The following is a 57,671-nucleotide window of genomic DNA, read 5'->3' as shown; positions in this document are numbered from 1 at the left end:
GCTTTTTCATAGACTTCTATTGCCTCTTTTTCTCGTTTCATTAGCTGCAATAGTTTCCCTAGTTGCAGCCGCACACCCATTAATTGCGCTTGTCGCTCAATCACTTGATGATATTCGGCAACCGCTTGTTGCCAGTCTCCCATCTGGTAAAGCAAATTAGCTAGTTCTAACCTTTTTTTCCATCCTTGGGGATATTTCTGAACATACTTACTTAAAGAGTTCAATTTCTGCTCTTGTCTAATTGGCTTTTCTTCTAAGAAAAAGTGAACATTCATCTCTAGCCCAGAAGATTGGCAGAACTGCACCAATGATGTGGCAAAGTGTCCAGACATAATTTAGACTGGCTATAGATAAGGGGAAATAGAATAATTTACCTTGATCAGATTATGTCTTAGTTACTCAAACTGAACAAGCCCAAAAAGATTAATTATTATTAAGAAAAATTAATGTAATCGCGTCAATCAATGGCTCTCTCGTAAACAAAAAGCGATATCTAAGACGGGCGTTGCCTACGCACTCCGAAAAAAAGCGATCGCGCCCTTCGTCGAGTGGGCAAGATCGCTTTTTCTTCAAGTTTTTGAACACGGAAATGGAGCAGCACTAAGTTGGTAATGTCCCCAAAGTAAAAGAGATTTTACTCTCACGTATTATCATTTATTCCGTCTCATTTTATTTAGCTCGTCCATTATATTGTCCATATCCGTAAAATCATTTTCGTCCCTGAAAGTCTCTATTGAATCCCCTAACCAAAGTTGCAAAAAAGAAAAACACAGTTTAACTGGGAATTCTTTTACAGCGTTGCAGTGAGCAAATAATCTTTTCTGCCTGTCTACTGGATTCTTCCAGATTTCGTCAAATCTTGAGAACGTATAAGAAGCATACATCATTCTGCTGACTTGATTCCTAATATCACCAGCAATTAAATTAGTATCTGGTGTTAAATTTAACTGCCTAGATGGAATACTTTCCACAGGAAGTTTTACCGTGTCTGACTGAAACTTTTCAGAGGTAATCGAGTTGGTAGCAGCAAAGCTGCTTATGGATGTAGATGACCACAGGAGACTTGCCACGAGTGCGATCTGGATTTTGCGGGATGTACTCATTTTTTGTTAAGAAAGATGTAACTAATGCCTGGACTCTAAGCGGTTTTATCTGACCGCTTATTTATTAGTTAGACGTTTTCCCACCCCAATTTGGGAATTTTTCGAGTTACGAGCAAATTTTCTCCCCAAAAATCCCCCCTCAACCCCTAGAACCCTTGCTCATCTTACCGTTGAGCCGCTGCAATATCCTCTCAACTTCCCCAAAGGCGGGATAAACAACGGCTGACTCAACGCACTTTCATCTCCAGACTAGAAGAGTAGTACAGATGTAGGAATGATGGGGTAAAGTTTCCAGACATAGTACGGTGACTTGATAGCTAATTTCTTCATCCTGGCTTTTTGGGGGAATTAGTGATTCCCAATTGCATTGGGGTTGAGACTTTTCTGGCAAAGGAATTACCAACTTTAAGGCGGGCGAGGAAGAATTTAGAGGAGTATCATCTTCACCGGCCAGATATTTGGTTAAATGCCTTCGCAGAATTAGGCAGGCTTTGCTCACGCATTTGCGGACGTTTTCTTCAGAGCATAGAAATAGCTTGGCAATATCTTGATAAGATTTATTTTGGTAGTGGTATAAGACAAAAGTATCGCGGATTCTGGGAGGCAAGGAGTCAATTTTGTGGTGGATATATGCCTCCCATTCTAGGTTCATAATATTAGGTTCAGTAAATCCTAAGTTAGAATAAAATGCTGGATAATCTTCAAGTTTAATCTCGTCTATGTTTTCAATTATTAATGTTTCTCGTTTTCGTTTTCGATGGAAATCTATGCAGAAGTTATAGAGAAGTTGAGTTAACCAAGCTTTAGGACATTTAATTTGAATTCCATAGTTTTGCCATTCATTCCAGGCTTTAAGCATTGCCTGACTCAATACTTCTTCGGCATCGAGTGGGTTTGAGTTCATCCACTTGAAACAGCAATGGGAAAGATAATCTTGATGCGCCTGCCATTCTTGCCAAAAAATTGTATTTTTATCTTCAGTTTCATCCCACAGGATTGATGCCGCCACTGATTGAGAAGATGACCTGATTTTTTGAGTTCTATGGCTATTGCTTTCCATTTACAGGAGATTCCACATTTATGAAGTACACCAGCCTATCGTGAGCTTCCCCGTAGGGATACTCCAAGATCCCGTTGGTGTCAACAATCGCCTGAAAGCCTGTGATCAATCTCGTTTTTACCTGAGTCCAGATCCCCCTAAATCCCCCTTAAGAAGCAGGACAGTTTCATTCTCGGTAGGGGCCGTGCTACCCCTACTCCCCGTGCCGGCCCTCTTGGTCTGATCTGCCGATCAAATCCTCTAGGTCGGGGGTAGGCATTCTTGGCACTACAAGAGTCAAAATTCATGTTTTTGGTGAGAATGAAACAGCCCTGCCTTAAGAAGGAGAGTAGGGGTTGACTTTGAGTAAGTTATTGTCCCCCCCTCTTCTTATCCCGAACTCAGGTTAATTAAGATTTAGCCATTTTTGAGCGTTAAGCCGCTGGACGACGCCAAACACCATGAGGTCTAGTGTTACCTTGCGCTCATCTATCAAAAAAGGCTCTAAAGTGCTGGTTTTGGTCTTATTTTCCGCGCAGGAAAAGGCTCTTTGACTTTGAATATTTTCTTGAGGAAAATACAGGTTAAATTGGCGCTCTCCTTCTTGGAATTTACCAATTACCTGCCAGCAATCCCCGGCGGAACTCATCCCAAAAACGGGAAATTTTTGCTTGGTAAAACTCACCTCTAAATCCTTAACGCCCTGCTTAGTCAAAGCAGTTTGCAAAGCGGGCAAATAATCTTGTTGAATAAATTCCGCAAAGGGCTTGTCTTCAACAGCAGGTGCTTTTTCCTTTTTAGCTTTAGCTGGGGGCTTGTCGCCTTCGGCCTTGGCTGCGGGCTTTTTAGCAGCCGGCTGAGGCTTGTCAGTGCTGGGAAAGTCGCTTGTCTCGGCTGTGTCGGAACTCGGGGCGTGATCGATCGACGCACTGGGAGTTTCCGATTCGCCAGCGGTAGGATTTTTCGGTTCTTCTGACATTAACGCTTCCTGGTAAAAGTGATTCGGTAAGGAGTTGGGAGTTGAGCAAGCGGGCGATCGACTTTCTCGATCGCACACATTTTATCGAAAACCAACCTGAGAGAATGGCTAGTCAAAAAAATTTGAACTGAAAACACTCTCACAGGGCGATCGCCCGCAAACATCACAACTCCTTTGGTTATTCTAAATCTCAGCGACAGCTCGTTCAATCAAACGGCGGGCGAGAGTTTGAACACCGGTGTGTTCGTAGTAGTTGGTAGTCATGTCGAGGAATGCGCCCACGTAGTCCACCTTGTCTGCTGAAATATCTACAAAATTCTGCAAGTGGCCGAGTACGTTTTGGGGAGTCAAACCTCGATCGCTCACAAAAGAGCTCATCCAGCCAGAAACCGAGTTAAAGCTTTCGCCGATAAAGCCCAACTGGCCTGCGGGAGAGCCCCCTGGAATCATGCCGCCGATCGACTTAAAGGCCGAATTATCTTGCAAATCGTTCGGGGAGAGCCTCTGAATCCAAGACTGAGTTGCCATGATAAAGTCTGGGCCCAGAGGAATCAAACCATCGAAACAAACCAAAGCAGCCATCCGCATCAGGGATTCGCCGCCGTAGTCACCCAAGGATGCGGCAAAATCGCCGATGCTGTCGCCGGGAATGCCGTTGATTTGGCAAAAAGCGAGCAACTCAGTGACTAACTTCAGAGAAAGGTCGATCGTTTGAGCTTTTTCCGGCTTGGGAGTGAGATTGCCGAGCATGGACAAAAACGGCACATTTTGGGAGACTTTGTTAGCGAGGGCGGCAGTGCCCAAAGCCTTGTCGGCACTGTCGATCGTTTGGTAGAGCCAGAGAGCGCGCTGGTAGCCCTCAGATTTATCGTTGTACAGGTAGATGGCGCGCTCGCCAATTTGCTGGATCAGTTCTTCGTCTGTTTCGCCAGTAACGGTGCGAATGGTATTTTCAAAGCCAACTAAATTGTTCCACTCACCGGGAACCACAAAGTCAAGCGCTCGCAGGGCTTTGACAGTCATGTTGTCTTGAGGCAGTTGATCGACTAATTCAAAGACTGTTTTGCTCACAAAAAACTCCTTATGCTGGAACGAAAATCAAAGGTATTACTTTTGGCAGATGGCAAAAACTTCAAACTCTCTTTGTGGCAAATTTAGTTTTGATAGCGCCCGACTCAAGTCTGGCGCGGAGTTTGACAAGAGACATTGCTACTTGACGCGGGCGAGGCCGCCGAGGTTAAATTTTGACAGCCAAGCTTCGCGATCGCTGGCGGTAAAAGAGGGATTGCGGGATTGAACTTTCACCTGATAGCGATTTGCTACTAAAACAGCGGTGATATTAGCACCCTGATTAATGGCGGGATAGCCGGCAATTTGCTTGGTACTTTGTTGGAATTTTGCACCGGCGTTGGGGTTGCCGGCGATGTCGTTAATCGAGAGCACCGCGACATTTTTACCGTCTTTGTTCAACTTAGCTTCAGCAAAACCGGATTTTTCTTGAGCAAAAACGCGATCGAATCCACCGCCAGAAGCCGGGAAGTATTTATTTAACTTACCGCCTGCCACTGCCTTCTTGGGCAGGTTTTGATTACTAGCACTTGATTTATCAGCAGTTGTCTGCTGTGCTTTACCAGGCTTTTGGGTGCTTTCCTGCTGGGCTTTGTCCCAGCGTGATTGGGTTGGGGTTTGACCGCAGGCGGTCACTAACAGCAGTACCGAGATCAGGAATGGAGCTAAAATTCGGCGAGCGGGGGAAAATTGCATCGCTGTCTCCTCATTAGTAGGTTTCCATAACAATTGTGGCTCAGAATTTGGCAATTTGTGTTCCCCGATCGGATGATTTGTCTTCTTTGCAAAAAAATCCTCTACCTGCAGGCAGAGGATTTTTTTGCAATTACGAGTTTTGAAGGAAGAAAACTGAAAGATTGCTCCACAGATAAAGTCTGGGGATGGGGGTAAAGAAACTAAGTTTTCTGATCGCCAGCAATCTCAAAACAATTTTTGCTGATTTTCCCTAGATTTATCTAGAAATTTCAGAGCAATTGTTCGTCAATCATCTTACTTGGGCTTTCCCACTTAGGTCTTACTTTAGGGGTAAGGATCAGGCGTCGCTTTCAATGTAGATAAACAACAAACCCATTACCACAACCGGCATCACCCAGGTAATTAGGGGAATCAAAATCCAAGGCAAGAAAGAGGCAGCGTAGGAACCTGTCATATCAAATTCTCCAAACTAAAGTTAGTGTGTTCCAACAGGGATATGTGGGAGTCGAGTCTAATTGTTGACTAAACCCCGGAAAATGGCATCAACGCCGTTAAAGTTTTCGAGTAAGAAGTAGGCAACAAAGACACCACCCATTCCACCAATGAAGAAACCACCGGTAAACTGGCTCCACCCTTCAGCATTTCTGAGGGCATCAGGGGTCATGGGATTAGCGCTAGGGTAGCTGGTGTTGTCTTGTTTGAAAGAGACTAAACCGTAAGCAGACATACCTAGTGTGCCAAGCAGAACTAAGACGAGGGCTGTATATAATCCTCCGAGATTAGCTGCTTCTGGATAATCCCGCAGGGGTCCGAAGACGATTTCGGGGCCGACGAGGAAATAACCGTGTGCCAAACCAATTTCTAGGCCTCGAATTAGGGGCGAGAGTCCTTTGCGGTAGACGGGCAAGTTCCCAATGAATGCTTTTGTGAAATCAGAAGCACTGATGGGAGTTGCGAGATGACCCGTGAAGGGGTCGCCGTTAAAGGGTTTAATCAGCTCTGCATCTCTGGGATCGGCCATATTCTCTTTTTCCTCGCTGTGCGTAAAAGTTGAGGCGTTCAAGTCATATTTTACGCAGGGACGTGTTTCCTATTTGCATAATTGGCAGCGAGCTTTAGAAAAGTTCACTATTCTTTAGTTTTTGGAAGAATTTTTCTTTTGCCTCTTATACCAGAAAGCGAGTCGATCGGGCGACACTCCCAGGAAATAAGCGATAATTACTATTTGATTAATCGCGGTAGTTTTGATCACCCCAAGCTGCTGCCAGCGACGGGCGGATGTCAGCACTGGCTGGGGTACTATTTCAATGCGGCCTTGTTTTTTCAACCGCCGCACGAATTCAAAGTCTTCCATCAGGGGCAAGTCTGGAAAACCGCCGATTTTGTCAAAGGTAACTGCGTTGAGGAAAATGGCTTGATCGCCGTAGGGCATTTGCAGAAAGTTCGATCGCCAGTTAACCCCTGTTTCTACCAGCCGGAGGCCCAGGCTGCGGGCGTCAATCTTGAGTTCAAAGGCCCCTGCTACTGCAGACGGGTTAGCTAGTACCCGACGCGCGCTATCGTCGTACCCGCGAGGCAAAAGAGTGTCTGCGTGGAGAAACAGCAGGATATCTCCAGTAGCAGCGGCGGCACCTGCATTCATTTGGGTGGCGCGGCCTGGGGCGGTGCAGATAACTCGGACGCCCAAAGATTTTGCTATATCTGTAGTACCGTCGCTGCTGCCCCCGTCGGCGACAATTATTTCGACATTTTTGGCCTCAAGGGCGGTGGAGATGACTGAGGCAATTGTACGTGCTTCGTTTAAGACTGGAATGATCAGGGAAATTTTGAGATTGGGATTTTCTGGCGACAACATACAGAATTAAGCAGCCCGTGAGAGAGAGCGGGTTTTGTACAAAGCTGATTTTGCCCATTTCTGACCCCGGGCTCGCCCCTACATTTTGCCTTAACGTGAGAGTTTGGTAAAAAACAAAGCTATTAGTTGCTCATTTTTTACACCTGGCCCGCGCCTACATTGGGCTTTCATCTGGCGGGGCGGGTTTTGTACAAAGCGGATCTGTTAGTTGCTAATTTAGTTGGTAATTTTTGGCTTTTTCTCGCGCCTGGGACTATTGTCCCAAGCGCTGTCTAACTGCTACTGAGATTCAGCATTTGGTTAGACAAATACAATTACTATATTATGACGTTCTGGTTTCACAATCAAGTATTTTTCTCAAATTATATATGACAATTTCTAATAACTTAGAACTGTTAAATAGAGTTTAGTTATTTCAACATATTAATATCTAAACCCAGGAGATCTTCGGGTCGATCGATATCTGCAAGAGTGGGAAGATAAGCAATATTGAGGTCGAGTTTTTTGGCGATCGCCCGCGTACAAGCCAATACTTGACTGGTTCCCCAGTGAATGCCACCGAACAATTCCGGTATCGATCGCCGCAGCCCGATCAGATAATAACCTCCGTCTTTTGCCGGGCCCAAAACTAAATCGTGCTGACTCAATTCCTCAAAAGCTTGTGCCATGATTTCTGCTTTCAAACCCGGACAATCAGTGCCGATAATTGCAGTTTTATCCACCCCTGAATTAAAAGAGTTTTGAAAAGCTGCTGTCATTCTTGCGCCCAAATCGCCGTCTATTTGATTTTGACAAATAATATCAGTTCCCAACCACTCTTGCATCAGTTGTTGGCTGCCGCCGGTTCGGTGAATTTCTACCGATAATTGGCGGAATTTTTGGAGAGAGAGCGCGCAGGCGATCGTCCGTTGGGCCATCAAGCGGTGAAGGTTGGCAGCGCCTGTTTTTCCCAGCACCGGAATTAGTCGAGTTTTGGTTGTTCCCGGTTCGGGATAGCGGGTGAAAACAATCAGTTTTTCTAAAATCATCGATTGTCCATAATTTTTAAAGAAATGACCTAATGCAGTGCTGGACGCACGCGGGGCTAAAAACCCGGTTTCTGTGGCGAGCATCCGCAATTTTTCGGAGAAACCGGTTTTTTCGCGTCCATGATTACTAATTTAATCCGTGGATTCAACCCATCCTAAAATACTGTCAACTGTCAACTGACAACTGTCAACTGTCAACCGTTAGCTCATTTCTAGCATTCGTTGGATCGGCTGCAAAGCTGCTAGTTGAATATCTAGGGGCATGGTAATTTCAGGGGTTTGATTTTTCATAGCTAGATACAATTTTTCCAAGGTATTTAATCTCATGTGCGGGCATTCGTTGCAAGCACAACTATTATTGTTGGGAGGAGCGGGGATGAAGCGTTTGTGCGGAGCTTGCTTTTGCATTTGGTGAATGATTCCCGGTTCAGTCGCGACAATAAAAGCTTGGCTGGAACTGGCTTGAGAATATTTGAGCAAAGCGGTGGTGGAGCCGATGTAATTGGCGTGGCGCAGCACGGGAGGTTCGCATTCTGGGTGGGCAATTATTTCGGCTTCGGGATTTTCGATTTTGAGTTGAACTATCTTTTTTTCTGAGAAGTTTTCGTGGACGATGCAGGCTCCTTGCCAGATTTCCATGTTTCTGCCGGTTTGTTCCATGACGTAGCGGCCGAGATTGCGATCGGGCCCAAAAATTATCGGCTGATTTTCGGGAATTTGGTTGACAATTTTAACCGCGTTAGAACTGGTGCAAATTATATCGCTCATTGCCTTAATTGCGGCGGTACAATTAATGTAGGAAATTACTAAATGTCCTGGTCGATCGGCTTTGAAAGCTGCAAAGGCTTCGGGAGGGCAACTGTCGGCGAGGGAACACCCAGCATTTAAGTCGGGCAACAATACTAATTTGTCGGGATTGAGAATTTTTGCGGTTTCAGCCATGAAATGAACTCCGGCAAAAACTATGACATCGGCGCTGGTGTTGGCGGCTTTGCGGGCAAGTTCTAGGGAGTCGCCAATGAAGTCTGCGATGTCTTGAATCTCGGAGTCTTGGTAATAGTGGGCGAGAATGACGGCGTTTAACTCTTGTTTGAGGGCGTTAATGGCTGCAAACAAGTCGTGGGGCAGTCGGGTTTGAGTAAAGTTCGGAGCAGGTGCGGTGGTAAACACAGTTAGAATATTCCGGGGAAGGTGCGGGCTGGACTCAAGTGTATTTTGAATTATAGTTGAATTCACCAAAAACGGTGGGCAGTTGGGCCAGAGGTAGAAAATTTGCCATAGGTTAACCGACTGACTGGCAATGGGAGCAAGATTTTGCGATCCAAGGGTGGACTCAGCTAAGTTTTTACCTGACTCTAATTAGACTGAAAGCTTTATCCCGCAAGATATTCACAGGTAAATGACTACCTTGAGCCACGAGTATTTTGAGTAGCCTCTATTGACATCCTTTATTTACATCGTTTACTGTAATCAGTATACGATGTAAAGTGGTTGGTTTTATACATCTATGTACTTTGAAGACGATCGCCAGTGGGAGGGAACTGCTGAGTTTCTGACAAAAGAACTAAAACGACGGATTGAGCAGCTTGGGCTATCTGTGGAACCACCAGCCTTACGAACTGTGCGATCGTGGAGATCCAAGCAACTCCTGTCACAGCCGAAAGGTCAAGAATTTCGGTTTCGGCAGATTTTAGAAGGACTGGCAACAGCACTTTTGCTCAAGAAAGGCTGGACACTGGCCGCGATCGCGCAAGTTTTACCCTCATTCCCCGACGCAACATTGGAGCAACAAATTCTTGCCGAGGCTGATCGTCAAGACCCAACCTGGTTGCCACAAATGCAAACAACGACATTGCCATTACCCACAGGACACGCCAGCACGATCGATCTGGCTGAAGATACTGTTATATTGCTGGCCCAGGGAATTCTGCGACAATACACAAGAATTCTCAATCGAGACATCGTTCGCCAAGACGATGATAGTATGCCATCGGAACTTTATCGGGCTATGTGCAAGTTGGGCAGGCTGTATATCGAATCCGGACAAAGCGATCGCGCCGCTTGCGTGCATACGGTTTTGGAACGTGCTAGATATCCCCTCAATAAGTGGGAATTAGATATTTTTTGTCACGCCGATTTTGACTCTGGTCAAGTAATTCTCATCGATCCAGACTTGCGAGTGCCAACCCCAGATTGTGCAGTAATTGCCAACAGTAAAGGCACTTTTGGCGAAGATAATATCATCGAACACCGCCTGTACCAACGGTTGCGCGACGCAACTGAACGATTGGGAATTCGCCGCCAGCACAAAGCTTATACGGCTTTGCGATCGCTATTTGGCCGCCGATCGCTCATCGGAGAACACCAACTCTTAGAGTATTTACGTGATAACGATTTAACCCCTTTACAGGGAATGATTGTTGACACCTTTTTTGATAGCGTGCCGGATGTCTGGTTAATTGACGGACACGCTCATCGCTGCGCGTATTGCGGTACGCTGATGCGCCCCTATCCCAATAAAGAACTTTTTCCCGATGGGCGATGTCCGATTCGCCAATGCCTCGGTCACAACTCCTCAACAGCAAAAGTTTCGGAGAAATTAGACCCAAACCAAGACCGATTGCTGATTGCCCAACCGCAAATTTTAACCTATTGGACTGGGCCGGCGATCGACGAATTAGCAATTTTTAAGGCTGCCATAAAAAACGGACTAGATGCCGAACTTTACCCAGAATCAGACCTATGCGATGTAGCAATTAACGGTCGCAATATTGGTATTGATGCTAAGTCATACACCAGTCCTGTCTCCCTTGCTTTGCGCCTCAACCGCACTGGCATCGGAGGGCTGATTCACTACCGCCGCCGCATCATTGCCGTCAGCGACCAATTAATTGAGGAGCGGCCCGATTACCTCTCTACTTTCCAGTCAGCGATCGATAAAAAAGGCGATCCTGCTACTCTCGAAATTCTGTCTGTTTCACAAGTCATACAGTTGTTAAAGAAAATCAAATATGAGAATTAAACCAGATTTCTGGACGGGAATAGATCGCATTTGCTGGCTGTGTGTCTTGATGGCAGAATTTATTGAGACTAATTCCCTAGAATATGCCCCTTTAACGATATCGGGAATGGCGAGTATCATCAATGCACCCGCGTTGACAAAAGCCCGCCAAGCCATTTTCAATATGCGCCTGATGTCGCTGGCTTACGTGACAGAACAGTCAGTGAAACACGCCGTTGCTATTTATAACGATCGCCACTACCGCAACAAAACTCAAGGAACCTATAAAATTAACTTAGAAACACTTCACTTTCAACGCACAGACCCCCTAGAAGACCCTTTAATTGCCCAAGCACGTCAAATTCTGGGCCAGCCTTTGGCACACCAATTTTACAGCGCCACCTTTGCCGATCCCCGCCAGCAAATGGCCGTTGCTTTAGGTGAAGAAACAACAGCCGCGAGAGTGCCAATTGGGCCGATCGCAGCCCCACTTGCGCCGCGCCGCACCCATTCCCTCGATCGCCTGCCGAAAGCAAAAATCCGCATTCCCCTTGCGGAACTGTACGAGTTAGCAGTTGAGATGGATGAACGCGAAGCAAATCACCCTGAAAAAAGACGGGGTAGCTGGGTACAACGGTTTGAACATTTTGCAATTAAAGTGCCAGAAATTGGTCAGGGTTTGCGGGAAGAAACAGTCATCGAATTAGAAGGCATCAAGCACTTAATTGGACTGCCTGGATCGGGCAAAACAACTTTGCTCGTATTGATAGCTGTATGGTTGGGAAAACGCGGTTATAAAGCGATGTTTGTGTTTCCCTCTATTGAAGTTGCCAGACAGTACATGGCAGAACTAGCATTTCACGAAATTAAAGTGGGAATGCTAGTCGGTCAAAGCGATGGAACTCGTCGCCGACACGCTAACAATATTGCCGAGGCGATCGCAGCATCAGGGGGAAATGGCGGCTTTGCCTATAGTTTGGAACAGGCAGAAGTTTTTGGCTTAAATTGCGTCTTACCTGCGTTTTCTACTGCTGATACTTCGATGTGGGGATTTGGTTATGCACCCTGCAAGGAAATTTTACAAAGCGGTGGCAAAAAAGGGCAAATGAAAAAGTATCTTTGTCCGGTTTGGACGATGTGCGGCCGCCACAAAGCACCCCGCGATTTGCTAGATGCCGATATTTGGGTCGGCCACGTTCTCTCAATGGATACTGAAGTACCACCCCATGCCATTCGCGATCGCATTCGTTATTTTGAATTAATTGCCCGGACATTTGATGTCGTAGTTTTTGACGAAGCAGATATGGTGCAATCAACTCTGGATGCTTACGGTGCGGCAACTTTAAAACTTTCAGGTGCGGCAGATTCTATCCATTTAGTCATTCAAGAACAAATTCACAATCGTTTTGCTCGCGGCGAAAATTATCGATTGTTCGATCGAGATGTAGAACTTTATAGCCGCGATCTAGCAGAATTTGGCAATCACAACACATCGTTAATTACTGCCGTTCAAAATATGCCCTCATCGCCAGTCGGCAAACGCTATGAGAATCAGTTATTAACCGTTCTGAGAATAGTCAGCGATTTGTTGGATGGCTTTGAGAAAACTTCTAAACGCGATCGCCTTGACGAAGATGAAGTCAAACAGGGATTTAGCAAAAGTCGAGCCTTGAAAGAATTCTGGGAAACGGCTGCTTACCATGCTTTTTACGATCGCACGGGCATTGAACCGCACGATCGGCTAAACATGGATCTGTGCGCTCAAAGGCTGGGAATAAACGCCGACACGCTCAAACAGCAATGGGAAACTCAAATTCTTTATTTTCGTCGTTATTTAGCGGAGAATCTGATCGAACGGCGCGATAAAATAGTCAAAAAAATTGCCGAATTGTTTTTGCCTTTGTGTTTTAAGGATGGCACTGCATCAGGCGAAGCTCAGGATACGATTACCTTACTTGTTTGCGTTACTTTCGTGATTTTAGGCTATCAGCGGATCGTACCGCAAACTAGAACAATGGTAGCAGAAGGACTGATTCGGGAACCGATTGTCGAATCAACGGCAACACCGGAACTGCGACAACTGATTCCTGAGAATATTTTGGGGTCTTTTTCGGGCGTGAAATACAGTTGTGAATCGGCACAAACTACTCGCTCTCAAGCCCGAAATGTGGAACTGTCTTATATTATTTTTGTGGGCGCGCCTCGGATGTTAATGCACCGTTTTCATCAGTTATTTGAGGCAGATGGCGAACTGACAGGGCCGGCAGTTTTAATGACTTCAGCTACCTCATTTCTCGAAGCAAGTCCTGCTTATCACATTAACTCTGGGCCGGATTATCTGCTGAAACCGCGGCAAACAGAACACGCTCCCAAAAAGAGCATTTACCGCTTCAAATGGCTGCCAGATCGCGAATCGCGCGATGAACCTCTCCGATATAGCGGTGCAGGCGAACTGCGAGATCGTAATTTAAAAAAAATGGTAGACGCGCTGGTGCAAGGAGGAACCAAGAAATCTGAAATTTACAAATCCATCCTCAACTTTGACGTGCAACATGGTATTTACCGCAAAGCTGCCTTAATTGTTAACAGCTATGAACAAGCTCGGAACGTTAAGAATTTTATCAACGATTACCATCCAGAAATCGGCAAAAGAACCAAAGCAGTTGTTAATTTTCTCAAAAACGGAGAGCAACCCACTGATTTCGTTACCACGGCTCAGTGCGAGGCTTTAGGAGATGATGAAACTTGCGATATTATCATTTTTCCGATGTTGGCAATTGGTAGAGGCGTAAATATTGTTTTCACCAAAGGAGATAGGCAACTCGATGCAGCCATTGGTACAATTTATTTCCTCACCCGTCCCCACCCCACGACTGACGATACGCAACTTTTGTACAGTCTAGCCGGAAAAGCTACCCAAGAATTTGACAGTCGAGTTTTTACTGAATCCGAAGACTTGCCAGCAATTTATAATACTTGGAAACAGTCCCGAAAACTACTCTGGAAAACGGCTAATCGGCTGTTACGCGAACCTCTCATGGCTAGCCGTTTGGGTGAAGATTTATTTAAACCGTTTACGGCAAATCAGATGGTTGGGATTTTGCAAACAATTGGGCGCGGGATGCGAAATGGATGTCCCGTACAAGTTTACTTTGTCGATGCAGCTTGGGCAATTAAATCTACTAAAAATGAACCTGACTCCGGGCGGGACAGTATGCTAGTTCAGATGCGAATTATTTTAGAAGAATGCGTCAAGCATCCCGATCCAGTGATTCGAGAAATTTATCAAGAACTTTACGGTGCATTTCTGGAGCCCCTGCGGCGCATTAATGGCATAGTTTACCCGGAAAGTTTACGCGATTCAGAAGGTTTGACAGAGGAAGAAGACGATTTTAATGATTTTTCGCCTTTATTGGAGATGTAAGCATGAACGACGAAATTTTGGACGAAATTGAATTCGATCGCGACGGCGAAGTAAAGCAGTCCTGGACGCACTCAGACCAAAGAAACCGGGTTTTTTACCGAATCTACGGGCTGTAACGAAATATTTTCGTAAAAAAACCCGGTTTCTGGCCCCCATGCGTCCAGGACTATAAAGGAAACCACTATTATTGGAGATGCAACCATGAACGACGACATTTTTGACGAAATCGAATCCGATGATGACGAAGAAACTGAAGCTACTGTGGTTTCAGACACTCTTTACATTCCTCTTGCGAATAAGAGTCTGAAAGAAATTACCCTAGCTTTTACCGTGCCAGATAATATCGAGCCAGTAACAGTCAAAGGCTTGACACTAGGTTGGACAAAATCTGCTTTACATGAGCTTTCAACTATCCAAAAAGCTGCTTGCAAGGGCGATTCAGCCATCAAAAATCTCCCTTATGCCTCGCTGCGAGGTTTGTTAGAAGTAGGACTTGACAGTGCCGCACGGATTCAGTCAAATGTAGGTTTGAGTAACTATTCGTTGAATTCTAAAAGTGTAAATGAGCCGGAACCATTTGCTTACTTAAATTCCGAAAGTACACAAGATATCCAGAAAGCGTTACGCCCAATTATCAACGAGTGGATAACAAATTTCCTAAAACCTTTTGCTGAAAAAGAAGATGGGCTAGTGGAAGTTATCGACCGTTTGGAAGATTTGCACGATCGAAAGGAGTTGTTAACAATTACTCCGTCTGAGTCTCAAGTTTTACCTTGGAAATGGAATCCAAATACAGGAACTACAAAACACAGCAACAATTATGATTATCGCGTGTTAGTCGATTATGCAGCTCGTGCGATCGCCGGAAAAGAGATTTTTCAGGGGCTAGGAACAATGAAGCGGGTTATTTCCAGCAGTGGTAGCCTCACAACTGGGATGGCAGAATTGATTACCGATCCCATTACTCTACCCGACACTACAGGAACATTCAGTCTGGTGGTACGCTTAGAAGTTGTAACCTATCCTTCTTTGCACCAGCCTTTATTGAAGATAGATGTTTCCAAACGCCGCTGGTTAAGTGGGTTACAACCTGCACGCTATAACTCAGCAAATATTAGCGGCTTTGTCTTTTCTGATGATTATAGCGATCGCACCTTTCGCTACACGGTGCTTTCCGATTCCGAAAAACCTGAGAAAAATCAACCCGACAAAAAGAAAAATTGGTTTTGGGCGATCGATAAAGATTTTGAAGCCTTGCGCGGCAAGCTAAAACTCCCGCTGAAAACCCCTAACGGTCAAAATATTGATGGTTCCCAAATTGCTTTGGGGAAAGCTTCAACGGATAGCTGTAAAGTAGTATTAACTTACCGCAACCGACTGCAAGAAGGAAAACACGGAATTGATGCTGGTGTACCGGAAATTGATAAATTAGAAGCTTTTGAGGCGATAGCCACAATTCTTGAACCTATCGGTTTTAAAGCTTTTGATAATTACTATCCTGTAAAATTTAAGAGAGGTGAAAGCCACAAATTAGATGATACAGCTTCACGCATGATTAATTTGCCTACTCTGTTAGGTGCTGCTTTAGAAGTTCTCGAAAAAGACGACTGCTATGATTTGACTCCCAAATATCTAGAAAGCTTTGAGGACAATGAGTTAAACAGCTTGCTCACTAAACACCTTGATACCAATTTAGATAATATTGCAAAAGGCAGAAAAGCCCTTAAATTGGTTTGTCAATTAAAAGAACTCAAGGCGATGATTCAGGCAAACCAGGAAGCTATGCGTCGGCTATATCCTAACGAAAGACTGTTGCTTGTTGTCTTTTACGAAGAACAATGCCAAACCGAAGTGAAACTGCTGCAAGCAATGATTCCAGTTCTCTGGGGTGATGCGATCGAACTCATGGCTAATCGTTTGCCAGCAAACACTCACGGGCCGAGAGAGTCATTGCCAGGTGCAAATTTGAAAGCGAAAGAGCGATCGCAAAACCGCATAAAAGCCTGGGAGTCGATCGTCCAACAACTTGCTTTACGCAAACAGCGAACTTTTTGCCTGGTAATGGCACGGGAATGGTATCCAGACAACAAACATGACGATTCGGTGAATAAACCCTCATCCCGTCAAGCACTGGCTAAAATCGCTGGTTCTTGCGTGCAGTTTCTGCTACCGATTGAAAAAAGTAAGGACAAAAATATTCTCAACCTCGATAATTTTTCCCATCGAGTGCAAGCGGCTCTAAAAGACTTACTTTGGGCTCATTCTGGCCGCATTGATGATGTCAAAGAAAAGGTTGACAAATGGCTAAAAGATACTCCTCAAGAAGCCAGACCAAAAGAAATTATTGGGATTACGATCGTCCGCAAACAGAAAGGTCGCACTCGCGGCTCTATTGAGAAGACATTTTTACCAGTTGCTATGCGTCTCAACGTGGAGACAGGCGAGTGCGAACTGTGCTGTGCTTATGATAGGAATAGTTTACAAATCAGTCCTTGGAGCAAGTTTTCTGATGCGATCGCCTTCATTTCCCAAATCTCCCCCGTGAAACTGGCTGACAAAGAAGATGTGCGTCGGAATCGTTTCATGGAATTTGTCAAGCAGATTATTTCCAATTCTGTAGAGGAGGGAAATCAACCATTAGTTACGATCGATTCTTCCAACTGCGTGAAACTTTGGTCTTGGCTTGCCGATTCTAAAATGAATGCAAATCAGATTAATTTTGAAACCCAGTCGGGAAGCCCCTTGCACGAACATATGGAGCAAGAATGGAAAGGCGCGCGGATAATTCGGATTCGCCAAGACCTCGCCCCTGGAATTATCGATAAAAAAGTCCGATATTTAACAGAAACTTCTCTGGAAGATACGCGGACAAAAAAAGAACTGACTTCAACCCTTGAAATTCCTTCAGCCTCTAGTGTAAAGGGATTATTTCGACTAAGCGCAACTAATCAAACGGGTTGTGTTGCTTATCTATCTGTACGAAATGAAAAACCAGGTAAATTACGCGGTCAAAGTTGCTATCGCTCAACAAAAATTAACGTAGGTGCCAAGAAAGCTGATGATTCTCAAGACAAACTTTTAAATAATGCTGATTTAAAAGTTGACGAAGCTGCCAAGAAATCTGATGAGTCCAAAGGCAAATTTTTAAATAAAGCTAAATTAAAAGTTGACCAAATCGCAAGCAAACCGCCGTTTTTGGGTCAGTGGACAACTCCCAATCCCCTTGAGATTGTTGTTACCTTGCGACAAGAAAATGACAATCCCGATCGCCTTGCTGCACTGGTTGAATCTCTGCGCTATGGTTTCGGTCACTACAGCGACTGGTCGAGCTTACCGGCCACCCTGTTCTTCGAGCGTGTCGTGCGAGATTACATCAGCGAATTTGCAATTGAAGATGAAGAAAGGTCGGGGGAACCTGATAGGGAGGAATAATTCAGTCTAGGGGTTCTGTCCCGACTCGCTTGAGTTTTATGGCGTTGGAGTCGGTGATTAACGGGCTTAACTTCAGGCCAATCGCTTCTCATGTCAAAGGGGGAGAGAATTTTTGCGCCCTGGAGTGAAAGATGAAGAAAGCTGAGCAAATCTCAAATCTCCAATCTCAAATCTCCAATTCCCTGGGAGAGGCTGCACTGTATAATTAGTGAAGGCTGGATTTGCCGAAAATTGGTAAGTTTAGTAGGAATTTTTAAGCGGTAAGGGATCGAACGAACGAACGCAAATCACATGAATGAGGCTAAATCTATCAAAATTGCGGTGGTTGGGGATGTTCACGATCGCTGGGAACCTGAAGACGGCGAGGCCCTGAAGCATCTGGGCGTTGATTTGGTGCTGTTTGTGGGGGATTTTGGCAATGAGTCGGTGGAGGTGGTGCGGGCGATCGCCCAATTGGACATTCCGAAAGCAGCGGTGTTTGGGAACCACGACGCTTGGTACACGGCGACAGAGTGGGGCCGCAGTCAGTGTCCTTACGATCGCACTCAAGAAAATTGGGTAAAACAGCAGTTAGATTTAATGGGAGAAGCTCACGTCGGTTACTCTAAGCGTGATTTTCCAGAATTGGGCGTAACTGTGGTGGGAAGCCGCCCGTTTACTTGGGGGGGCTCGGAGTGGAAGTACGGGGATTTTTACTCGGAGTGGTTTGGGGTAGAAAGTTTTGAGGAGTCGGCGCGGCGCATAGCAGGGGCGGCAGCGGATGCCGATTGCGAAAATGTGATTTTTTTGGGTCACACGGGTCCGACGGGCTTAGGAGAGGCTCCTGAAGACCCCTGCGGGCGAGATTGGAAGCCGCTGGGAGGGGATTGGGGCGACCCGGATTTTGCGGAGGCGATCGATCGAACTCGGAGTTCTGGGAAGCACATACCTCTGGTAACTTTTGGTCATATGCACCACAAACTGCGGCACACGAAGCACGAGTTGCGGAAGTCGCTGGAGGTGAGTGCGGAGGGTACAGTTTATTTGAATGCGGCCAGCGTACCGCGAATTGTGGAGAGAGAGTGCTCGAAATTGCGGAATTTCTCGATCGTCCTGCTGGAAAATGGAGCCGTGTCGGAAGTGTCTCTGGTATGGGTAGGCGAAGATTTCGGGGTAGAAAGAGAACAAATTCTTTATCGGCGCACTGAATCTGCAGCTATTTGTAGTTAGAGACATTTGCTGGTATGATAAAATTTATGCGCCGGGAGAGGTGGCAGAGTGGTCGAATGCGCTCGGCTTGAAACCGAGTGTGGCAGTGATGTCACCGTGGGTTCAAATCCCACCCTCTCCGTTTAACAATTCTCTTGTCCGTTAAGGGTTTCAGATTCTCTCTCCCCTCAAGAGTTCGCTTTTGTGCTCATCTTTCGCTCACTCTTGGTATTTCGCAACAAAAAAACACCCCCGCAGGGGTGCTGTTGCTTACCAGGTAAATTTTCTAGCCAACTGACTTAACTAAACCCTTCCTCATCCGCCGGGTCGCCGTAGGGGTCTTCGCTGGCCGGACTCACATTGCCGAACATTCCAGCATCCGCTACGTAGTCTGCGGGGTCGCCGTAGGGGTCTTCGCTGGCCGGAGTCAGGTTGCCGAACTGTCCGTAGTCTGTACCGGCGTAGTCTGCGGGGTCGCCGTAGGGGTCTTGGCTGGCTGGAGTCAGGTTGCCGTACTCTCCAGAACCGGCGTAGTCTGCGGGGTCGCCGTAGGGGTCTTGGCTGGCTGGAGTCAGGTTGCCGTACTCTCCGTACTCAGCCGGGTCGCCGTAGGGGTCTTGGCTGGCTGGAGTCAGGTTGCCGTACTGTCCGGCATTGGAGGCATCTTGGTAATTGCCATCAGGATCGAGTTGCTCGCTGTCTGGCCCGACGATCGCATCTTTTAACTTCCGCAAAAATCCATCTACCATGATAAAGTTCCTCTTTTTTATGTGTTGAAACACGACTGTTTTAGATTGGGCATCCCAGATTTAATTGAAAGTCAGGGAACCTGCAATCTAAAATCTCAAATGCTTAGACTACTGTGCCGGAACAGGACTTGTAGCTTCCGGCAAGGTAGTAAGGTCTCGACCGGTATTTTGGTTGTTGTACCCCTGGAATTCGCGGTAACGCACTGCCTCGGACTCCGGAACTTTAATTCCTTCAGGCGGGGGCGTTACCCAGACCGCGCGATTCTGGGCATCACGGTAGTAAACGCGACCGTTTTTGGAAAGGTAATGTTTTCCCTGCGGCCCCTTTTCTTGTTTATTTTTGTGCTGATTGTAGATGTAGTAAAGGGCTGCTGCTCCTGCTAAAGTAATCCCTACTTTTTGAGCATTGCTCAGTCCTTTTTTGGCTTGTGGGGAAGGAGTGGAGGCACGATTAGTTTGCACTCCTCCAGCGCGAGTGTTGTCAACAGGAGGCGGAGGAGCGGAATTTTGCTGGCTAGAACCGCAAGCACTCACAAAGGGAAATGTCAGCAGCGTTGTCAGCAGCAGAGCCATGAAGCGCGATCTTTGGGGTTCGGGTTTGATTGTGTTCATTGCCGCTCCGAATTGTCGGGATTATAGGTAGAGTGTGTTCTGGCGAGGTTGAGGAACCTGAGCTGCTGCCAACAGTTTTTAGAGTAAACTAATTTCTCAAAGCAATTTTGACCAAAGTAGTTGCTGAGAACTTAACAGCGCAGCTACAGTATTGCGTTTCTATATTAATTATCCTCAAGTCTCTCGAAAATTTCCTCTTTCCAGGGATATAAATAAAGTTTCTTTTATTTCAGTCCGCAGGTATATGCCACTGCGCGCCTTCGGGTAATAATAAATTCCGCTTGTGGACTGCTCAAAGCAAAGTGAAGCAGACCGAGGGGGCGAGTCCGAAACTCAAAGCAGCACTGGCGAGGGAAAGGAGGCGGGATTTATAAGTCCGGCGGTGTTTAATTTCGCCCGACTGCTTGTGGGAGATGCCTGCAATTTTAGTGTGGGAATTCTGGAGAGGTCGATCGCACTCTTGGAGAAATCTCTTAACAGCGAGAGAAAGCCGCCCAAGCTGGTCGGATATTAATGAAATCAAAGAATTTAGTTACTGCTGGATTGTCGATCGCAGTTGTATTTACTGCGGTATAATATATAACATTTTCCCAGCAACAAAACCAAGTCAAGGAATTGCTGCAAACAAAACAGTGTCCGGAATGCAATTTCAGCAATGCCAACTTACAAGGATTAGACTTGCAAGGAGTCAACTTGCAGGGAGCTAACCTAGAAGGTGCTAACTTATCAGGAGCCAAGTTGACCAATGCCAACCTCAAAAATGCCAACTTAAATAGAGCCAACCTGACGGGAGCTGATTTGGGCTGTGCTGGCATCACTTTCAACCTTGAGGCTAATGAAAAAGAAGCAAATATGGATTTTAGTGTCACCGCTGTTCCAGAACAGAATAACCCAGAAAATGCAGTAGTTGGTTTCAATATGAAAGCAACGGATCGAGGAGCCACAATGCGTTTCAACCTCATGGGATGCGCTGACTTCTCAAATGCTAGCTTGCAAGAAACTAAAATGCCCGATGGCAAAATTCATCCTTAATTGCAGCAAATACAGCAATCTGCTGTGTCATCATTTGTCAACTTCTTTTCATTCTTTCCGCTCTCTCTTTCTCTTTCTCTGCGTCCTCTGTGGCCTCTGTGGTTCATAAAAAAAAACCGTCGCCTGACTGACAGGCGGCGGTTTTTTTAAGCAACTAACAATCGCCTAAAATTAGTGAGCAGAACCGTTACCATGATACTTGTCAGTATCGTAGAATCCGTTTTTTGTGCCGAAGAACAGACAGCAAACGGTGAAAACTGCTGTCAAGACTGCTAAAACTAACTTAACGTCCATAATTTACCTGCTGTTGTTGAGTGAGTGCAAATACTCAGATTGTAGAATCTTTTTGGCTGGCGCGGCCATCTACCAGCGTAGCGCCAGATTTGCTCGGCTGTACTCTGGTGCGGCAGTTTCCTGACGGCGAGACAATTCGGGGAATTATTGTCGAAACCGAAGCTTACGGCCCGGGAGATCCCGCTTGTCACGCTTACCGAAAGCGCACTTCTCGCAATGAGGTGATGTTCGGGCCTCCGGGTATGAGCTACGTTTACTTAATCTACGGGATGTACCATTGCTTTAATGTCGTGACGGATGCAGAGGGAGTTGCTAGTGCTGTGCTGATTCGAGCTTTGCAGGTAGATGTGGTTCCCAAAGAATTCGCTGCAATTCCTGAGAAGAAGCGATCGCGCCTCGCCGCCGGGCCTGGGAAACTGTGTAAGGTACTGGGGATCGATCGAACTTTAAGCGGTTTTCCCTTGGGTGCAGGCCAACCGCTGCGGTTGGAACACCGGAGCGAGCGCTTTCAGCAAGCTGTGGAGGAGGGTACAATAAATTTTGTGCAAACTACGCGGATCGGGATTTCTCAAGGAATGGATTTGCCTTGGCGCTGGTATTTAGGGAACTGTACGGCTGTGTCACAACTCTTGTAATGTCAAAGGTATCATTGTAAATTTTGTCGCTTATCTTCGTGAAATTATGGCTTACTCTTCTGAAAACCCGATCGTACAACTCAAAAAATGCCTAAGCCTGGTTCAGGATGTTAGCACTCACACCGAAGCCAACCGGGCTTTCGAGCAATTGTGTGGGATTATCGATGCTGAAAACCCAATGGCGGCGCAACTTTTGGAGATGCTTTGGGAAGAAGCAATTATGGCGAGGCGATCGGCTTTATTTTGGCAGCAAATGAGCGATGTTGAGAAAGATATGGCTAATAGAATGATGGAAAATATGACGCAAATGCGGCAAAACTATTTGCGGTTGATGCAGGAAATGTAGGAATCGGGAATCGGGAATCGGGCATCGGGCATGGGGAAATTGAGACTCAACTCTGACGGAGTGACAGTCCCGGTCAGCTTGAGCATCTTTTCCCCTGTTTTTTCTAGCTGAGCGAGGAATTAAGGGGTAAAAATAGGTTGTCTTCGATGTGCGATCGGACTTCAGGTGAGACGTTACAACCACTGTTTAGGCATTCCATCAAAAATTTACTAGCCTGATAATACTGAACAAGCAATTCTTTTTGCGATTCTGTGAACTGCCAGTCCTGACCGATATCACGATACTGAATTATCACATCTCTTAAGTTTTTAGTCCACTCTAAACCATTGTTTAGCCACCATTCCCTAAATATCTCTCTATTTGAAATAGGTAAGTAATTTTTAAACTCTTCAATTGCTTCATTAAACTCAGAATTAGTATTTTGTTTTAGGAACTCATCGAGAGTTTTAGTGATAGCATTGAGAATAAGATCGGAATTGATAATATTAATGGCTGTATTGGTAGCAATCGCTCTACTAATAGCAATAGCACTTATATAGTCGATAGAAATGTCTAGGTCAGTTCTAGTGTTGATATCAATATCCAAGCCAGTGGCAATAGTGTTAGTGGTAGTAACCTCAATAAGGCTACCAATAGCGCCGCCAACAGCACAGTCTGGGTCGCTGGCCATAGCAATAGCGCGAGCGCGGGTAAGGTAAAAAAGACGAACGGCTGCTGGTTTGTAAGAAACATTCACTGAATTCGATTTTTTACTTACCCACCTGAGAAATGCCTGGAGTTTTTTATCAGTAGTGATGAGCATATCAACTTGTTGCTTCATTAGTTGAAATAAACTATCTGCTGCAGACAATTTATTAGAAGCCTCCAAAAATACTTGTCGCCACCGTGGTTCAGTTATGTGAAGGACGAGTTGCTGACAACCCTGTTGAGAGCTTACCAATTCTTCGGCACTCAAATACTCTTGAAATATTTGATGAGAAAAAAAGGATTTTTTCCAGGTTCTTTTTACCAATAAGTCAGAGACAAGTTCAATATCACTTAAATCATCTGAAGGAGAGAATGCGATCAATTTCTTACCATCAACGGCATCAAATACCTGTATTTTGTATCCAATTTGTTCTAACCATTCAGGAATATCCCGCCAATTTTTTAGCGTCTTGGGTTGTCGTTTTGTCAGTTGTTCTACATACCGATATATTGTCTTGCAGAGGTCAGCTTCCACTCCTCTAGAATTTTTATATAGCTTTTCAGATATTTCAGCAGGACTATAACCACACAGTAATCCACGCAGATGTTTCTTTTCTATTTCTGTGAGTTCCCGTTTCATGTGAGGCGCAAACTCTCGCTTGGCAACAGCTAAGTCTTTGTATAACTTTTGCAGATCCCAATTAGTTGCGGCTTCGGCAAATAAGTCTTCGGATGAATCTGGAGTGCGTACCATCATTACCACACGATCGAGTCCCTAACAGATAATCCTAACAAATTTCCTAACCTTTGTTTGGAACCAACTAGGTATGGGAGTGTAAAGCTATATATGTAGTGATTCAAAAGTCTAAAAGATATGACCAGACAGCAATCCAACCATCAGCAGCTATCTCTTTGCATAGACAAGCCAATCTCCACCTTGATCAAAGACCTCAAAGTGTCTCGTCATCCACTCGTTATGGATGCTACCAACAAACTTGAAGAAGCCCTACGCCTCTTGCAATATATCCAGGATGCTGGAGTAGTCAAATCGACGACAACAAAAACAGCTATTTACGAACTCCTGACCAAAGTTTAACGAAACTCACGTCATCTAGTGGGTGTGCATCTTGCGAGCCTCACTTTACACAGGACTTATGCAGGAACACTATATATAGTGTTCCTGCATAAATACGAACGCTAATAATTGATCCAAGCTATTTGCCCGATCGCAATTACCAACTTTTCCTATTTCATTAAAGCAGCGCCGCAGTTGTAAAGTTCCCGCGCGTAATCAGTCCAAGTTCCCTGTCCCCAATAGCGAAAACAGCTTGTTTGCAGCAACAAATTGTACAGCAAAGCTTGCTGGTATTCAAACTGCTTGGTAACGGTGGCATCTTGCTGCAACAGCGCATCGTACTTTTTGTGAAATGCAGCGCTGAGTAGATTCATCGGTTCCAAAACATTTTCGTAGCCTTTCACCCAACTCAAATCGTTAGTCCAAGAAGCACCATCCATGTGAAAATTATGGTCTGTTTGCTTGAGTTGGGCGATCGCACTTTCCACTTTTTCCGGCGTCGCACTATCAGCATCGACTAGATGCCAGATTTTGTGCTGGTTAACCCCTTGACAAATGGGATAATCATCAGGATTAACACCCGCCGCTTCAATTATCTCCAAATATTCAGTGCCGTTTAAACCGACAACGCCGGATTTTCCCCCGCCTTGTTCGCGGTTTTCGTGCCAAGCTTTGACAAAAGCGCTGGGAAATTCATTCATCATCACGCCGCCATTTTCGCCGTCGGCAATTTGAGTAACTAAAGAAGGGACTGTGATATTGCCAATTTGCTGTTTATTGCGTCCTTTGGCTTCGTAATAAGGCTGCATTTGACCGACCAATTTCGTATCTGAACCTTGGGTTTTAATCAAAGCAGTAATACTGATTGTTTCGCCGCGAGAATTGCGGGCAACTAAACGGTTGGGAATATATTTTTGGTCTTGCGACAATCCCGAACCGTCTGGATTTTCTACAGAATGTTCTTGCACCATCAGCCAGCGATAGCCGCATTCTTTCAAAGCTTTGATGTATTCGTAAAGTGTATCTGGGTGATTGGGAAAGTGCATTTCTGGGGGCGAAAAACCTTTGACGCGCTTCAGGGCATCAATGCCAAAGATAGCGGCAAAATGATGTTGCCATGCTTGAATTTGGAGTTTGATGTCGGGAATGGGAGTTGAGGGAATGACGGCGTGACTCCACATTGTCCCCAGCCATTCTACGTGAGGTTGATATTGAGGATCGCAGGTAATCCGCTTGAGATTATCAAAGATATCGTCGCGTCCCATTTGGCGCAATCCCCACAATAAGTTGCCCGAATAGTCGAGCATAATTCGCGGGTTGCAGCCTTCGGCAATCAGTTGGGGGATAAATTCTCCCATGCGAGAATAGCACCAAGCAAAGACTGCGGCGTTGTGGTTGTCTCCTTGGTTGGGATGTTCAAACATATGCTGGAGATTGCCGATCAGTTCGCCGTTTGCACCCGCAGGAATGGTGGGTTGGTGCATATGCAGGGCGCAGGCGAATCCGGCTTGAATATTTTCCAGGCGCAGATTTGTGGTAGGTAGAAAGATTGGTTCGTTGCTATTGGCTGCGGCATTAATTTCTGCTTCGGAGCCGCAAATATGGGGTAATCCTGAGTTGATTTCTTGTAAAATGGGTAAATTGGGAGATTGTGCGATCGCAGGCATAAATTTTTCTCAACAATTGTGGAGGGGCGCTGTCTGCTATTGCTAAGATAGCTAGATACTTTAACAGTAGCAGAGGATGTCTGCAAAAGATAAATTACCCAAGATAAGTCCGGGAGCGCAGAAGCTCCTAATCTTGGGTAAAATGTTTAACACATTTCACGTAAATAGGCGAGGTAAATTATGAAATACGAAATCAAGCTTTTGGAACCGACGGATTTGTGGTACGTCCAAAATAACATCAATAAAGAAACCAACAAGTTTTACCATCCAACTAAAAATATTCCGTTGGTTCAGCAAGCGGAAATTCACTTGAACAATTCGGGAGTGATTATTCAAAAAGGTGCGCTGCATTGGTGTATGGGAAAATTGACTTCCGGTGTTTATAAAACGGATAACCGTTTAAAAGATATGTGGGTATCGTTGACTACGGAAATGGACTACAACGCTCCCGTATATCAAGGAACTGGTACGGTGAAACTGGAACCGAGACAAAAAGGGAATTTCCTGCATTATACGCCGATCGAGCTTTTGGATGCAGAGCAGTGGGAATTTGATGATGGTGTATTTCAGTTTTGTTCGGACAATGTAGTTATCGGTGCTAAAAAACTGAAATTCCGACAAGTGGCTGCTTCTAATGACGGTAGGTGGAGAATTGCTGTTACAGCTTTGCGCGAGCAAAAAGCTATAGTTGTAGCTGCTACAAATTCACCGGCTAAGGTTGTCGAACTCAAACAAGGTGAAACTTTGATAGCTGATTGCGATTTGGTGAAAGGATTTACCAAGGGGATTGAAGAAGATTATCGAAAATTAGGTCATTTTGGCAAAGGCGGTGGAGAGGGTTATGTTTGGTATTATCAGGGGAAAGGTAAATTATTAGTATGTGAAAATGATGCTATGGGTTTGGGATAAGTTGTTGCATTTTTGTCGAGCGGTATGAGAATGATGAGTGGGATTTATGTAAGATAAGGAGGAAGAAACATCGCACACAAATTTGCAGGCATGAAAGTGTCTGAGATTCTCAAAGGTAAAAAAGGTAGTAGAAAACAAGCACAGCTTCCGGCAAATTCGCCAAGTTGGGAAGAATTTAGCGAAATGATATGGGAGCAAATAGAAAGAGGTGCTGAAGAAAATCTCCCCGGCTTTAAGATGGTTCGCAAATTGTTGAGCGATCGGAGATTTGATAGATGAAAAATAATGGATTTGACCAAGTAATATTATTTTTGCAAAAATTGCAAAAACAGGCTATCGATTACAGTTTAGCGCATCATCGCGATGAAGCTCTGATGGTAATTGTAGCTGTACCTGGGGAACGGTGGGAAATTGAATTTTTGAGTGATGGTTCGGTGGAGGTAGAGAAGTTTGTCAGTAATGGAGAAATTGTTGGAGAAGAAGCTTTGAGTGAGTTATTCGATCGCTATTCGGAACTAGACGAGACAAATGGCGATTTGACTCAAAAGATTGAGTTGACAAATGTGAGAAGATGAGTTATGTTTTGCGGAATTTGCGATCGAGTTGCAGCAATGCCGAAACGATATCGCCGATCGCAACCGCCGCAAATTCGGCTTCTGGGAGCCCGATCGCCCTGTATTCCCAATGGCCTACTTGCTTATTTGGCGAGAAACCATATACTTTGTCATGTTAAGAAAATATCTTTTTGATTCATCCAGGAGCGACAAAAAAAAATGTACATAGTACAAATTGCCTCAGAGTGCGCCCCCGTCATCAAAGCAGGGGGTTTGGGCGACGTAGTTTACGGCTTGAGTCGGGAGTTACAGAATTCCGGCCACTGCGTCGAGATTATTCTACCGAAGTACGACTGCATGAGGTACGACCACATTTGGGGACTTCACGAGGCCTACCGGGATTTGGCTGTGCCCTGGTACGGCGGCGAAATCCTCTGCGATGTGTTGTGCGGCTGGGTGCACGGGCAGTTGTGTTTTTTCATCGAACCTCGCTCTCAAGATAACTTTTTTAATCGCGGCTGTTATTACGGGTGCAATGACGACAATATGCGGTTTGCATTTTTCAGCAAAGCCGCTTTGGAATTTTTGCTCAGAAGCAACAAACGTCCCGATGTGATTCACTGTCATGATTGGCAAACTGGTTTGGTGCCAGTCTTGCTGTTTGAAATTTACAAATACAATTGGATGGAATATCAGCGAGTCTGCTATACCATTCACAATTTCAAACATCAAGGCATGGGAGGTAGCGATATTTTGCAAGCAACGGGTTTGCACAGACCGGATTATTATTTTGATTACGATCGCCTCCGAGATAACTTTAACCCTTTTGCTATCAACTTTATGAAAGGTGGGATTGTTTACTCGAACTTTGTCACCACAGTTTCGCCGCACCACGCTTGGGAAGCTCATATGGGCGAGTGTGGCTACGGTTTGGGCCACACATTGCATTTATATCAAGAGAAGTTTCGCGGGGTGCTCAACGGCATTGATTATGATGTCTGGAATCCCGATGGCGATCGCTATATTCCTCACCACTACAATCAGGAGGATTTGGCAGGAAAAGCCAAAACAAAAAAAGCTTTGCGCGATCGGCTGTTACTGCGCGATGCTGACAAGCCTATTATTACCTTTATCGGTCGTTTGGACGACCAAAAAGGCGTTCATCTCGTCCACCATGCAATTTATTACTCTCTGAGTAAGGGAGCGCAATTCGTGCTTTTGGGTTCCGCGACGGAAGCGGGAATTAACGCGCATTTCCAGCACGAAAGACAGTTTTTAAATGATAATCCAGACTGCCATTTAGAACTAGGTTTTAATGAGGAACTGTCGCACTTAATTTACGCCGGTGGGGATATGATTGTGGTTCCCAGTAATTACGAACCCTGCGGGCTGACTCAGATGATCGGGTTGAGGTACGGCACTGTTCCTGTGGTGCGGGGAGTTGGCGGTTTGGTGAATACTGTGTTCGATCGAGATTACGACACCCGCCACCTACCGGAAGAACGCAACGGTTACGTGTTTTACCAAAGCGACTACTACGCTTTAGAGTCGGCGCTCGATCGCGCGATCGGATTGTGGTATGACTATCATGATGAATTTGAAAAACTCATGCTTCAAGGCATGAATTGTGACAATTCGTGGAACTATCCAGCTAAAGACTATGTGGAAATTTACGAGCTAATTAGACACAAATAATCCGTAAGCTGTTCAGCATTTAAATAGAATGTCAACAAACAATCTAAGTCTTGTGGGGTGGGCGTCTCGCCCGCCCTGAATATGCAATTTAAATGCCTGACAGCTTAGGATCTCAGATGCTGCACCATTGTCAAGAACGGGCTCTGGGGCCCGTTCCACAAAGAATGAGTTTTCTCGCTTCACAGGCCGTCCAGCCTGTTCATAAAAGGCTTATTGAGAATGGTGCAACATCTCAGATGAAATTGTTGTGGGGAGTAGGGGTTGGGCGTCCCGCCCGCCCGAAAAATACAACGCAAGATGCCCGACAGCTTATAAAAAAGTCTTTGCGTAAAAAAAAATTGCCGGTTGAGCGAAGTCGAGACCGGATTTCTGACCACGAATTTCAAAGGTGGTACCCGCCACGTGATTTATCCGTGGAATCAATCCAAAATCGAAAATCGAAAATCCTCAAGAAAGAGCATTTATCCGTGGGGTCGCCTCTAAAATCTAAAATCTAAAATCTAAAATCGATTGACCAGCAGTGCGTCAGCCCTAAAATAGTTACGATCTCGATCATCAAATAAGAATTACTTGCATTAATATAGTAAAGCACTGACTATAGATGGCTGTAGAGAGACCATCGTGTCAATTACCAGATGAAAAAATCTATCATTATAGAACAATGAGCATTTCTCGGCGTATTTTTCTTGCCAGCGGTACAGCAATGGCTGTCGTGGCCGTGGGGGAACTAAGCAAAAAAGCCCCTGTCGCAGCCCAAACCGGGACTCTCAACCTTTATTCAGCACGTCACTACGACACTGATAATGAGTTGTACCAAAGCTTCACCAAAAAAACTGGGATCAAGGTTAACCTCGTTGAGGCGGATGCTGACCAACTAATTGAACGGATCAGAAGTGAAGGTGCAAATAGCCCTGCTGATGTTTTTATCACGGTGGATGGTGGGCGTTTGTGGCGGGCAAAACAAGCAGGTATTCTGCAACCTGTTTCTTCAACAATCCTGACATCGGCAATTCCAGCAAGTTTGCGAGATCCTCAAGGTTTCTGGTTTGGTCTATCGCGCCGGGCACGGGTGATTGTTTATAACAAAAGCAAGGTGAACCCGACCCAATTGTCAACCTATGAGGCGCTGACAGAACCTCGGTGGAAAGGCAAAGTTTTAGTGCGATCGTCCACTAATATCTATAATCAGTCTCTGGTTGGGGCTATGTTAGCGGTTCATGGAGCTCAAAAAACAGAAGCTTGGGCACGAGGATTGGTGGCTAATTTTGCGCGTCCTCCAGAGGGAAATGATACGGCGCAAATCAAGGCTGTTGCTGATGGGGTAGGCGATATTGCCATTGTTAATACCTATTATGTAGCTCGCTTAATGAAATCGAAAGATCCAGCAGAAAAAGCGATCGCGGCGAAAGTAGGTGTATTTTTCCCGAACCAGCGCGATCGCGGTACCCACGTCAATATTAGTGGTGGAGGTGTAGTCAAAACCTCCCGTAACAAAGCAGGCGCGACCAAATTCTTGGAACACTTAGCCAGTCGCGAAGCGCAACAAATTTTTGCTAGGAGTAATAACGAATACCCTGTGATTTCAGGTGTGGCGATCGATCCTGTAGTGGCAAGTTTTGGTACATTCAAATCTGACCCTCTCAACCCTGATGTGTTTGGGAAAAATAACCCCGAAGCTTTAAAGGTTGCCGATCGGGCAGGATGGAAATAGAGGCTTTTTGAACAAGAAGCTACTCTTTGTGATTCGGCGGTTGAAACCGCCGAATCCCATAAACTTTAATTTTTAATTTTACCATCCGGCATGATAGCGCCTTTCAGGTTGGCCCCTTTCAGGTTTGCCCCAGTCAAATCAGCACTATTTAAGTCAGTTTCACTTAAATCGGCATTACTAAGATTGGCATTATTCAGTTTTGCCCCTCGCAAAAAAGCCCCCTTGAGATTTGCATTACTCAAATCAGCATTTGTGAGATCAGCAGAAAATAAACCTGCTTTTTCCAGAGAAGCAGCTTTTAAATTTGCACCTTTGAGATTGACGCTATCGAGTAAGGCTTCATTAAGTTTGACATTTTCTAGCATAGCACCTTCCAACTTAGCACCGTTGAGATTAGCACTTGTTAAATCAATGTCACTTAACTTAGTATCAGTCAGGTCACATCCTGGACATTGCTTAGTTTTTTGTAATGTTTCGAGAGGGCTGGCCGCCTGTTTTTGGCATCCAAAGGTGACAAAAATAGTAAGCAGTAAGAAGGAGATTGTGCCAGTAGTGCGGTTAAACATTGCTAAGTTTTTATTAATCATCTTGATTTATGAAGGAAAAAGGAAGATGGAAGAAGGGTTGATACATTCTCCTGAAACCCGCCAGGGAATAAATTATTCCCTGTCTAATAGCTAAAGTCGGTTGAAACCGACATCTTGCACCATTGTCAAGAACGGGCAAGATGCCCGTTCCACAAACAGTAGATTTTCTTGTGGAACAGGCCGAAAAGCCTGTTCCTAAACAAGTAATTGAGAGTGGTGCAAGATGTGAGTTGAAACCGACTGAAATCCTAGCTGTATAGTCGTCTTCAGACGACTTTCGCTATGAGACAGGGGTTTCAACCCCTGTCGGACTATAGCTTTAAAAGAATCAATCACCTGTGCAAGCAGGGAAGAGATTTGGCGGTTATAGTGTTGAAGACTTGCGCGATCGCGCAATTTTCCAACTTAATAAAATAACCGGTAACATCCCCACTAAAACAATTGCCAAGGCTGGGCCAGAAGCTTCCGCCAATCGCTCATCTGAGGCAAGTTGATAAGTTCGCACAGCCAAGGTATCAAAGTTAAAAGGTCTAATAATTATAGTAGCAGGTAACTCTTTCATTACATCAACGAATACTAACATCATGGCCGTTAGTAAACCTCCCGTCATCATTGGTGTATGAACTGTAACTAAAGTTTGCATCGGGCTATAACCCAAACTTCTCGCCGCATCATCTAAATTAGGCTTAATTTTGCTCAAACTTGACTCTACCGCATTTAAAGAAACAGCTAGGAAGCGAACTATATAAGCAAATACCAAAGCTGCGATCGTACCACTTAACAACAAGCCTGTAGAAATCCCCAAGTTTTCACGCATCCAACTATCAAATAGATTGTCAAATTTTCCAATGGGAACCATAATCCCCACTGCAATCACAGAACCAGGTACAGCATAGCCCATTGCCGCAACTCTAGTTCCTAACTGCACTCCTAAATTAGGATATAACCGTAAGCCATAAGCCATAATCAAGGCAATAACTACGGCTAATATTGCTGTCAGTGTTGCCAAAATTAAACTATGACGGGCAAAGATCCAAAAACGTTCATCTAAAGTGACTTGCCAATTAGCTAAAGTCAACTTGCCTAAAAGACCTGCTGGCAATAAAAAACCAAAAAACAGCGGCAGGAAACAAGCCATTACCGCTAAAATTTCCCGGATTCCTTTAAGTTGATAAGTTGGTAGTTGGCGATAGCGGCTGCTAGCTTGATAATATTTAGTCCGACTTCGAGACCAGCGTTCTAGTAAAATTAAACCCAGAACAAATAATAATAGCAGGGCAGCTAATTGATTGGCAGCAATTCGTTCTCCCATGCCAAACCAAGTCCGATAAATACCTGTGGTGAATGTATCAACTCCAAAATACTGAACAGTACCATAATCGTTGAGAGTTTCCATCAAAGCCAGTGCTAAACCTGCAACAATTGCTGGTCTAGCCATTGGTAAGGCAACTGTCATAAAACTCCGCCAAGGGCTACAGCCGAGTATTCTACTAGCTTCTAGGGTACAAGTTGATTGCTCCAAAAAGGCAACTCTTGTTAATAGGTAGACGTAGGGATATAAAACTAAGATTAGCATTAAGATTGCTCCAGGGAGCGATCGCACGTTAGGAAACCAATAGTCTCCATAACTCCAGCCAAAAATATAACGCAAAGCACTTTGAACTGGGCCTGAAAATTCTAAAAAGTCTGTATAAGTATAAGCTAGCACATAAGCTGGGGCCGCTAAGGGTAACAGTAATGCCCATTCAAATACGCGACTGGCCCGAAAGCGACACATTGTTACTAGCCACGCACATCCTACCCCAATCACGACAACACCAAAGCCTACACCGATCATTAACCAAAAAGAGTTGATGATATAACGAGTTAAAACTGTATCGGTTAGATGTTGCCATGTATCTTTAGCTTCCACAAAGATACTGGATAAGACACTGAAAACTGGTATGGCGATCGGCAATGCTAAAGCAATAACCGCAAGCGTCCACCCACTAGCGGATAAACCGCGTAAGGTCGATAGCCATTGGATTGTCCTGATTCCTGTTTGCTGTAGTGATTTTTGGGAATTTTTCATCGCTAGTAAATTGTCTAGCTTGCTAGTTTATCAGTACGTGTAAACATTTGTCAAGTCTTTCTGACAATTTATATCACTAAACAGGTTTATTGTAGAATAGTAAGTTGTTGATTATTTATGGCAATAATGGCTCCACCTATAATTCTGCAGTTGGATGGTGTAACAAAACAGTATGCCCAAGCAGCATCACCTGCGGTGGCATCTGTCACCCTGACATTACATCAAGGAGATATACTGGGGTTGTTGGGGCCATCGGGTTGTGGGAAAACAACGTTGCTGCGGTTAATTGCGGGTTTTGAACAGCTACAAGCAGGGACGATCGCCCTAGCAGGGAAAACTGTAGCCAGTGTTAATATGTCAGTGCCGCCGGAACAGCGAGACATTGGTATGGTGTTTCAAGACTATGCACTCTTCCCCCATTTGACAGTCGCGAAAAATGTAGCTTTTGGCTTGACGCATCAAGGAAAAGAGTCAAAGCATAATATTCAGAAAGGTGTCACCGAAGCATTAGCGTTGGTGGGATTAGAAGGATTGGAAAACCGTTATCCCCATGAATTATCCGGGGGTCAGCAACAGCGAGTAGCCCTGGCCCGTGCGTTAGCCCCTAGACCTGCGATTATTTTACTAGATGAACCATTGAGTAATTTAGATGTACAAGTACGGTTAAGATTGCGTCAGGAAGTCCGCGAGATTCTCAAAGCAACGGGAACCTCTGGTGTATTTGTCACCCACGATCGCGAAGAAGCACTTTCGATTTCCGATTGGGTAGCGGTGATGCGTCAAGGCCAATTAGAACAGTTTGGCACTCCAGAGGAAGTTTATCAAGAACCTGCATCTCGATTTGTGGCTGAGTTTGTGACGCAAGCTAATTTTGTGTCTGCATCGCTGAAGCAGGATTTTTGGGAAACAGAAGTAGGTTGTTTTGCTGTTAAAGGATATTCATCTTCACAAGTTCCTTGTGATGTTTCTACTGAAGGAGAATTGATGATCCGGCAGGAAGACTTGAGTTTATACTTAGATGAAGATTCGGCTGTTGTGGTTTGCGATCGTCAGTTTTTAGGTAGAGAAAATCGTTATTGTTTAAAAACACCTTCGGGCGAAAAGTTATATGCCCTCACAACCACAGGAAATGTTTTTCCCATTGGTTCTAAAGTTCGGTTATCTTGTGGTGATAATTCTCCCTTAGCTTTCTTTGTCGGTAAGCCTAGGTCATAGCTAAGGACTAATTGCTAATAGACATCTCGCAAAAAGAATCTCAAACCGTTGCCCTATGTAGAAAAGGTTATTTGCAGCCACTCAACAGGAAGGTTACATTTTTTCCCGACAGGTGAATGCGATCGCCTGCAACTCCTTCCCCTCGCCCGCCTTATTTCCCTAAAGCCTCAAAAAATACAGCAACCACCAAGGCTAAAATCAGATCTGGATCGATCGCCAATATACCACCAACCCCGTCAGCAACAAATTCCCCTCGCTATCCCACCACCGTAACCATTGCTGAGTCTGATTTTGGTAACTGCCTTCCCATAGGGCCAAGTTTAGTTCCATAAGTTCGATCGGCTACTGAAGGTTGATTAACAGTAAGACTTTTTCTGACATTTGCTAACAATCACTTACATTTGCCTTCTGGTCTTCATGTCATATAGAATGAATTTAGCCACTCAGATGTAGGTGAAAAACCTTGGTAGTACGCAACCGCTATATAAATAAGTTGCCTCTACATTATCAAAGCAAATAATCAGATTGGCGTGGGGCTGTAAGCGATAACCAAGCTGAAGGCAAGAATATAAGTGCTTGTAGAAATTTCTACGGGCATCGGTTGATACGCCTTGGTTGAGATAGGATCTCAACTTATGTATTTGTTAGCAAATGTTAGCAAAAAAGTATCGGAAACAATATTACAACATAAAAGCCTTTCATCCCGGTGACTTTAGTCTGGGGATGAAAGGCTTTTGCACGTTTTGACCAGCCTTCAATCTTGTGGGCTTGACAGATTTAAGCTAATTTTATTCAAATGAAAGTATGTTAATTTTCGGACTTTTGTCCTTGCGATTCCGGCAGTGCAACTTCTGAATCCGGCTGAGTGAGAGCCATTTCTAGAGATTTTGCAATCTCGACTGACTCAGGAGTACGCTTAGAAAATCCCCAGATAAACATCAAGACAATACTGGAAACTAACAGCCATTGCGGAGGAACTAAATCGGGATTAATTACTTTCACCAACAACCGCATTCCCACGAACCCAACTGTGATGTAACCAGCACTTTCTAGGTGAACGAACTCATCCAGCCAGCGGATGAACAACCCGGCCATGAATCGCAGGGCAATAATTCCAATAGTAGCGCCTGTTACGACGATAAAAGTGTTGTCAGACACAGCGATCGCAGTAGTAACGCTATCCAATGAAAACGCTAAATCCGTAAAAGCAATCATGGGAATTGCTTGCCACACAGACGCAAATCTGGGCCCGTGATGTTCTCCTTCGGAGTCTGTCTCTGAAGTAAAATGTTGGAAAACAAGCCACAGCAGGTAGAGAGCACCAAGCAGCTCAAACTGCCAGTATTGGATCACCCAAGTAGCCGTTAAAATTAGGGCGATCCGCAGTACAAAAGCAATTATCAAACCCAAGTTGAGAGCTCTTTGCTGATCCTTGGCATCTTCTAAACCTTTAGAAATAGACGCCAGGGCGATCGCGTTGTCAGCCGAAAGTACAGCCTCCAAAGCCACCAAAACCAACAATAATAAAAAGCCGTCAACTCCAAAATTGGGTGAAGCGTCGAGAAATTGATCTAGCATTAACTATTTTGTGCACCTAAAATTGGCAAGGGTCGAGCGCAGCGCAAATTACCCGCTCTGTCTAACATTAGTGTCACCTTCACGTGAACTACCAGACGCTGACCACTTCATTGGTACAGCGCTGGCTTCCTGATTCAACGGGGCGGCGCGTCCAACAAAACCGAAGTTTTGCCAGATCGACTTACATCCCCTCCACAGGCAGAAGCGCTAGTTCCTAACGCCAAAATCCGCAAGGCTTCATTTCTAATGTTGAGGGCTGCATTTACATCACGGTCATGATGAGTACCACAATGTTTACAAGTCCATGCCCTAACATCAAGAGTGAGATGCTCAACTTGATTTAGGCAGGCATGACAAGTTTTTGAGCTAGGAAACCATCGATCAATCTCAATGTATTGTTTACCTTCACTTTGGGCCTTGTACTTAAGCATTGTGCAGAACATACCCCAGCCAACATCACTAATGGCTTTGGCTAAATTATGATTCTTGACCATGCCTTTGATATTGAGATTTTCTACTGCAATAACTTGGTTTTCGTTAACTATCTTGCGGGATAGCTTTTGTAGAAAATCTTCCCGGCATCGGGCAATCTTGGAGTGAACTTTTGCCACCGCCCGTCTTGCCTTTTTCCTGTTTTGACTGCCTTTCTTTTTGCGATCGAGCTTTTGTTGTTTACGTTTTAAGTTTCGTTGACGTTTGACGAAATACTTGGGATTGCCGAACTTAGAACCATCACTGGTAATCGCAAAATGAGTTAACCCTACGTCAATGCCAATAGCTTTATCTGCTGGGACTAACTCAGGCTGTTCTTTCCCATCGTCAATCAAAACAGAAACAAAATGTTTACCGTCCGGGTTGCGAGATACGGTAACGGTCTTGATATCGCCCTCAAAATCACGATGTCGCCGACAGAAAACTAAACCAATCTTAGGTAGGTTGATATAGTCACCGTCGAATTTGACATTTTGAGGGTAGCTGATCGACTGCCTGCCATGCTTGGCTTTGAACTTGGGCAGCATCGCCATCTTGTCAAAGAAGTTTTTGTAGGCAGTAGATAAATTCAATGCAACCACCTGCAAGCATTGAGAATAAGGTTCTTTTAACCATTCGTATTCTTTTTTGAGTGCAGGGAGCAAGCCTTGTATGTATGCCCTAGATAGTCCTTTGCCAGTATTCTTGTAAGTTTCTTGACATAGATTCAAAGCATAGTTCCAGAACCATCTCGCACAGCCAAAAGACTTTGCAAGCAAGACATCTTGCTCATCTGTGGGATAAATTCTGTACTTGTAAGCTTTATACATTTATCAAGGTTGCAGAATACCGATAAAATTATCATAGCGCACAAAAAGGATATTGATTCGCTCTCGCTCAATTTATTTTCGGGCTGCGTTTTCATCCCGACGCTCACCTTCGGTAGAGCGCAAGACTTCCCATTCGCATTAGTTAAATCTTAACCTAACGCGGTAGTTCTGTGCGAGGCGATCGTCCCAACAACGTCGGAAGGAAGCAGTCCCAGGAAACAAGGAAAAATTCTCCCCCTCCGACACTCAAAAACAGCGCCACTGCGCCACTGCGCTACTGCCCCACTCCTCCCCGGAGGCAGCATTTGTGTTGCAAGTTGTAACAAATGATTCCCAAAAGCGCCAATTTGTCTCAAATTAGTGAAAGCTCGTCCCCGCGAAAAGGAGTTTTGCGAATATGTCTTTAACAGATACCCAAGTCTACGTAGCGCTCGTAATTGCTTTGATTCCCGGAATCTTGGCTTTCCGGTTGTCAACTGAACTGTACAAATAGTTTCCAGACACCAGTTGCGAACTGCAAAACGCCTGCCTGACCAGTTAAATCTCTCGCATTACAGATACAGACAATTGCTGCCCCAGTGCAGTAGATTGTTTGTGTTCCGCAAGACGAGACTGCAAGGGCAGGCATTTTTATGGGAAAATTCCGTCTTAAGGCGTCACCTTTGTCTCAACAATTTTGGCTGTCAGCACCCTGACAAACAGCGGCGAGTGTGCGTTAAGCTCAGAATTTGCTCTGTTGAACTCTAAAACGTCAGTCTCAGGTATTTGAAAAAAAATTATGCAAGCGATTCAACCCACCGTTACCCCACTGCGTCCTGTAAAAAACTCCCCTCGGGTTACTCCTCGTCGCAACAGCAGCCGCCAGCGTTCCTACCCTCACCAAACCCTCGCGGCCGAAACAGGGGTCAAGTTGGCAGTCAACATGGTACTTTCAGTCTGTGCCACTTCTGCTTTGCTTCAGCTTTGGCCTCACTACCGGGCGGTGCAAGAAAAATTGCACGAAATCCAAGCTGAAGTCAATCTTACCCAAGGGCGAGTAAATCAGTCGCGATCGGACTTTAACCGCTACTTTGACCCTAGTCTTGCTAAAACTGTGATGCAAGAGCAAAGCAACCAAGCTGACCCGCAGCAGCGTCCGGTGATTTTGCAAGAAGCCGAGGTGCCCGACGCCGAGGAATCAACCCCCCAACCTTAAGGGAAGGGCTGTTTTGGGTTTGGATATCACGTCCGATGTGCATCATTCTTTTATGTCATTGGTTCGCACAGCGAACAATGACAGATGAATCTGTCGGACGTGATATCAGTTTTGAATAAAAGAGCAAAACTTAAGTGCCAAATACTTTGCTAAACTTATTCACAGTTAATCACCGAGAGGAAGTTTCATGTTTGCTGTCAAGCGGGCGCTAAAATTAAATAACAAGGAAGCGACGTTGATGGCAAAACACGCAGGATTCCGGCGCGTAGTTTTCAATTTTGGGTTGAGCCTGCGAACTCAAATGTACAGTGAGGGGAAATTTACCGACTCGAAGGTACTCAACGAAGTCAAGAAGGTTCTCACCAATCACGTCAAGAAAACGTCTGAATTTGCTTGGATGAACCAGTTGTCTAGCCGAGTTTATCAAAACGCTTTGATTGACTTAAAAGATGCTTTTAGTCGATATCGTTCGGGGAAAGCAGGTCATCCGAAGTTCGCCAGCCGCCGAGACGGTCAATCTTTTACGGTTGATTCATCTAACGGTAAAGTTTTGTTAGTCGCTGGTAGCACTATCAAGATTCCTACGTTGGGAACTTTTCGACTTTTTGAGCCGTTAGAATGTGGTTTTATTTCTCAAACTTTTACGGTTTCAAAAGAAGGGAATCGCTGGTTTGTTTCCTTTTGTGTTGATGCAGAGCGCCTGCCCGGTGGGCAGTCTGAAGGTTCTGTGGGAATTGATGTCGGCATCAAGTATGCGGCCACGCTATCAACCCAACAGAGTTTTGATGCACCAAAGCCGCTAAAGCAAGCGAAAACCAAGCTTGCTACTTTACAGCGCCAAGCATCTAAACAGGTAAAAGGCTCTCGAAATCAGCGCAAAACCTACAACAAAATTAGTCAGATCCATGCACGAGTCGCTCGTATTCGCTTAGACTTCCTTCACAAGTTAACAACTTACCTAGCTAAAACTTTCAAGCTAATTAAGATTGAGAACTTGAATGTTCAAGGAATGATGGCGAATCATAAGTTAGCTGGAGCAATATCTGACCTGGGATTTTACGAATTCAAACGTCAGCTCGACTACAAATGCCAAATGTATGGAGCTAGTTTAGTGCTAGTAGACCCGTGGTTCCCTAGTACGAAAACATGCTCAAATTGTGGCACAAAAAAAGATATGCCACTAAGCGTTCGGACTTTTGACTGTCCTACTTGTGGCATATCTTTGGATCGGGATTTTAACGCAAGTTTGAATATTTTAAATTGGGAACCCTCGGCTTGAGGGGAATAGCCTACTTATCTTGGGATTAGCCGTCTACCCAACAGCGTAGGAAGTGAACTCGAATTGTGTCTAAAAATGAGTTTAGACAAGTTTAGATAAGTTTCACGAAGCAGTTTTTAGGATGATTCTTGTCTGTCGTGGCGAAGCAAACGCAGAGACAGACAGACCTGCGTATTGTCACCTATTGCAATCTCAAAACTTTAAACTCAGGCTTATACTGACTTTGCCAGCACGGTTTTTTCTTTCAGTAGTTGCAGTGCAGCTTGATATTGCAAGTCTGCTGCGGTGCCGATTTGATCGCGCGCGATGGGTTCCAAAGGCACTACGCGATCGGGCGCAATCCCCAGCTTGTTAATATCTTTATGGTTCGGTGTCTCGTACTTAGCAACAGTCACGGCTAACCCGGAACCGTCAGACAAATCAAACAGGGACTGAATCAGTCCTTTGCCAAAAGTCTTTTCTCCTACCAGTTGAGCTCTGCCGTTATCTTGCAGCGCACCCGCCAAAATTTCGCTAGCACTGGCAGTTCCCTTGTTCACCAAAACAATCAGCGGATCGTTAGTTAGGGCTTGTCCAGAGGCTTCAAAACTGCCGAGAATGCCTTGTCTGTTGACCGTGTAGACGATCGTCCCGGAATCGAGCCACAAGCGGGCAATTTCAATCCCTGCTTGCAACAGTCCGCCCGGGTTGTTCCGCAGGTCGAGAATGTAGGCGGCGGCTCCTTGTTTTTCCAAGCGGTCGATCGCGTGAGCGACTTCCTCAGTGGCGTTAGCGCTGAATTGACTCAAGCGAATATAGCCCACCGGCAAATTCTCCGACGCCGACTGCAATTCGGCGTAAACCGGATTCAGAGCAATGCGATCGCGCACTAGCTCAATGTCCTCAGCAACGTCCCTTCCCTCGCGCCCCAAGGTGAGGGTAACAGGAGTGCCGATGCGGCCGCGCATTCGAGTTGCAGCCTCGTCTAGGCTCAATTCTGAGGTGGGAGTGCCGTCAATTTTCAGAATGCGATCGAGGGGTTGGATGCCAGCTTTATCCGCCGGTGAGCCGGCCAAAGGAGCCACCACTGTCAGGGTATTTGTCTGGGGGTCGATCGCAATTTGCAGCCCCACACCCGTCAATTCTCCCGAAGTGTTGACCTGCAAACTGCGGTACTGTTCGGGTTTCAGCAGTCGAGTGAAGGGGTCGTCGAGATTGGCCAGCATCCCCTGAATCGCCGTGTAAGTCTGCTGTCTGTCGTTAAGCGGTTGCTTGACAGCTTTTTGGCGAATCGACCACCAGTTTTGAGAGTTGAAGCTGTCGTCCACATAAGAGCGATTGACAATTCGCCAAGCTTCGCTCAATAGCTGCTGTTCAGGAGTCAGCGCCGCCGCAGGCTGCGCCCACCCACCTAGAACTAGGACGACTTGGAGGCAAAGTACAATAGCAATCTGGAAAACTCGTCTGTGCATGATTTTTCTGTAAAATACCAGTAAGTATTACATTTTATGTATTTTAGGTTTGTACGCTCGGAACCCTGTTGCAGATTTAACTCAGATTTGTTTCCCGACGGTCAGTCCCGAAGGCACTCGGATGTTTAGAAGAATCCTCGCCGTAGAACGGCGAGGAGTTGTCAACTACAAAATAGCAACTCGTCCAGTCGGTGCCAGTTATGTCCCCACAGAAACCTTTAATTCTTGATTTTGCCAAGACAGACGGGATGAAAGTGATTCTCCCGCGCCCCGCAATCCTGTCGAGTCACGGCACAAAGTGGCAAGGAATTCATGTCGAATATCACTCTCAGCCGCCAAACGAATGTCCCGAACACTGTCTCGAACAGCACACGGTTGGCTTGATGCTCAATTCAGCCACACTAAAAGGAACAGTGAACGGGAAAAACTGCGGTAGCGAATCGTGGCAAAGTGGGCAGATGTTCATCGCTGCTGCTGGTACTTATTTCCAGTCAGTTGCAGCCGCAGACTATGAATTTATGGCGATCGCTCTTGAACCTACCGACTTCGACAATACAGTTGGCGAATCGATCAATTCAAATTCCATTGAAATTATACCGCAATGGCAAACCCGCGATCCGTTGGTTCACGGAATTGCCTGGGCTCTCAAAACCGAACTGGAATCAGGCGGATTAAACGGTACTCTTTATGTCGATGCACTGAAAAACGCGCTTTCACTGCACATACTGCACCGCTATGGCGCGAAAAAACCTAATCGGCGAGATGTGGGAGGCGGTCTTGACCCCGGTCAATTGCAGCTAGTTATTCACTACATTAATGAATTCATAAACCGAGATTTGCACTTAAGTGAACTTGCTAATTTAGTGAACATTAGTTCTTATCATTTCAGCCGTATGTTTAAACAATCGACTGGAGTCACGCCCCATCAGTACGTGACCCAGTGCCGAATTGAAAAAGCAAAACAGTTGTTGAAAAAACCGAAGTTATCAATAAAATATATCTCCCAGCAAGTGGGATTTCACGACCAAAGTCACTTTAGTAAGACATTCTGCAAAATTGTCGGTTTGACTCCTAAGCAATATCGCGATCGGCTTTAACAAAACTCAAGCCCCTGTCACATTAAAAGCAGTTTGTAGTTGCAAAGTATTTTCGCCTAGGGCTTGCGGGGATTCAGAAACCGGGTTTTTTGCCCGATCGGGAAACCTGTGTATTTTGGTACAAAACCCGGTTTCTTTGGTAAGCTGTTCTGCCTTTAAATTGTATGTCAAAAAAATTTAAAGTCTTGTGGGGAGTAGGGGTTGGGCGTCCCGCCCGCCCTGAATATACAGTTTAAATGCGCGACAGCTTATTGAGGCGTAAGTTCTGTCGTAAAAAACCCCTGCCCGCCGGCGCTGTTACAATTCTTCATCAAATAGGGATAAATTCCGCAAGAAAATTATATTTTTAGCAATTTTTCCGCAAGAATTTACAATACAGCAGAGCTGGTGCTTTTGTAGACTTGCTCGCATCACATAAACCCGAAGTATCAGCTAGGTAAATTAATCATGTCTACTTTCAGTATTGGTACCAAGTTTCCTGCCGGCACAAGTCCCCAATCCCTCAGTGCCGAAAACTGTAATAACGATAACATCCCAGACTTAAACATCCCAGACTTAGGGATCGCCCCAACGGCTGTTTCCCTAAAGTCAATGACTCAGCTTTCCTCAAAAGCGATCGCATTTATCGATGCTGCCGTCCCCGACTGTCAAACATTAATCGACGGCGTTATCCCTGAAACCGAAGTAATTAAATTAGAAACTAACCGCAACGGCATCGAACAAATTGCCGAAGCTTTGCAGGGGAATAAATTTTCAGTAATTCACATTATTGCCCACGGGAAGCCCGGTTGTTTGCAACTGGGGAACGTGGAATTGAGTTGGCAAAATTTGAGAGATAGCGCAGACAATTTTGTCAAAACAGTTAAGATATGGGCGGGCGGGCTGACACAAAATGCCGAAATTTTGCTCTACGGGTGCAATGTTGCCAAAGGAAATATAGGTAAAGAATTTGTAAAAAACCTGAGTCAAATAACAGGAGCCAATGTTGCCGCTTCTGATAATTTAATAGGTTGTGCGGCAAAAGGCGGCGATTGGAAATTAACAGTAACAGCGGGGACAATTAAAGCTGGCCTTGTATTTGTGCCAGAAGCGATCGCAGCTTACGGCCACGTTCTCAATACGTTTAGTTCTCCTAATAATTTTAATGCGGGAACCAGTCCATCCTTTGTTGCGGCTGGCGATTTCAATACCGATGGCCTCTTAGATTTAGCTGTTGCTAACCCCACCACGAATAGGGTTTCTATTTTACTGGGAAACGGTCAAGGAGGATTTAACTCTGGAACTGATTTGACTTCGGTATTTGGTCCGACCGCGATCGCAGTTGGCAATTTTAACGGCGATAACTTTTCCGACTTAGCGATAACTTCCGCACAAGGTTCGGAATTTAGCAGCATTTATATCTTTTTAGGATCTGGTAATGGCAACTTTAACAGTCCGGGATTTTTGACTGCCCTAGAAAATCCTAGCGCGATCGCTGTCGGCAATTTTAATGCTGATGATTTACTCGATATTGCCATTACTCAATCCAGTGGCAATGGTTTTGTACCTGAAGGCAATGTTGGCATTTATTTGGGAACGGGACAAGGCGGTTTTTCCACTCCTGTTACTGTGAATGTTGGGCAAAGTCCCAGCGCGATCGCTGCGGGAAATTTTAACGGCGACAATTTCCTCGATCTCGCCGTGGCCAACCGAAATTCTAATAGTGTTACCATATTATCGGCAAATGGTCAAGGTAGTTTTGGCAATCCGACTAATATTAATGTCGGTCAAAGTCCGAGTGCGATCGCAGTCGGAGATTTTAACGCTGACGGCAGATCCGATCTAGCTGTAGCCAATGCAGGCAATCAGAACGTATCAATTTTATCAGGGACAGGTCAAGGCACTTTTAGCAATCCTGCTAACTTTAATGTTGGGGCAGATCCTAATGATATTGCCGTTGGTGATTTCAACGCTGACGGTCAACCCGATTTAGCTGTAGTGAACGCCGGTTCTAATAATGTTTCAATTTTAACTGGAACCGGTCAAGGAACGTTTAACGGGCCGTTTAATTATAATAGTGGGGGAACCACTCCGAGCGCGATCGCGGTTGGAGATTTTAACTCTGATACCAGACCAGATATTGCTGTCGCAAATACCAACAGTAACAGAGTTTCAATTCTGTTGAATGTGCTATTGAAAGCAAGTTTTGGTAATTCGGCCTACAGCAGTCTTGAAGGAGACGCAGATGCGACTGTTAATATTCCTGTGACACTCGAAGACGGTTTGCGATTTACAGACTTGATTGTACCGATCGCAACTGTCTTGCCCGTTCCTCCTGCTACCTCACGAGCGACTCAAGGTTCGGATTATACTCTTTCTACTAATACTCTCACTTTTGCCGCAGGTAGTGGCAGTTCGACTCAAAATATAGCTGTCACTATCAAACCAGACAACCTTGCAGAAATGGATGAAGCAGTTGTCTTGAGTTTTGGTACGAGTCCGGGAGGGTTTGCAGGTACAATCCCTCAAACTACCCTCACAATTCCAGCCAACGATCCGATTATTTACACAGTTGCTGCTAGCGCTGGTACTGTTCCTGAAGGCAACTCCGGCACAAATCCGCTGATATTTACTGTTAGTCGCAGTGGCGGTACTGATTCAGCAGGGACTGTCGATTATGGAATAGGGGGAACTGCAACCAACGGCAGTGATTACAATATCGGCGCTACTTCGGGCGCAACAAGTACCAATGCTACTATTAATTTTGCATCGGGAGAAACATCAAAAACTGTCACCATAGATGTATTAGGTGATGCTAGCGTTGAACCAGACGAAACTATTACTGTCACTCTCTCAAATCCCGTGACATTGCCTAATGGTGGTCTTCCCAGCGGCATCTCAACAATTGGTTCTGCTAGTGCGACAACTACTATTACTAATGACGACACTGCTGGAATTGCCGTCAATCCCGATAGTGGATTAATTACAACAGAAGCAGGAGGAACAGCGACATTTACTGTCCAACTCAACTCTCAACCAACTGCTAACGTGACTGTTGGCTTAAGCAGTTCCAATGTTGCCGAGGGAACAGTTTCTACACCCTCGCTGACATTCACTCCCGCCAATTGGAGTGCGCCGCAAACTGTAACTATTAGTGGCGTTGAAGACAATATTGCTGACGGCAATCAAACTTACAATATTGTCACCGCTGCGGCTGTTAGTACAGACAGCAATTACAGCAATTTAAGTGCTGCCGATGTCAGCGTTACGAATAGCGACAACGAAACTCCCGGCATTACCGTTAATCCCGCCAGTACCACAGCAGCAGAAGGCGGTGCAACGGGAATTTATACACTTCAGCTAAATTCGCAGCCAACAGCGCCGGTAACAGTCAGCTTGGAGGGGGGGAATCAAATAAATGCGATCGCCCCCATTAGCTTCGACAGCACTAATTGGAATATTGCCCAAACTGTAACTGTGATTGCGACGGATGACACAGTTGTAGAAGGTACTCACACAGGCACAATCAATCACGCGGTAACAACTACTGACGCGAAATATAGCGGAATTGCGATCGGGGCTGTCACTGTCGCCATTACCGACAATGACACGCCAATTACATCGCCAACACCGCCAATTACATCGCCAACACCGCCAATTACATCGCCAACACCGCCAATTACATCGCCAACACCGCCAATTACATCGCCAACACCGCCAACATCGCCAACACCGCCAACATCGCCAACACCGCCAATTACATCGCCAACACCGCCAATTACATCGCCAACACCGCCAACACCGCCAACACCAACACCGCCAATTACATCGCCCACACCGCCAATTACATCACCCACACCGCCAACACCGCCAACACCACCAATTACACCGACGCCAGCCCCAATCATCATGCCGCCGGCGAAATCGGCTGGGATTACGGTCAATTTGACATCGGGATTAACCACTACAGAATCGGGAGACAAAGCAACATTTACCGTCAAACTAGATAGTCCGCCAACTGCTGATGTCAAAATTGATTTAGCAAGTTCCAATACAACAGAAGGAATCATTTCCCCAGTCTCGCTTACTTTCAATTCAACTAACTGGAATTCACCGCAAACGGTAACAGTAACAGGTGTTGATGACCTTGTAGCCGACGGGAATAAAACTTACAGCATTGTTACGACACCTGCTGTTAGCAATGACAGCAACTATTCTGGGTTAAACGCAGCCGATGTTAGCGTTACCAATAGCGACAGCGAAACCGACAACAATACAGGATTTCCGGTAGATAGCGCAACTGGCGTCGCATATAAACCGGGCGAACTGTTGGTAAAACTCAAACAAGGTCGAGGGAACGAGGCAATCCAGAGTGCTTTTCAGTTTAATGGAGCGATCGAGATCGAAAATCTAGTACCCCGAAGCGAACAGTTAAGCTCAACACCTCGCCGATTAGATCGGTGGCGAGTCGTCAAGTTTGCGACTGATGCAGACTTGTTGCAAATTCAGAGAAACTTAGCTTCAGATTTCAGAATAGAAGCCGTGCAACTGAACTATCTGGAATCTATCAACGCAGTGCCCGATGATACCCTGTTCAGCGAACTTTGGGGTTTGAATAATACAGGAGCCGATGGCGGAACAGCAGATGCCGATATTGATGCGCCGGAAGCTTGGGACACCGCAACAGGTAGCAGCAGTGTCCTCGTCGCCGTTGTGGACAGTGGCGTGGACTACAATCACGAAGACCTGGCTGCCAATATGTGGACTAACTCCGGGGAAATTGCCGGCAATGGTATTGATGATGATGGCAACGGCTACACAGATGATGTGCGCGGCTATGACTTTGCTAACAACGACAGCGATCCGATGGATGATAATGACCACGGCAGTCACGTTGCCGGCACCATCGGTGCTGTTGGCAATAACAGTCTTGGCATAACAGGCATTAATCACACCGTCAGGATCGTGCCTTTGAAATTTATCGGTGCGGGTGGCACAGGTTCGGTAGCTAATGCTGCCAGAGCCATCCGCTACGCTACTGATAAGGGTGCGGACGCAATCAACTACAGCGCTGGCGGTTATCGTCCTTCTGATTTCGACCCGCTTACAGATGTTCGGTATGATGCGATCGCAGATGCCAATGATGCTGGCATTATCTTCGTCGCAGCAGCAGGTAATGATGCGAACAATAATGACAGCAATCGCTTTTACCCTGCTAACTTCGATCTGCCCAATGTCATTTCAGTGGCGGCAACCAACCGTAATGATGGTTTGTGGAGTTCCTCCAATTTTGGAGCTACTACCGTAGACTTAGGTGCGCCCGGAAGCAGCATTTTGAGCACAGTTCCTGGTAATAACTACGATGTTTTTAGCGGAACTTCTATGGCTGCACCCCACGTAGCAGGTGCGGCGGCGCTGCTATTAGCTCAAGATCCGACCCTGACTGTCACTCAACTGAAAAATTCTCTTCTGTCAAATGTTGACCTGCTGCCTTCACTTGCAGGAAGGACTGCTACGGGAGGACGTTTAAATCTTCGCAAGGCTTTCAACCGTCCGCCAGTTGTGAATCGTTCGGTGTTTTCCCAAAGCGCGGCGCTGGGTTTTTCTCAGGCGGGAAATACCTTTACTTTAGCTGCCAATACTGACACCGATCCCGATGCGGGTGACAGCATTAATTATTCGATCGCCCTGGCAAATTCTAGCGATTTAAGTTCATCTGCATTTACCTGGAGAACCGATCTCAATGGCGGTTCCTACCGCCAACCAATTGCCGGTTCAAGTTTCCCGGAAATTCCTTTGCCTTCCTGGCTAACTTTTAATTCCGCAACTCGCACGATTAATTTAGGCCCAACTCGTCCAGGATCGTTCAATTATTGGCTGAAAGTAACGGGAACTGATGAATCTGGCGCGAGTGTTAGCGAGGTAATTCGGTTCAAGAGTTATGGCCTCGGCGGTTTTGTGATTGACGGTTATATCGCTGGCGCTACAGTCTTTTTCGACGCTAACAAGAACGGGGTACTCGATGCTAGCGAACCTTCTGCTACTACTGCGGATAACGGGGAATTCGATCTCGATCTCGACTCCAACATTTTCGACAAAAATCAAAATGGCGAACTCGATCCAGAGGAAGGCAATATTGTTGCTTTCGGCGGCATTGATACTGCTACGGGTTTGCCTTTGGAAACGCCTGTCACTGCCCCGCCTTACGCTACTGTTGTCACCTTGTTAACCAGTTTAGTAGCAGATTTAATTGACAAAGGAATTGACAGCGATCGCGCCGAATCTCTCGTCAAATCTTCTCTGTCCATTCCCGCTAATGTTGATATAACTAGCTTAGATCCGATCGCAGCTACCGAAAACGCGATCGCGGGTGGAGTAGAAACTTTGACTGCAATGGTCAAGGTACAAAACGTCATTACCCAAGCTGCTGCTTTAATAGACGGTGCGTCGATTCTGGAAAATACCGACGCCGTAAAAGCAGTTGTAAGTGCGATCGTTCAACAAATTCAATCGGGGACAACTCTCAATCTCAGCGATGCCAACCAGTTAGCAACCATTGTCGATCGCGCCGTCACAGCAGCGCAACAATTTGACTCGGATTTAAACACTCAGCAATTGTTGCAAATTGCCCCCGATGCAGCTAAGGTAATGGCCGAAGCAAATCAGCGCATTGACCAAGTTGTATCCAACACTGCAACAGCTTCAATTAACCGAGAAGTTGCCCGCGTGCAAAAAGTAGCCCTAGGCGCAACCTCTGCAGACTTAAAAGCAGTCGGTACAGGTACGAAATCGATCGCCCAAGTTATTGCCGAAAATACTGGTACTGCCTTAGATACCAAAATTCAACAAACGACATTGCCCGATACACCTGCTGTTGCGGTGATTGAAGGAGAAATAGATGCGATCGCAGCTAACTCCAATCTAATCGGTACTGACGGCGACGACAGCCTCTCCGGCGACAGCGGCAGCGATACAATGGCCGGCCAACGTGGCAATGATACTCTCAGCGGTTTGGGCGGCAACGACTGGATACACGGCAATCAAGGTAATGATTCCCTCGACGGTAGCGACGGCGATGACACTGTTTACGGCGGCAAAGAAAGCGATAATTTGTTCGGCAATAATGGCGAAGATATCCTATTTGGAAATCGCGGTCAAGATAGCTTGAGTGGAGGTGAAGGCAATGACAGTCTTTACGGCGGTCAAGCTAGCGATATTCTCCTCGGCGGTAACGGATCTGATTTTCTCAGCGGTGACAACGGCGACGACAGCTTGATAGGAGGAAATGGGAGCGATCGCTTCTTAATTTCAGCCAATTCTGGCAGCGATATCATTTTTGATTTTGCGGATGGTATCGACTTATTCGCACTTGCTGAAAATTTAAGTTTCTCGCAACTCTCTATTATCCCTAGCAACACTGCAACTTTAATCACCTTGACAGCAACTGGCGAAATTTTAGCTGCTATCAATGGTGTGACAGCTAACCAAATTACCATCGCTGATTTCATTTAAAATATTAGGGATACCGGCAAATCCTGTGTCCCTAATATTCGTTCAAAAATCAGGGATGATGCAACCTGGATGGCTCTAATTTATCGGCGTTAATCTGTGTTTATCTGCCCTAATCTGCGGTTAAGAAAAGAGAATGTATTAACCGCCTCGGACAAGGGATTGACGCTGATTCACGCAGATGAATAGAAGAGAGATAGGAATAATTCCGATGCTAACAGATTTGATATCAGGACTAAAGTCCTTACAAACTCCAAACTTCAAAATTTAAAATTGCGGGGAGGGGAACAATCCAAAATCTAAAATCCAAAATCTAAAATAGAGTGACTGTTGTGAAATAGTTTTCAGGAGGACAAATGTATGGTAGTTATATGCGGTGACAATCTCGATAATTTGCTAGCCGGTGAAATTGGCGATGATTCCCTGTGCGGGCTGGGAGGCAATGATACTCTATTTGGTTTGGCTGGTAATGACACTTTAGATGGCGGAGAAGGAAATGATAGTCTCGCAGGTGGAGTCGGTAGCGATCGCCTTTTGGGCTACTTTGGTAACGACAGTCTCAGCGGTGGCGAAGGCGATGACAAACTTGAAGGAGGTGCCGGGAATGATATTCTTGAGGGTGGCGAAGGCGCGGATTTAATCAGAGGAGAAAACAATAACGACAGTATCTTGGGATGGGCTGGCAATGACTGTCTTTACGGCGGTCAAGGCAATGATACGGCGATCGGAGGAGATGGAGACGATCTCTTGTTTGGTAGCTTCAACAACGACTTGTTAATGGGTGGCAAAGGTAACGATCGCCTGTTGGGAGAAGGTGGGAACGACACTTTAAGAGGTGACTTAGATAATGACTACATTAACGGCAATGCAGGAGACGATTTGCTTGAGGGAAATGAAGGCAGCGACACCCTGATTGGCGGGCCGGGTAATGACACCATATCGGGTTACAGCTTTTCATCAACTGGAGAACAAATCGATTATTTAATCGGGCAAAATGGAGCCGACATATTTGTTCTCGGTTCATTAAATGCCCGCCCTTACCTCTTCTATGGCGGTGAAGGTCGCCATGCCGTTATTGAGGATTTTAACCGGGTCGAAGGCGACAAAATTCAAGTTGTTGGTTTCGTACAAGATCGTAATGGTTCTAACTTCTTCTCTTACCGATTTGAATCTTATGATGACGCTATGACACGGGGAACTCGGATATTTGTCGGATCGGATTTAATCGCCGACGTTAAAAATGTTACAGATGTGAGTCTATCAGATTGCGCGATCGTTTCGACTGGGTTTACACCGCCATCGCGAGACTTTCCATCCTTCCCGTCTCTTCCTGAAATTCCCTTCCCGATACCGCCGCGTCCCACTCCTTTCTCGCCAATACTGCCAGTTTTTGTGGAAAGTTTGCTTTCTTTTCAATTGTGATAGGACTTTACGGATGGGGGCAATCACCGGCTTTTTTTACGGAAATACGCAGGTTGCCGCCAGCAGATTTTGTTAGTAAAGACTGCAGTCCTGACTACAAAACAAGATTCGATTGTACGATCGAGCCGGTTCGGGTTACTCGATCGACAATGAGGGCGTTTGGGCCCAAAAGGTAAAGTTTTACGATCGAGATGAAATTTGGCCTCTCGCGGCAAACCTGTTTCCGGCTCGGACTGCTTGCTGTAGCTCAGCCCTACCCGCATAGTAGCTTGGGCGGATGTTGAGATTCCGAAAAAAGCCTTGTAAGTGTCCAAAAAGCGATCGCGTGCGTGAAAATTGCACGGCAATTATGTTACATTTTTTATCACAGTCTGGAATTCGATCGGGCAACGCCAGCGAGTAGGGACAAGCCACCGCTTAGTTTCCCAGGGCTTGCAGGCGATCGCACAATAGAGTTCCTTTCGTCAGCTCCAAATTTAAAAAATAGCCTCAGGCATTTGCTAGTAAAAGCAAGCTGCTCGGCGCGGGGCGACAAAAAACCTTGTGGCTGCTGCCCTGAACCTCAACCACAGCAATATTCTTTTAGGAATTCTGGCTCCATGTTTTCTAAACAAATCACCGACTCAAAAACCTACCAGTGGTTTGAGGAACGCCTGGAAATTCAGGCGCTCGCCGATGACATCACTACAAAGTATGTACCCCCCCACGTCAATATTTTCTACTGCTTGGGCGGAATTACTTTAGTTTGCTTTCTGATCCAGTTTGCCACCGGCTTCGCCATGACTTTCTATTACCGTCCGACGGTAGCAGAAGCTTTTTCTTCAGTGCAATACCTGATGAATGAAGTCAACTTCGGCTGGCTGATCCGCTCCATCCACCGCTGGTCTGCCAGCATGATGGTACTGATGATGATTTTGCACACCTTCCGGGTTTATCTGACAGGCGGCTTCAAAAAGCCCCGCGAATTAACCTGGGTGACAGGAGTAATCTTGGCAGTCATCACTGTTTCTTTCGGCGTGACCGGCTATTCGCTGCCTTGGGATCAAATTGGTTACTGGGCAGTTAAAATCGTTTCCGGCGTCCCCGAAGCCATCCCGTTTGTCGGTTCTTTGATGGTTGAACTGCTGCGTGGCGGTGTCAGCGTCGGTCAAGGCACTTTGACTCGCTACTACAGCTTGCACACTTTTGTGTTGCCTTGGCTGATTGTAGTGTTCATGCTGGCTCACTTCTTGATGATTCGCAAGCAAGGTATCTCTGGCCCGTTGTAAATTTTGAGTTGTGGGGGCGGTATTTTTTTTGCCCCCCCGCTGAATTGTGAGTTGAAAATTCAGAATTCATCGCTCAAGATATTTATTTACGGCTAATACTTCCTGCGATCGCCCCGCTGATTCAGACTAACGAATACAGCGGAATGGCAGGCCCGGGTAAAACTAAAAGGAGAACACTCTCACTATGTCTATTATCAAAAAACCAGATTTGAGCGATCCCGCGCTCCGCGCTAAGCTCGCTAAGGGCATGGGTCACAACTATTACGGCGAACCAGCTTGGCCTAATGACTTGCTCTACGTTTTCCCTATAGTCATCATGGGAACGATTTCTCTGTGCGTGGGTTTGGCTGTACTAGACCCGGCTTTGGTTGGAGAACCGGCTAATCCTTTTGCTACTCCGCTGGAAATTCTGCCGGAATGGTATTTGTGGCCTGTGTTCCAACTCCTGCGCGTTTTGCCTAACAAATTGTTGGGTATTGCTTGCATGGCTGGTGTTCCCGTTGGCTTGATTTTGATTCCGTTCATCGAAAGCGTTAACAAGTTTCAAAATCCGTTCCGCCGCCCTGTTGCTACTACTGTTTTCCTCTTGGGAACTGTGTTCACTCTGTGGTTGGGTATTGGTGCTATTTTCCCGATCGACAAATCTTTCACACTGGGTCTTTTCTAAGATTTAAGTTTGCTTGATATTGACGCCTGCGGGTTTCCTGTAAAGTGCTTTTGTACTGCTGGGAAACTTTAGCGGGCGTCATTTGATTTTAGATTTTAGATTTTAGATTTTAGATTGGTGATTTTGGATTTTAGATTTTAGATGTGGGATTTTAGATGTGGGATTTATCGCTCTAAAAGTTAAGAATTATCAGTAATTAATTGTAGGCACAACGGCTGGTATGAAAAAGCCGACTATCGATCGACTCTACACCGCCCTAGAGTCAAACTCCATTAATTTTTATTGCGGAACCTTGACAAACAGAGCTAGAATATGTAACGGACTGGGTATATTTTGTATACCTGCGGGAACTTCAGAGCTCTAGAATAACAGCAACTGCCCCAGGTGCAAGCTATGTCCTCAGAGAAAGCCTTAATTCTTGATTTTGCCCAGCCAGACGCGATGAAATCGATTCTCCCGATTCCCTCAATCCTGTCGAGTCAGGGCACAAAATGGGAGGGAATTCACGTCGAATATCACCGTCAGCCAGCAGACGAAACTCCCGAACACTGTTTCCAACAACACAACATTGGGCTGATACTCAATTCAGTTACAGTAAAGGGAATACTCAACGGGAAACACTACGGTAGCGAACCGTGGCAAAGAGGAGAGATTTTCATTGGTGGTGCTGGTACTGATTTCCAGTCAGGTGCAGTCGAAGATCCTGAATTTGTCGCGATCGGGATCGACCCTACCGACTTCGACAAAACAGTTGGCGAATCGACCAATTCAAACCTCATTGAAATTATACCGCACTGGAAAATCAGCGATCCTTTGATTCTCGGCATTGGCTGGGCGCTCAAAACCGAACTCGAATCAGGTGGATTAAACGGTACTCTTTATGTCGATGCACTGAAAAACGCGCTTTCAATGCACATACTGCACCGCTATTGTGCACAAAAACCGCATAGGCGAGATTTTGAAGGCGGTCTCGATCCTGTCAAATTGCAGATTGTTATTAACTACATAAATGACTACCTAAACCGAGATTTGCACATAGCTGAAATGGCTAACTTAGTGCAGATTAGTCCTTATTATTTCAGTCGTTTGTTCAAACAATCAATTGGAGTCACGCCCCATCAATACGTCACCAAGTGCCGGATTGAGAAAGCCAAACAGTTGTTGAAAAGGCAAGATTTATCAATAACATATATCTCGGAGCAAGTCGGGTTTCACGACCAAAGTCACTTTAGCAAGACTTTCTGCAAAATCGTCGGTTTGACTCCTAAGAAATATCGCGCTCAACTTTAACAGCGATTTGTTGTTGGGTGGGGGCAGGTTTATGAGATTGTCGGTTTTAGGCAATTATTGTCGGTGAGGGGAGCCCCTACAGGAATTATATCTATATTAATCCTGTAGGGGCGGGTTCACCAATATCTCTAATAGAAACGAGAAAGCCTATAAACCCTTCCTAAGCCTTTAATCGCGGTCGATCGACCCGACACGATCAGAATCTGGTTGGAAATGCAGAAAACCAGCTACAAAAACCGAGTCCGTAGCCCGTGTTACAATTTTTTATCAACAATCCGAGAAATTTCGCAAGAAAATTGTATTTTTCGTAAATTTTTCGCAAGAATTTACTATACAGCAGAGCTGGTACTTGTATATACTTACTCGCATAACATGAACCAGGGGTACCAGCTATGAGCTCTCAAAATCAACAGGCATCTTACGGTCAAATTCCCTTAAGTTTTATTGCAAATGCTGGACAAACTGACCCAAATGTGAAATTCCAGGTTAAAGGTGCTGGTCACAGCATCTTTTTTACTCCAAACGAAATTTCTTTCGTCGCTTTCCAGCCACCTAATGAACCGGGAAAGCAAGCCACAAATTCTTCAGTTGTCCGCAGCAGCTTAGCCAACAGCAACCCGAATCCCACAATTTCCGGGCTGGAACAATTGCCGGGAGTTGCTAACTTTCTTTTAGGCGAAGATTCTAGTCAATGGCAGACTAATGTGCCTACTTTTAACGGCGTTGTTTATCAAAACGTCTATCAAGGAATTGACCGCGTTTTCAAAGGCACAGAAGGACAACTTAAAAGCGAGTTTTTGGTAGCACCTTTTGCCGATCCGAGTCAAATTAAAATGAACTATAGCGGTGTTAATGACATCCGGTTGCGTGACGACGGCGCACTAATATTAGAGACACCGCTAGGCGAATTAATTGATAACGCACCGATAGTTTATCAAGATATCAACGGACAGCGGGTGAATGTTCCCGCAGCTTACAATTTATTAGGAAACGGTCAAGTTAATTTTAGTTTGGGATATTTTGACCCCTCTCAACCCCTAGTTATTGACCCGGTTTTAGCTTACTCGACTTACTTAGGTGGCAGCGGCGATGGCATAAGCGGCAACGGCAATGACTACGCCAACCGCATGACTGTAGATAGTACAGGTGCGGCTTACATTATTGGAACTACTTTTAACAATTTTACGACTACTCCCGGTGCATTCCAAACTACGCCAGGGGGTCAAGCTGATTTCTTAGTTACTAAAATTAACCCCGAAGGAACTGCGTTAGTTTACTCTACTTATATCGGCGGTACTGGCAATGAATACGGTTTTGGGATTGCGGCAGACAGTCAAGGAAATGCTTATTTAACCGGACAAGTCGATCCGGGTTATCCAACTACACCGGGTGCTTTTCAACCTACAGCAGTTAATTATAGTGCTGCGGCAACTAAACTCAATGCTGCTGGGAATTCCCTAGTTTATTCTACTTTTTTAGACGGTATCCAAGGAGACCTCGGCAATGGCATTGCTGTTGACAGTAGTGGCAATGCTTATGTTACCGGGCTGACAGGCGGCCCCGGGCCGACAGGCGGCGGTTTCCCCACTGTCAATGCTTCCCAACCTCTATACGCAGGGGGAAGTGGCGATGCGTTTGTTACTAAAGTTAATCCAACTGGTAGTGCTTTAGTTTATTCTACTTATTTCGGCGGTAGCGATCGTGAGGACGCTCAAGCCATTGCAATAGATAATAATGGTAATGCCTACATTACCGGTCTTACTTATTCGACTAACTTGCCGGGGAGAGATTTAGGCTTTCAAAATGCCCTGGCAGGTAGTTATGATGGTTTTGTCGCTAAATTTGACGGCAATGGTGCGCGTGCTTATTCCACTTATTTAGGTGGCTTTGGCGAAGATAAAGGTGCTGATATCGCTGTAGATAGTGCTGGAAATGCCTATGTTGTCGGAATTACCACTTCAACTGAGTTTCCGACTAAAAATGCAGTTCAAGCGACTTATGCAGGTGGTGCAAATGATGCTTTTGTCATCAAGTTAGGCCCTCTAGGTAACAATGCGATTTCTTCAACTTATTTGGGTGGCAGCGGAGATGACAACGGCCATCGCATTACTGTAGACAGTACGGGTAATGCTTATGTGACGGGGGATACGACTTCGACTAATTTCCCGACTAAGAATGCTATTCAAAGTGTTAGCGGCGGCGGGAAAGATGCTTTTGTCACAAAAATCAATGCGTCGGGTTCTGCCTTAGTTGATTCTACTTATCTTGGCGGCAGCGGCGACGACAACGGTAGTGGTATTGCGGTGGATGCTTCGGGTGCAGTTTATGTGGCGGGATCTACTACGTCTACTAATTTGCCTACTGCGAATCCTTTGCAAGCGGCGAATGGGGGAGGTGCTTCTGATGCTTTTATTACTAAAATAATTCCTGGCGGGCCGCAGGTGAAGATTGTTGAGTCGGGCGGCAGCACTAATGTGGCAGAAAGTGGGACGACTGATACTTATACAGTTGTGCTCACTAATCAGCCTACTGCAAATGTGGCGATCGCACTTAATACCGACACTCAAATTCAACCGATTGCTGGCATTAGTTTCACTCCAACTAACTGGTTTGTACCGCAAACAGTGACAGTCAGTGCAGTTGATGATGCAGTAGCAGAAACTTCGCCACACAGCGGCCCGATCGCCCACAGTGCTATCAGTACCGATGCTAATTATAACGGGACTACTGCAAGTTTTACAGTTAATGGCACTGCTGGCAATACCGTCAATGCTAATATTACTGATAATGACACCGCAGGCGTTAGTATTACTCCGACTAACATGACTGCGACGGAAGACGGTGCAACTGGAAGTTATACGGTTAAATTAAATACTCAACCGATCGCACCTGTTACGATTAACGTGGCTACAGGCAGTCAAATTCAACCAATTACCGCACTTACTTTTACAGCGAATAATTGGAATGTCGCTCAAACTGTGGC

At 45.6% G+C, this 57,671-nt stretch carries 49 protein-coding genes, 1 tRNA gene and 1 pseudogene (1 of these 51 running past the window's edge); 26 read left to right on the top strand and 25 right to left on the bottom strand.

Translation table 11 applies throughout. The annotated features are described in order from the left end of the window. From QUB35_RS15055 to nadA, 11 genes are all read right to left on the bottom strand, one after another. Positions 1-332, bottom strand: the 5' portion of a protein-coding gene (locus QUB35_RS15055) for a tetratricopeptide repeat protein (protein WP_333142661.1). It extends 1,264 nt beyond the left edge of the window; 332 of the gene's 1,596 nt are visible here — the first part of the coding sequence; it begins with the start codon at positions 330-332; its stop codon lies beyond the left edge, outside the window. A gap of 318 nt (positions 333-650) precedes the next feature. Then, positions 651-1,103, bottom strand: a complete 453-nt coding sequence (locus QUB35_RS15050) for a hypothetical protein (protein WP_333142660.1) — start codon at positions 1,101-1,103, stop codon at positions 651-653. 238 nt (positions 1,104-1,341) lie between these two features. Further along, positions 1,342-2,163, bottom strand: a complete 822-nt coding sequence (locus QUB35_RS15045) for an RNA polymerase sigma factor (protein WP_333142659.1) — start codon at positions 2,161-2,163, stop codon at positions 1,342-1,344. Positions 2,164-2,548: 385 nt separating this feature from the next. Next, positions 2,549-3,121 (bottom strand): DUF2996 domain-containing protein, encoded by a 573-nt coding sequence (locus QUB35_RS15040; protein WP_333142658.1) that lies wholly within the window; start codon positions 3,119-3,121, stop codon positions 2,549-2,551. Positions 3,122-3,304: 183 nt separating this feature from the next. Continuing rightward, the gene (locus QUB35_RS15035; protein ID WP_333142657.1) at positions 3,305-4,192 is read right to left on the bottom strand and encodes a hypothetical protein; all 888 of its coding nucleotides are present in this window, start codon (positions 4,190-4,192) and stop codon (positions 3,305-3,307) included. A gap of 138 nt (positions 4,193-4,330) precedes the next feature. Next, positions 4,331-4,885, bottom strand: a complete 555-nt coding sequence (locus QUB35_RS15030; protein ID WP_333142656.1) for a hypothetical protein — start codon at positions 4,883-4,885, stop codon at positions 4,331-4,333. 337 nt (positions 4,886-5,222) lie between these two features. Continuing rightward, a complete protein-coding gene (locus tag QUB35_RS15025) occupies positions 5,223-5,339 on the bottom strand; it encodes a photosystem I reaction center subunit VIII (RefSeq protein ID WP_333042098.1) in 117 nt (38 codons plus the stop codon). A gap of 57 nt (positions 5,340-5,396) precedes the next feature. Next, a complete protein-coding gene (locus QUB35_RS15020; protein ID WP_333081456.1) occupies positions 5,397-5,906 on the bottom strand; it encodes a photosystem I reaction center protein subunit XI in 510 nt (169 codons plus the stop codon). Positions 5,907-6,020: 114 nt separating this feature from the next. After that, positions 6,021-6,740, bottom strand: coding sequence for a TIGR04283 family arsenosugar biosynthesis glycosyltransferase (locus tag QUB35_RS15015; protein WP_445252053.1), 720 nt, complete (start codon positions 6,738-6,740; stop codon positions 6,021-6,023). A gap of 410 nt (positions 6,741-7,150) precedes the next feature. Next, positions 7,151-7,768: a TIGR04282 family arsenosugar biosynthesis glycosyltransferase gene (locus QUB35_RS15010; RefSeq protein WP_333142655.1), complete on the bottom strand. Its 618-nt coding sequence runs from the start codon at positions 7,766-7,768 to the stop codon at positions 7,151-7,153. Between the two features lie 201 nt (positions 7,769-7,969). Next, positions 7,970-8,938 (bottom strand): quinolinate synthase NadA, encoded by a 969-nt coding sequence (nadA, locus tag QUB35_RS15005; RefSeq protein ID WP_333142654.1) that lies wholly within the window; start codon positions 8,936-8,938, stop codon positions 7,970-7,972. 337 nt (positions 8,939-9,275) lie between these two features. On the opposite strand from nadA, the gene QUB35_RS15000 reads away from it, so the two are divergent. The 5 genes from QUB35_RS15000 (at position 9,276) to QUB35_RS14980 (ending at position 18,955) form a co-directional block, all read left to right on the top strand. After that, positions 9,276-10,790 carry a restriction endonuclease-related protein gene (locus tag QUB35_RS15000; RefSeq protein WP_333142653.1) on the top strand — a complete coding sequence of 505 codons (1,515 nt, stop codon included), beginning with the start codon at positions 9,276-9,278 and terminating at the stop codon, positions 10,788-10,790. After that, positions 10,780-14,193, top strand: a complete 3,414-nt coding sequence (locus QUB35_RS14995) for a pPIWI_RE_Z domain-containing protein (protein WP_333142652.1) — start codon at positions 10,780-10,782, stop codon at positions 14,191-14,193. The genes QUB35_RS15000 and QUB35_RS14995 overlap by 11 nt, the downstream gene beginning before the upstream one ends. A gap of 201 nt (positions 14,194-14,394) precedes the next feature. Then, complete coding sequence (locus tag QUB35_RS14990) at positions 14,395-17,625, top strand: RNaseH domain-containing protein (RefSeq protein WP_333142651.1); 3,231 nt, start codon at positions 14,395-14,397, stop codon at positions 17,623-17,625. Between the two features lie 291 nt (positions 17,626-17,916). Further along, positions 17,917-18,834, top strand: coding sequence for a TIGR04168 family protein (locus QUB35_RS14985; protein ID WP_333142650.1), 918 nt, complete (start codon positions 17,917-17,919; stop codon positions 18,832-18,834). Between the two features lie 34 nt (positions 18,835-18,868). Next, a tRNA-Ser gene (locus QUB35_RS14980) sits at positions 18,869-18,955 on the top strand. 157 nt (positions 18,956-19,112) lie between these two features. Here QUB35_RS14980 and QUB35_RS14975 read toward each other — a convergent pair. The 3 genes from QUB35_RS14975 to QUB35_RS14965 all read right to left on the bottom strand — a co-directional run bounded on the left by QUB35_RS14975 (position 19,113) and on the right by QUB35_RS14965 (position 20,697). Beyond that, the gene (locus tag QUB35_RS14975) at positions 19,113-19,562 is read right to left on the bottom strand and encodes a translation initiation factor (RefSeq protein WP_333142649.1); all 450 of its coding nucleotides are present in this window, start codon (positions 19,560-19,562) and stop codon (positions 19,113-19,115) included. Positions 19,563-19,670: 108 nt separating this feature from the next. After that, complete coding sequence (locus QUB35_RS14970) at positions 19,671-20,174, bottom strand: hypothetical protein (protein ID WP_333142648.1); 504 nt, start codon at positions 20,172-20,174, stop codon at positions 19,671-19,673. Between the two features lie 292 nt (positions 20,175-20,466). Next, a complete protein-coding gene (locus QUB35_RS14965; protein WP_333142647.1) occupies positions 20,467-20,697 on the bottom strand; it encodes a hypothetical protein in 231 nt (76 codons plus the stop codon). 92 nt (positions 20,698-20,789) lie between these two features. Between QUB35_RS14965 and QUB35_RS14960 the strand changes: the two genes are divergently transcribed. Then, on the top strand, positions 20,790-21,206 hold the full coding sequence (locus QUB35_RS14960; RefSeq protein ID WP_333142646.1) for a pentapeptide repeat-containing protein: 417 nt from the start codon (positions 20,790-20,792) through the stop codon (positions 21,204-21,206). A 171-nt stretch (positions 21,207-21,377) separates the two neighbouring features. On the opposite strand, the gene QUB35_RS14955 is transcribed toward QUB35_RS14960, so the two are convergent. Next, positions 21,378-21,500 carry a hypothetical protein gene (locus tag QUB35_RS14955; protein ID WP_006633228.1) on the bottom strand — a complete coding sequence of 41 codons (123 nt, stop codon included), beginning with the start codon at positions 21,498-21,500 and terminating at the stop codon, positions 21,378-21,380. Positions 21,501-21,520: 20 nt separating this feature from the next. Here QUB35_RS14955 and QUB35_RS14950 point away from each other — a divergent pair, with 20 nt between their 5' ends. Next, positions 21,521-22,135 carry a DNA-3-methyladenine glycosylase gene (locus QUB35_RS14950; RefSeq protein ID WP_333142645.1) on the top strand — a complete coding sequence of 205 codons (615 nt, stop codon included), beginning with the start codon at positions 21,521-21,523 and terminating at the stop codon, positions 22,133-22,135. 46 nt (positions 22,136-22,181) lie between these two features. Continuing rightward, on the top strand, positions 22,182-22,481 hold the full coding sequence (locus QUB35_RS14945) for a hypothetical protein (RefSeq protein ID WP_006633230.1): 300 nt from the start codon (positions 22,182-22,184) through the stop codon (positions 22,479-22,481). Positions 22,482-22,584: 103 nt separating this feature from the next. Here the strand turns inward: QUB35_RS14945 and QUB35_RS14940 are convergent, their stop codons facing one another. Next, entirely contained in the window at positions 22,585-23,925 is a 1,341-nt protein-coding gene (locus QUB35_RS14940) for an NACHT C-terminal helical domain 2-containing protein (protein ID WP_333300704.1), read from the bottom strand. 117 nt (positions 23,926-24,042) lie between these two features. Between QUB35_RS14940 and QUB35_RS14935 the strand changes: the two genes are divergently transcribed. Continuing rightward, positions 24,043-24,264, top strand: a complete 222-nt coding sequence (locus QUB35_RS14935; protein WP_333142643.1) for a hypothetical protein — start codon at positions 24,043-24,045, stop codon at positions 24,262-24,264. 149 nt (positions 24,265-24,413) lie between these two features. Here QUB35_RS14935 and QUB35_RS14930 read toward each other — a convergent pair whose 3' ends face one another. Further along, entirely contained in the window at positions 24,414-25,910 is a 1,497-nt protein-coding gene (locus QUB35_RS14930; RefSeq protein WP_333142642.1) for a glycosyl hydrolase family 57, read from the bottom strand. Positions 25,911-26,090: 180 nt separating this feature from the next. On the opposite strand from QUB35_RS14930, the gene QUB35_RS14925 reads away from it, so the two are divergent. The 5 genes from QUB35_RS14925 (at position 26,091) to QUB35_RS14905 (ending at position 30,779) form a co-directional block, all read left to right on the top strand. Beyond that, the gene (locus tag QUB35_RS14925; protein ID WP_333142641.1) at positions 26,091-26,819 is read left to right on the top strand and encodes an AIM24 family protein; all 729 of its coding nucleotides are present in this window, start codon (positions 26,091-26,093) and stop codon (positions 26,817-26,819) included. Positions 26,820-26,909: 90 nt separating this feature from the next. Next, entirely contained in the window at positions 26,910-27,098 is a 189-nt protein-coding gene (locus QUB35_RS14920) for a hypothetical protein (protein ID WP_333142640.1), read from the top strand. After that, on the top strand, positions 27,095-27,394 hold the full coding sequence (locus QUB35_RS14915) for a hypothetical protein (RefSeq protein WP_333142639.1): 300 nt from the start codon (positions 27,095-27,097) through the stop codon (positions 27,392-27,394). The genes QUB35_RS14920 and QUB35_RS14915 overlap by 4 nt, the downstream gene beginning before the upstream one ends. A gap of 198 nt (positions 27,395-27,592) precedes the next feature. Then, positions 27,593-29,068: a glycogen synthase GlgA gene (gene glgA, locus QUB35_RS14910; protein WP_333142638.1), complete on the top strand. Its 1,476-nt coding sequence runs from the start codon at positions 27,593-27,595 to the stop codon at positions 29,066-29,068. 661 nt (positions 29,069-29,729) lie between these two features. Beyond that, complete coding sequence (locus QUB35_RS14905) at positions 29,730-30,779, top strand: Fe(3+) ABC transporter substrate-binding protein (protein WP_333142637.1); 1,050 nt, start codon at positions 29,730-29,732, stop codon at positions 30,777-30,779. Between the two features lie 65 nt (positions 30,780-30,844). On the opposite strand, the gene QUB35_RS14900 is transcribed toward QUB35_RS14905, so the two are convergent. Further along, positions 30,845-31,366 carry a pentapeptide repeat-containing protein gene (locus QUB35_RS14900; RefSeq protein ID WP_333142636.1) on the bottom strand — a complete coding sequence of 174 codons (522 nt, stop codon included), beginning with the start codon at positions 31,364-31,366 and terminating at the stop codon, positions 30,845-30,847. A gap of 364 nt (positions 31,367-31,730) precedes the next feature. Next, on the bottom strand, positions 31,731-33,437 hold the full coding sequence (locus QUB35_RS14895) for an iron ABC transporter permease (protein WP_333142635.1): 1,707 nt from the start codon (positions 33,435-33,437) through the stop codon (positions 31,731-31,733). A 126-nt stretch (positions 33,438-33,563) separates the two neighbouring features. Here QUB35_RS14895 and QUB35_RS14890 point away from each other — a divergent pair, with 126 nt between their 5' ends. Next, the gene (locus tag QUB35_RS14890) at positions 33,564-34,652 is read left to right on the top strand and encodes an ABC transporter ATP-binding protein (RefSeq protein ID WP_333142634.1); all 1,089 of its coding nucleotides are present in this window, start codon (positions 33,564-33,566) and stop codon (positions 34,650-34,652) included. A gap of 231 nt (positions 34,653-34,883) precedes the next feature. Here QUB35_RS14890 and QUB35_RS14885 read toward each other — a convergent pair. From QUB35_RS14885 to tnpB, 3 genes and pseudogenes are all read right to left on the bottom strand, one after another. Beyond that, positions 34,884-34,970: pseudogene (locus QUB35_RS14885) on the bottom strand (Uma2 family endonuclease); the annotation flags it as partial. Positions 34,971-35,459: 489 nt separating this feature from the next. After that, complete coding sequence (locus QUB35_RS14880) at positions 35,460-36,230, bottom strand: TerC family protein (RefSeq protein WP_333142633.1); 771 nt, start codon at positions 36,228-36,230, stop codon at positions 35,460-35,462. Between the two features lie 134 nt (positions 36,231-36,364). Further along, positions 36,365-37,531, bottom strand: a complete 1,167-nt coding sequence (tnpB, locus tag QUB35_RS14875) for an IS200/IS605 family element RNA-guided endonuclease TnpB (protein WP_333142632.1) — start codon at positions 37,529-37,531, stop codon at positions 36,365-36,367. Positions 37,532-37,928: 397 nt separating this feature from the next. On the opposite strand from tnpB, the gene psaM reads away from it, so the two are divergent. From psaM to QUB35_RS14860, 3 genes are all read left to right on the top strand, one after another. Then, positions 37,929-38,024, top strand: a complete 96-nt coding sequence (gene psaM / locus QUB35_RS14870) for a photosystem I reaction center subunit XII (RefSeq protein ID WP_015174804.1) — start codon at positions 37,929-37,931, stop codon at positions 38,022-38,024. Between the two features lie 285 nt (positions 38,025-38,309). Next, positions 38,310-38,726: a slr1601 family putative cell division protein gene (locus QUB35_RS14865; RefSeq protein ID WP_333142631.1), complete on the top strand. Its 417-nt coding sequence runs from the start codon at positions 38,310-38,312 to the stop codon at positions 38,724-38,726. A gap of 187 nt (positions 38,727-38,913) precedes the next feature. Continuing rightward, a complete protein-coding gene (locus QUB35_RS14860; RefSeq protein ID WP_333142630.1) occupies positions 38,914-40,005 on the top strand; it encodes an RNA-guided endonuclease TnpB family protein in 1,092 nt (363 codons plus the stop codon). Between the two features lie 212 nt (positions 40,006-40,217). Here QUB35_RS14860 and ctpA read toward each other — a convergent pair whose 3' ends face one another. Continuing rightward, positions 40,218-41,456 carry a carboxyl-terminal processing protease CtpA gene (gene ctpA, locus QUB35_RS14855; protein ID WP_333142629.1) on the bottom strand — a complete coding sequence of 413 codons (1,239 nt, stop codon included), beginning with the start codon at positions 41,454-41,456 and terminating at the stop codon, positions 40,218-40,220. A 49-nt stretch (positions 41,457-41,505) separates the two neighbouring features. Here ctpA and QUB35_RS14850 point away from each other — a divergent pair, with 49 nt between their 5' ends. Both QUB35_RS14850 and QUB35_RS14845 read left to right on the top strand, forming a co-directional pair. Next, on the top strand, positions 41,506-41,685 hold the full coding sequence (locus QUB35_RS14850) for a hypothetical protein (RefSeq protein ID WP_333142628.1): 180 nt from the start codon (positions 41,506-41,508) through the stop codon (positions 41,683-41,685). Further along, the gene (locus QUB35_RS14845) at positions 41,657-42,553 is read left to right on the top strand and encodes an AraC family transcriptional regulator (protein ID WP_333142627.1); all 897 of its coding nucleotides are present in this window, start codon (positions 41,657-41,659) and stop codon (positions 42,551-42,553) included. The genes QUB35_RS14850 and QUB35_RS14845 overlap by 29 nt, the downstream gene beginning before the upstream one ends. A gap of 6 nt (positions 42,554-42,559) precedes the next feature. On the opposite strand, the gene QUB35_RS14840 is transcribed toward QUB35_RS14845, so the two are convergent. After that, on the bottom strand, positions 42,560-42,724 hold the full coding sequence (locus QUB35_RS14840) for a hypothetical protein (RefSeq protein ID WP_333142626.1): 165 nt from the start codon (positions 42,722-42,724) through the stop codon (positions 42,560-42,562). A gap of 276 nt (positions 42,725-43,000) precedes the next feature. Here QUB35_RS14840 and QUB35_RS14835 point away from each other — a divergent pair, with 276 nt between their 5' ends. Next, a complete protein-coding gene (locus QUB35_RS14835; RefSeq protein ID WP_333142625.1) occupies positions 43,001-50,044 on the top strand; it encodes a S8 family serine peptidase in 7,044 nt (2,347 codons plus the stop codon). A gap of 357 nt (positions 50,045-50,401) precedes the next feature. Next, entirely contained in the window at positions 50,402-51,463 is a 1,062-nt protein-coding gene (locus QUB35_RS14830; protein WP_333142624.1) for a calcium-binding protein, read from the top strand. 180 nt (positions 51,464-51,643) lie between these two features. On the opposite strand, the gene QUB35_RS14825 is transcribed toward QUB35_RS14830, so the two are convergent. Beyond that, positions 51,644-51,877 carry a hypothetical protein gene (locus tag QUB35_RS14825; protein ID WP_333142623.1) on the bottom strand — a complete coding sequence of 78 codons (234 nt, stop codon included), beginning with the start codon at positions 51,875-51,877 and terminating at the stop codon, positions 51,644-51,646. Between the two features lie 185 nt (positions 51,878-52,062). On the opposite strand from QUB35_RS14825, the gene petB reads away from it, so the two are divergent. From petB to QUB35_RS14805, 4 genes are all read left to right on the top strand, one after another. Then, positions 52,063-52,731, top strand: a complete 669-nt coding sequence (petB, locus tag QUB35_RS14820; RefSeq protein WP_172190423.1) for a cytochrome b6 — start codon at positions 52,063-52,065, stop codon at positions 52,729-52,731. A gap of 184 nt (positions 52,732-52,915) precedes the next feature. Further along, a complete protein-coding gene (gene petD, locus QUB35_RS14815; RefSeq protein WP_333101767.1) occupies positions 52,916-53,398 on the top strand; it encodes a cytochrome b6-f complex subunit IV in 483 nt (160 codons plus the stop codon). 393 nt (positions 53,399-53,791) lie between these two features. Next, the gene (locus QUB35_RS14810) at positions 53,792-54,688 is read left to right on the top strand and encodes an AraC family transcriptional regulator (RefSeq protein ID WP_333142622.1); all 897 of its coding nucleotides are present in this window, start codon (positions 53,792-53,794) and stop codon (positions 54,686-54,688) included. 392 nt (positions 54,689-55,080) lie between these two features. Then, on the top strand, positions 55,081-57,671 hold a 2,591-nt coding region (locus QUB35_RS14805; RefSeq protein ID WP_333142621.1), incomplete at its 3' end, for a DUF7948 domain-containing protein.

Origin of the sequence: Microcoleus sp. B13-B6, from assembly GCF_036705405.1 — a bacterium.
In the GTDB taxonomy this organism is placed as follows: domain Bacteria; phylum Cyanobacteriota; class Cyanobacteriia; order Cyanobacteriales; family Microcoleaceae; genus Microcoleus.
Note: the sequence above shows the minus strand (reverse complement) of the source record. Positions and strands in the feature narration are given on the sequence as shown.

Bases quoted from the DNA above. Each gene is read 5' to 3' on its own strand.
- QUB35_RS14970 (WP_333142648.1), bottom strand. From the start codon at position 20,174: ATGAACACAATCAAACCCGAACCCCAAAGATCGCGCTTCATGGCTCTG.
- psaM (WP_015174804.1), top strand. From the start codon at position 37,929: ATGTCTTTAACAGATACCCAAGTCTACGTAGCGCTCGTAATTGCTTTG.
- QUB35_RS14835 (WP_333142625.1), top strand. From the start codon at position 43,001: ATGTCTACTTTCAGTATTGGTACCAAGTTTCCTGCCGGCACAAGTCCC.
- QUB35_RS14920 (WP_333142640.1), top strand. From the start codon at position 26,910: ATGAAAGTGTCTGAGATTCTCAAAGGTAAAAAAGGTAGTAGAAAACAA.
- QUB35_RS14925 (WP_333142641.1), top strand. From the start codon at position 26,091: ATGAAATACGAAATCAAGCTTTTGGAACCGACGGATTTGTGGTACGTC.
- QUB35_RS14975 (WP_333142649.1), bottom strand. From the start codon at position 19,562: ATGGTAGATGGATTTTTGCGGAAGTTAAAAGATGCGATCGTCGGGCCA.
- QUB35_RS14955 (WP_006633228.1), bottom strand. From the start codon at position 21,500: ATGGACGTTAAGTTAGTTTTAGCAGTCTTGACAGCAGTTTTCACCGTT.
- QUB35_RS15010 (WP_333142655.1), bottom strand. From the start codon at position 7,768: ATGATTTTAGAAAAACTGATTGTTTTCACCCGCTATCCCGAACCGGGA.
- glgA (WP_333142638.1), top strand. From the start codon at position 27,593: ATGTACATAGTACAAATTGCCTCAGAGTGCGCCCCCGTCATCAAAGCA.
- QUB35_RS14890 (WP_333142634.1), top strand. From the start codon at position 33,564: ATGGCTCCACCTATAATTCTGCAGTTGGATGGTGTAACAAAACAGTAT.
- QUB35_RS15040 (WP_333142658.1), bottom strand. From the start codon at position 3,121: ATGTCAGAAGAACCGAAAAATCCTACCGCTGGCGAATCGGAAACTCCC.
- QUB35_RS14945 (WP_006633230.1), top strand. From the start codon at position 22,182: ATGGCTTACTCTTCTGAAAACCCGATCGTACAACTCAAAAAATGCCTA.
- QUB35_RS14985 (WP_333142650.1), top strand. From the start codon at position 17,917: ATGAATGAGGCTAAATCTATCAAAATTGCGGTGGTTGGGGATGTTCAC.
- QUB35_RS15050 (WP_333142660.1), bottom strand. From the start codon at position 1,103: ATGAGTACATCCCGCAAAATCCAGATCGCACTCGTGGCAAGTCTCCTG.
- QUB35_RS14845 (WP_333142627.1), top strand. From the start codon at position 41,657: ATGTCCCCACAGAAACCTTTAATTCTTGATTTTGCCAAGACAGACGGG.
- petB (WP_172190423.1), top strand. From the start codon at position 52,063: ATGTTTTCTAAACAAATCACCGACTCAAAAACCTACCAGTGGTTTGAG.
- petD (WP_333101767.1), top strand. From the start codon at position 52,916: ATGTCTATTATCAAAAAACCAGATTTGAGCGATCCCGCGCTCCGCGCT.
- QUB35_RS14860 (WP_333142630.1), top strand. From the start codon at position 38,914: ATGTTTGCTGTCAAGCGGGCGCTAAAATTAAATAACAAGGAAGCGACG.
- QUB35_RS14935 (WP_333142643.1), top strand. From the start codon at position 24,043: ATGACCAGACAGCAATCCAACCATCAGCAGCTATCTCTTTGCATAGAC.
- ctpA (WP_333142629.1), bottom strand. From the start codon at position 41,456: ATGCACAGACGAGTTTTCCAGATTGCTATTGTACTTTGCCTCCAAGTC.
- QUB35_RS15020 (WP_333081456.1), bottom strand. From the start codon at position 5,906: ATGGCCGATCCCAGAGATGCAGAGCTGATTAAACCCTTTAACGGCGAC.
- QUB35_RS15015 (WP_445252053.1), bottom strand. From the start codon at position 6,740: ATGTTGTCGCCAGAAAATCCCAATCTCAAAATTTCCCTGATCATTCCA.
- QUB35_RS15000 (WP_333142653.1), top strand. From the start codon at position 9,276: ATGTACTTTGAAGACGATCGCCAGTGGGAGGGAACTGCTGAGTTTCTG.
- QUB35_RS15045 (WP_333142659.1), bottom strand. From the start codon at position 2,163: ATGGAAAGCAATAGCCATAGAACTCAAAAAATCAGGTCATCTTCTCAA.
- QUB35_RS14915 (WP_333142639.1), top strand. From the start codon at position 27,095: ATGAAAAATAATGGATTTGACCAAGTAATATTATTTTTGCAAAAATTG.
- QUB35_RS14880 (WP_333142633.1), bottom strand. From the start codon at position 36,230: ATGCTAGATCAATTTCTCGACGCTTCACCCAATTTTGGAGTTGACGGC.
- QUB35_RS14930 (WP_333142642.1), bottom strand. From the start codon at position 25,910: ATGCCTGCGATCGCACAATCTCCCAATTTACCCATTTTACAAGAAATC.
- QUB35_RS14830 (WP_333142624.1), top strand. From the start codon at position 50,402: ATGGTAGTTATATGCGGTGACAATCTCGATAATTTGCTAGCCGGTGAA.
- QUB35_RS14900 (WP_333142636.1), bottom strand. From the start codon at position 31,366: ATGATTAATAAAAACTTAGCAATGTTTAACCGCACTACTGGCACAATC.
- tnpB (WP_333142632.1), bottom strand. From the start codon at position 37,531: ATGTATAAAGCTTACAAGTACAGAATTTATCCCACAGATGAGCAAGAT.
- QUB35_RS14905 (WP_333142637.1), top strand. From the start codon at position 29,730: ATGAGCATTTCTCGGCGTATTTTTCTTGCCAGCGGTACAGCAATGGCT.
- QUB35_RS14990 (WP_333142651.1), top strand. From the start codon at position 14,395: ATGAACGACGACATTTTTGACGAAATCGAATCCGATGATGACGAAGAA.
- QUB35_RS14810 (WP_333142622.1), top strand. From the start codon at position 53,792: ATGTCCTCAGAGAAAGCCTTAATTCTTGATTTTGCCCAGCCAGACGCG.
- QUB35_RS14940 (WP_333300704.1), bottom strand. From the start codon at position 23,925: ATGATGGTACGCACTCCAGATTCATCCGAAGACTTATTTGCCGAAGCC.
- QUB35_RS15025 (WP_333042098.1), bottom strand. From the start codon at position 5,339: ATGACAGGTTCCTACGCTGCCTCTTTCTTGCCTTGGATTTTGATTCCC.
- QUB35_RS14865 (WP_333142631.1), top strand. From the start codon at position 38,310: ATGCAAGCGATTCAACCCACCGTTACCCCACTGCGTCCTGTAAAAAAC.
- QUB35_RS14895 (WP_333142635.1), bottom strand. From the start codon at position 33,437: ATGAAAAATTCCCAAAAATCACTACAGCAAACAGGAATCAGGACAATC.
- QUB35_RS15030 (WP_333142656.1), bottom strand. From the start codon at position 4,885: ATGCAATTTTCCCCCGCTCGCCGAATTTTAGCTCCATTCCTGATCTCG.
- QUB35_RS14995 (WP_333142652.1), top strand. From the start codon at position 10,780: ATGAGAATTAAACCAGATTTCTGGACGGGAATAGATCGCATTTGCTGG.